This window comes from uncultured Roseobacter sp., from assembly GCF_947499265.1.
GTDB lineage: Bacteria > Pseudomonadota > Alphaproteobacteria > Rhodobacterales > Rhodobacteraceae > Roseobacter.
In genome coordinates, this window is sequence record NZ_CANMNK010000005.1 from 1 (window position 1) to 55861 (window position 55861).

Sequence of the window (55861 nt, forward strand, 5' to 3'; positions counted from 1 at the left end):
CTGGCTCTGGCTCTGGCTCTGGCTCTGGCTCTGGCTCTGGCTCTGGCTCTGGCTCTGGCTCTGGCTCTGGCTCTGGCTCTGGCGAAACGACCTCAGGTTCGGGGTCCCCGTCAACAACAATCGTATCCGCTGCCTCAACGGCGCGTTCGGGCGCAGCTTCAGGTACAACCGCTTCAGGCGCCAGATCAGCGGTCTCTGCAACCGTTTCCGCCGTCTCTTCAACCGCAGCGGGGACAACGGCCTCCTCAACACCACCGTCTTCAACAATTGCCTCAAGCCCCTCATCGATCTTGGAGGAGGATTTGAACAGACGGTCTTTGAGTTTTTTGAAAAATGCCATGCGCGGCCCCACTTCTCACGTGATCCCCATCTAAGGGGATTTTGTCAGAAGGGAAAGGGCCGCACCCGGATTGATACCCGGTGTCAGATCTCGTCGGGGAAGTGCTTCATGACCAGGCGGATCGGGTTCGGCGCCGCCTGCCCCAGCCCGCAGATCGATGCATCCACCATCGCTGTGCTCAATTCCTCAAGCAGGCCCTGATCCCATGTGTCCTGCTGCATCAGCTTCACGGCCTTTTCGCAGCCCACCCGGCAAGGCGTGCACTGCCCGCAGCTTTCATCCTCAAAGAACCGCAGCATGTTGAGGGCGGCGGCCCGTGCGGAATCCTGATCAGACAGCACCACAACCGCAGCCGACCCAATGAACGAGCCCAGGGGTTGCAATGTGTCGAAGTCCAGCGGCACGTCATTGATCGAGGCGGGCAAGAGGCCCGAGGACGGCCCGCCCGGCTGATAGGCCTTGAATTGATGACCCTCCGCCATGCCACCCGCTGCCTCGATGATGTCGGTGATCGTTGATCCGGCGGGCAAGAGATAGACGCCCGGTGCCGCCACGCGCCCCGAGACCGAATAGCTGCGCAGGCCCTTGCGGCCATTCTTTTCGGTGGAGGACAGCACCTCCGGCCCCTCACGGCAGATACGCGCCACCCAATGCAGCGTCTCGACGTTATGGACCAGCGTCGGCTGACCGAAGATACCTACCTGCGCCACAAAGGGCGGGCGGTGCCGTGGCATGCCGCGTTTGCCTTCAATGCTCTCAATCATCGCGGATTCTTCACCGCAGATATAGGCACCCGCGCCACGGCGCAGATCGATATACCCAGGCTCCACGATCCCGGCTTCCTCCAACGCCTTGATTTCACGCGCCAGAATTTCCAGCACGGCGGGGTATTCGTCCCGCATGTAGATGAAGGCTGTTTCCGCCTCGACCGCCCAAGCCGCGATCAGCATGCCTTCGAGGAAGAGATGCGGCACGCGTTCCAGATAGTAACGGTCCTTGAAAGTGCCCGGTTCGCCCTCGTCGCCGTTGACGGCAAGGTAACGTGGCCCCGCATTTGCCCGCACAAAGCCCCATTTCTTGCCCGATGGGAAACCCGCCCCACCCAGACCGCGCAGACCGGAGGCGAGCACCTTGTCCTGCACCGCTTCCCAGTCGCCCTGCGTGCGCAGTTCCTTTAGCGCCGCATAGCCGCCCTCGGCCTCATAGGCCGCAAAATCCTGATACGCGGGGATATGCGCATGGGTATCCCCCGCGGCAATTGCCGCCTCTACCTTCTGGGGCGTCGCGTGATCGATATGCGCATGACCCAGCTCCAGCACCGGCGCTGTATCACACCGCCCCATGCAGGGCGCGCGCAGAACGCGGACCTGCGCCGGGTCGAGCCCCTCCTCAAGCGCGGTTTTCAACTCCTGCGCACCCGCCAATTCACACGACAGCGAATCGCAGACTCGAATGGTCAGTGCCGGTGGCGGGGTCTCCCCCTCTTTGACCACATCGAAATGCGCATAAAAAGTTGCGACCTCATAGACTTCTGCCATCGACATGCGCATTTCTTCGGCCAGGGCGCGCAAATGGTCTGCAGACAAATGGCCAAAGTGATCCTGGATCTTGTGCAAATGCTCGATCAGCAAATCGGCGCGACGCGGGGCATCGCCCAGCAGCGTCTTGACCGCCTCCCAGGCGTCATCTTGCAACTGGCGGCCCTTGGTATGGCGACGACCTTTGCCTTTGCCTGACTTCCACACCCCCTTGCGCGGGGATTTATCTGCCGTATCCAATGCCATGTTCGGGTCTCCGTGCCGGAGCGGATCGCTCCTGCCTTAGTTTTCATTCGGTTGCACGGACCGTATCAGCCCGGTTTCGCGCAGGATACGGCCAAACCACGCACCAAGTAGGACCAGAAGCGACACTCTGTGTCTGATCAGAAACTTCTGACGTTAACTGAGACAAATTGCGGCGCTTGGAGCAGCGCCTGCAACACGGTAAACAGATTCCTAACATGACTGCGCGCGCATCTTCATCAACCTTCGCCCTCGCGAGCCTTGGGCCAGCGATTTTGCTGGTTATCGGCGCCTACGCCGGGGGTATCTATGCCTATCTGGGCCTGCTTGGCATCACCGCAGTTGTCCTGATTGCAGACAAATCCGGTCTGGCGGCTGCCAGTACCCCGCGGCAAGGCTATTGGTTGCCGCGCCTTGTCGGTCTCTCCCATTTCGCAGTTCTGACTGCAGGTGTCTGGGCCATCGGTCTGGACGCCCGTCTGGATCTGACGGAAAAGGCGGCGCTTTTTCTGGGCATTGGGTTATATCTTGGACAGGTCTCAAATGCTTGCGCGCATGAGTTGATCCATCGCAACAACAGATCCCTGCGCGCCCTTGGCACGGCCATCTATTGTTCGCTGCTGAACGGGCAGCATGTATCGGCTCATATGCTTGTGCATCATATACATGCCGGCACCGCGCGCGACCCCAATTCCGCGCCCATCGGCCAGGGGTTCTGGCGCTTTTTCTCACGAGTGGTCGTGCGTGAGTTTCGCGAGGGGCTTTTGGCAGAAAACAAGCGCAGACAGACACATACCTCCGGGCTGCACCCCTATGTGATATACATTTCCGGGGCGCTTTTGAGCATGGGGGCCGCCTATCTGCTGAGCGGTTTTGCGGGGCTTCTGGTGATTTTGGGGCTGAGCGCGCACGCGCAAATGCAACTGATGCTGTCGGATTATCTGCAGCACTACGGGTTACGACGACAGACGGATGAAAACGGACGGACAGAGCCAATGGGGCCGCGCCACAGCTGGAATGCGCCGCACGCCTATTCCGCCGCGCTGATGCTGAACGCGCCCCTGCATTCCGACCACCATATGAACCCCGCGCGTGCCTTTCCCGACTTGCGCTATGATGCGGAGGCCATGCCCACCTTACCACGTTCGGTGCCGGTGATGGGGGCCATCGCAATGATCCCGCCCTGGTGGCGAAAGGTGATGGACCCGCGCGTGCGCGAGTATCAGCCAGTTGATGCGGCACATCACGGCAACGTCATACGCAATGCCACCCCTGCCCCTGTTCCCAAAACGTCAAATCTGTAAGAGTAAATCTATGTTTTCAGTCCCCAAATTCACCAGCGCGTGCCTGATCGGCCTTTGTCTTGCGATGTCTCCTGCTGTCGCCGAAGGCACCATGAGCGCCGAAGAATTCGACAGCTACACACGCGGGAAAACCCTGTTCTACGGTCAGAACGGGGCTTCGTATGGCGCCGAGGTTTACATGGACAATCGTCGCGTCCGCTGGTCGTTTCTGGATGGTCAGTGCAAGGAAGGCGAATGGTATGAAGAGGCCGGTCACATCTGTTTTGTCTATGACGACAATCCTGACCCGCAATGTTGGACGTTCCGGAAAGAGGGCTCCGGGTTGGTGGCGCGTTTTCAGAATTCCCCCGGCACAACCGACCTTTATGAGGCGGATGATCTGGGCCAGGAAATGATCTGCTTGGGTCCTGAAATCGGCGTTTGACCAAATGCCTCAAAGCATTTCGCTCTGAACCCGCGGCACATAGCGCTGCCTGAAATCAACGATTTCAGCGCTGTTAGGCGACACAGCATGTTTCCAGCTAAGTGCGAAACGCGCTAGAACAGCGATCCCTGCTCGGGGGGTTTGCGCGCCTCTTTGCGCGCACCGGGTTTTCCGCCCAGGCTGACGCGACCATCCGCGAACTGGATCTCCAAAGAGGTTGCCGCCTTCGCCGTCTTGCTGTCTGTCACCACCGCGCCGTCGCTGCGCACAACGGCAAATCCCCGTTCCAGCGTCGCCTCATACCCCAGCGTGCGTCTGAGCCGTTCCATTGCGTCAACCTGCCCCCGCCAAATCGCGATATTGCGCTGACCGACATCGGACAGGCGTTGGGCGATGGCGGCAAAATCCTTGGTTTTGCGCGCATGATCCTGTGCCAGTGCCGCTGGTCGAAACCGCCGTGCGCAGGCGGTCAATTGTTCTTGTTTGGCTGAAACGGACCGGCTCAGCGCCGGGGCCAGGCGGGCCGATATCTCGCGCAGGCGGCGCTCTTCGACCGTCAACGATCGACGCAGCGTTGCTGGCCGCAGGCTGCCGCTCATATCCGCCAGCCGCACCTTGCGTTTTTGCACGCCTGCAATCAGCGCCGGACCCAGGCGGGCGCTGACCATATCCAAGCGCTGACGAGGTGTATCCAGCAAGGTTTCTGCCCGTGGCAGTGCCCGCGCCACATCCCGCAACCGCTGCCCCCGGCGGGTCAGACCCTGGCTCAACGCCTGCCGCATCCGGGCATCCTGCCCGTCGAGCCAGGCCATCAGCTCGTGACGCACAGGCACCGCAAGCTCTGCTGCCGCCGTTGGCGTCGGCGCGCGCTTGTCGGACACATAGTCGATGAGCGTTGTATCCGTCTCATGCCCCACCGCGGAAATCAGCGGGATGTCAGAGGCCGCTGCCGCGCGTGCGACACTTTCCTCATTGAACCCCCAAAGGTCTTCAACCGACCCGCCCCCGCGCGCGACAATCAGCAAATCAGGCCGGGGCAACGCGCCACCGGGGGTCATCGCATTGAAGCCTTCAATCGCGCGGGTCACTTCGGGCGCACATTTTTCGCCCTGAACCGCCACCGGCCAAATCAGCACCTTGCGCGGGAAACGGTCCCGCAAGCGGTGCAGAATATCGCGGATCACGGCACCCGAGGGCGAGGTCACAACGCCGATCACCTCGGGCAAATAGGGCAGCGGACGTTTGCGCGCGGGGTCAAAGAGCCCCTCCGCCTCCAGCATCTTCTTGCGTTTTTCCAGCAGGGCCATCAGCGCACCCATGCCCGCGGGTTTGATGTCTTCGATGACGATCTGATACTTCGACTGCCCGCCAAAGGTTGTCACGCGGCCGGTTGCAACAACCTCCATCCCCTCTTCGGGCTGGGTCTGCAGACGGGCCGCAACCCCTTTCCAGATGACGCCCGAAATCACCGCGCGGTCATCCTTGAGGTCGAGATAAATATGACCGGACCGGGGGCGGGACACGCGCCCGATCTCGCCCTTGATCCGCACATGCCCGAACTCGCCTTCAATCACACGTTTGATCGCGCCCGACAATTCGGTCACGGTGAATTCAGGGCTGTTGAGCCCGTCTTCAGGAGCGTCGATCAGATCCATGAAACCTCTGGTGTTGTATCGCCGGTGCGTGCAGCTTAGAACGCCCGGAACCCGAGGCCAAGCAGATCAGGAGCGCGCCCATGAACATTCTTATCCTTGGCAGCGGCGGGCGCGAGCACAGCCTGGCCTGGGCGGTGATGCAGAACCCCAAATGTGACCGGCTGATCGTGGCCCCCGGCAACGCGGGGATCGCGGAAATTGCGGAATGTGCCGCGCTGAACATCGAAGACGGCGGTGCCGTCACCGTGTTTGCCGAGGAAAACGCCATTGATTTCGTGATCGTCGGGCCAGAGGCACCGCTCGCAGCGGGCGTGTCGGACCGGTTGCGCGCGGCGGGTTTTCTGGTCTTCGGCCCAAGCGGTGCCGCAGCGCGGCTGGAGGCCTCCAAGGCCTTCACCAAGCAGATTTGCGATGCTGCGGGTGCGCCCACGGCGGCTTACGGGCATTTCAGTGACGCAGCCTCGGCCAAGGCCTATGTGCAAGCGCAGGGCGCACCGATTGTCATCAAGGCCGATGGTCTGGCCGCGGGCAAAGGCGTGATCATCGCCGAGACGGTTGCGGATGCTGAAACCGCGGTGGATGAGATGTTCTCCGGCGCTTTCGGCGATGCGGGTGCTGAGGTGGTGATCGAAGAATTCATGCAGGGCGAGGAAGCCTCGTTTTTTGTGCTCTGCGATGGCGAGGATGTGCTGCCCATCGGCACGGCGCAGGATCATAAACGGGTGGGCGAAGGCGACACTGGGCCAAACACCGGCGGTATGGGCGCATATTCCCCGGCCCCGGTAATGACCGATGATGTCGCGCAAGCGGCGCTGGACCAAATCGTGAAACCCACCATGGCTGAGATGGCCCGGCAGGGCACACCCTATCAAGGGGTCCTCTTTGTCGGGTTGATGATCGAAAACGGCGCGCCCCGGCTAGTAGAATACAACGTGCGGTTCGGCGACCCGGAGTGCCAGGTGCTGATGATGCGACTGGGCGGGCAGGTGTTGGATTTGCTCCAGGCCTGCGCCGAAGGGCGCTTGGCAGATACTCAGGTCAATTGGGCCGCGGACCACGCCTTGACGGTCGTTCTGGCCGCCAAAGGCTATCCCGGCGCCTATGAAAAGGGCTCCGTCATCGGGGGCCTGGAACACCTGCCCGAAGACAGCAGTCACATGGTCTTCCATGCTGGCACGGGCCGGGCGTCAGGGCAGTATATTGCACAAGGCGGGCGCGTTCTGGCCGTCACCGCGCGCGCGCAAACGCTGTCAGACGCACGGGACAAGGCCTATGCAATGGTGGACGATATCGACTGGCCCGACGGGTTTTGCCGACGTGATATCGGTTGGCGGGCGTTGTCGGAAGACTAAGGCGCGCAGCCCAGCGCCTTTGCGAATGCCGCACGGCTGGTATCGGTCCCGATCGGACGGGTCACCAGCGTGCTCTCCAGCGTCACACTGATCATCTGAAACCAGTCTGCAGAGGCCACCAGCATTTCCGGCAAACCATTGCAGGTGCGTATGCCGCCAGCAATGTCCGTTTCACCAATCCTGTGGTTTGTCAGCCCACCAAGGCTAGCTATTGCTTCAAGTTTCTGGTCGCGATAGCGAAAGAGGCGCAGAGTCTTAGCCAGATGGGGCCGGTCGATAAATGCGATTTCCGTATGGCCATCACCATCCAGATCCGCGGCGCCCACAGGTGCCAGCCAGCGGAAGCGTGTCCCGATGAACTCCGTTGCCGTGATGCGCCCCTGAGCATCGTAAATCGCCAGGCGGGCACCGCGCGTCTGGCTGCTTTCGACAACGATGACTTCCGGCACCCCATCGAAATCCAGATCACCGACACGTGGGGCGGTATCTTCAAAGACAAGATCATCCGGCAGGACAAATCGCCGAAACGTGCCATCCGACAGCCCGATCACAAGGGCCGCGTGTTCAACAGAATCGCCAAGCACCCCATGTGCGTAGCGTGTCGTCGGATCCTCATAGCGGGCCGAAATGATCGCTTCTGTCGCCGCCAAAGACCCTGGCAACACGCACAACACCAGCAGCGCGCGGCGCGCGAAAGGGTGCAGACAGCGCGATAGCAGACGCCGCGCCTTGGCCCACATCAGATTTGTTTTTCCGGCATTTGCACGACCAGACCGTCCAGGGCATCGGTCACCTTAAGCTGACAGGTCAGACGCGAGCGGGCCGGATCAGGCTCATAGGCAAAATCCAGCATGTCCTCTTCCATGTCTTCCTTGGCAGGCAGCTTGTCAGCCCAGGCAGGATCCACATAGACGTGGCAAGTCGAGCAGGCACAGGCACCACCACAATCCGCCTCAATCCCGGGGATGTTATTGTCCCGCGCGCCTTCCATCACGGTGAGGCCGTTGGCGACGTCCACCACATGTTCCGTGCCGCCGTGTTCGATATAGGTGATCTTGGCCACGTCTGTCGTTCCCTTCTGATCTGTTTCAGCCTGTCTACCGGGGCGATATAGGACGCGCCAGCCTCTTTTGCGACCCCGAACGACCTGAGGTGCGACAATGCAGGTTTGTTTTAGTTTTGTTCCCACGCGCTGGCCAAAACCATCGCGGACATCTGCCCCGCGCCGGATGCGCCGTTGGTTTCGAAGGGGGGGCCCATACCCCCTAGGCACCTGGTGGCAAAAGCGATAGAAAATGTGCAACGAAAGACCCAAGAGGCATTGGGCCATGACACAGGCACGCAAAATCCCATTTAGAAACGCCGCATATGCCGTTCTCGCCACCGCGTTGCTGACCGCCTGCACCCCCGAAACACTGGTTTTGTCGGCGTCATCACCAGCAAACCAATCCCCCGCCGGCACCCGGACAAGCCCACCGGACGCGGCGCCAGGCACCTGCTGGGATAAGACCGAGACACCGGCAATCATCGAAACGGTCAGCGAACGTATACTGATCGCGCCCGCAGACATCAGCGACGACGGGATCATCCGCAAGCCTGCTCAATACAAGAAAGAAAATCGCCAGCGCATTCTGCAGCCCAGACAAGAAAACTGGTACCAGATCGTATGCGCGGACACGCTGACGCCGGACTTCGTGACGACCCTCCAGCGTGCGCTCTCTGTGCGGGGGTATTACCAAGGCGCCACGACGGGTCAGCTCGACATTGCGACGCGGGATGCGATCGCGGGGTATCAAACAGCCCAGGATCTGCCCGGGTTCGAACTGACAATTGAAGCCGCCGAACGCCTCGGACTTGTCGCTGTGCGCAGGTCCTGACACGAAAAGGGCGCCACCAGGGCGCCCCGATCTCATATTTTCTTGAGGCTATTCAGCCAGCGACAGCGCCACGAACCGCGGATCGCCTGCCCGTCGGACCAAAAGCAGCAGCGACTTGCGCCCGGCTTCCTCTGCAGCTTCCACACGTTTTTCCAGATCGGAAATACTTGTCACTTTCTGCTGTCCGGCTTCGGTAATGATATCACCGGCGCGCAGACCTTTCTCGAAAGCCTCCGAGGTTTCATCAACAGCGGTAACCGCGAGCCCCTGCGCACCCGCATCCGTTCCCAACTCCTGGCGCAACTCATCCGTCAACGACGTCAGGGTCAGCCCAAGCAGATCTTTGGTAACGGGGTCCTGATCTTCATCAGGGGCGGTCGCAACGGCCGGGACGGCGCCCTCGGCTTCTTCGCGACGGCCCAGCGTCACTCTGAGTGTCACCGACTTGCCGTCACGCATGACAACCACGCGGACCGTTTCGCCGACGGGGCTATTGCCGACCGTCCGCACCAGACCGCGCGTATCCGCCACTTCGTTGCCAGCAAAGCTCATGATCACATCACCGGCTTCCATACCGGCCTCTTTTGCCGGCCCTTCAGGCACGTCTGTCACCAGCGCACCGGATGCGGACGCCAGACCCATCGCCTCAGCCACATCTTCGGTGACGTCCTGGATGCGCACGCCAAGCCAGCCGCGGCGGGTCTCGCCGAACTCTTTCAGTTGGTCCACGACGCGCGTGACAACATTGGAGGCCATCGAAAAGCCGATCCCGATCGATCCACCGTTGGGTGACAGGATTGCCGTATTCACCCCGATCACCTCGCCGTCCATGTTGAAGAGCGGCCCACCGGAGTTCCCTCGGTTGATCGCGGCATCGGTCTGGATGTAGTCGTCATAGGTGCCGCTCAAAGCCCGATTGCGCGCGGAAACGATGCCCGCACTGACAGAAAAGCCTTGTCCCAACGGGTTGCCCATGGCCACCACCCAATCGCCAACGCGGGCGATGTCGCTGTCCCCGAAGGAGACAAAGGGCAGCGGGCCATCCGCTTCGACCTTCAACAGCGCGATATCGGTGTTGGGGTCGGTCCCGATCACTTCGGCTTTCATCAACTCGCCGTCGCCGGGGTAGAATTCGATCATGATTTCATCGGCACCCTCGATGACATGGTTGTTGGTCACAACATAGCCATCCTCGGAAATCACAAACCCTGACCCCAGGGCCGAGGACCGTCGTGGCCGGTTGCCATCGCCATTGTTGCGGTCCTGGAATTCGCGGAAGAAATCCTCAAAGGGGGATCCTTCCGGCGCGATCCCCTGCGGACCTGTGCGACCAGCTACCACGGTGGAGGTGGTGATGTTCACCACGGAGGGGCTGATTTTCTCTGCCAACGGTGCCAGACTGGATTGCTGTGCGACCGCGCTCAGCGGTTGCACAAGCATGAAAGCCAGTGTCAGAACCGCCAAGAGCAACAGGCGCATCTGGACGGTGATGGGACTGATGATGGACGTAGGTACTGCCTTGGGCTGCATGCGTCGTCTCCTGAAAATACTTGTTTCTTGGCCTTGGGGCCACATTGGTCTTTGCTCGGTGTGATTGCTCACAGAGTGCATTTAGGGTGACCTTGGTGCAACATCAAAGATGTATCACGCTGGCACAGTTTCAACAGTGTGTTACCAAACTGTGAAGATGGCGCTCTATTTTTAAGGCGTTGCGCAACGGTTAGCCGAAGGTGGCGCCAAGCTGCCAGGCCAGCCAGACGAGGATCAGACCGCTGACCACGATCAATAATCCGATCTGCCGAACGGCGGCCTCCGGCATGGCGCGCAGGGCCTCCAGCATCCGTTCAATAAGCGAAGGGGCCAGCGCATAGGCCAGCCCCTCCACAATCATCACCAGCCCGAGAGCAAGCAGAAGCGTACTCACCGCTCGCCCTCATCGGACCGCGCGCCCTGATCGCTGCGCAGGTAGTTGAAGAACTCGCTGTCCGGCGACAGAACCATCGTCGAATTGCTGCCCTTCAGCGAGCGTTCATAGGCGGTCAGCGACCGGTAGAACTCAAAGAATTCCGGGTCCTCGCCAAAGGCTTGAGCAAAGATCGCGTTACGTTCCGCATCCGCCTGACCGCGAATGATATCCGCTTCCCGCGTTGCATCCGATGTCAGCTCGACCACAGTACGGTCGGCAAGGGCGCGCACCCGCTGGGCGGCTTCCTCACCACGCGCGATCTCGTCCGCCGCTTCGCGTTCCCGCTCCGCCCGCATCCGCGCAAAGGTTGCGTCCAGGTTCTGCTCCGGCAGGTTGGTCTGCTTTAGACGCACGTCAACTACTTCCAGACCAAGCGGCAGCGCCCGCAGGCGCGCCTGTTCAGTGATCCGTGCCATCAATCCGGCGCGATCCGCCGACAGGATCGTGTTCGAGGTCACCCCGTCCGACCCCAGCACGGCCCGGATGGTCGGGTTCAAAATACCTTCCAGCCGGTCCTCGGCGGTGCGCATACCGCCCACACCAACCGCCTGACGGAATTGTGTCACATCCGAAATACGGTAGCGCGCAAATGCATCCACGACGAGTCGGCGATCATCAGAGGGCGTGACCTCAGTCACATCCGTATCCAGCGACAGGATCCGGTCGTCATAGCGGACGACCTCCTGGATCAGCGGGATCTTGAACGCCAGACCGGGGTTTTCCTTCACGGATTTGATCTGGCCGAACTGCAGCACCAGCGCCTTTTCACGCTCATCAACGATGAAAACCGAACCGAGAACGCCCACCACAGCGATCACAGCAATAGGGATCAGAAAATTGCCAGCACGCATCAGTTGTTTCCTCCAGCAACAGCGCCGCGACGCAATTCATTCAAAGGCAGATAGGGCACAACGCCCTGCCCGCCGTTTCCGCCGCCCAGATCACTTTCAAGAATGATCTTGTCGACATCGCCAAACACACGTTCCATCGTCTCAAGATAAAGCCGCTTGCGGGTCACTTCAGGCGCCTTGGCATATTCTTCCAGAACGGAGGTGAAACGTGCCGCCTCACCCTGCGCTTCGTTGACCTGCTGAGCGCGGTAGGCCTCGGCCTGTTCCAGCTGACTTGCGGCTTCACCACGTGCGCCCGCTGTCACCCGGTTGGCATAAGCATCCGCCTGACGTTCCAGACGGTCACGCTCCTGCTCCGCCGCCTGAACTTCGCGGAAGCTGTCGATCACCTCGCGCGGCGGATCCGCCTTATCGAGGTTGAGCCGCACGATATTCACGCCGCTGTCATAGGCGTCCAGCGTGCCCTGGATCAGCTGCTGCGCCTCGTCGGCGATGATTCCACGGTCCCGGTTGAGGATCGGCGCCAGCTGATTGCGCGCGATCACCTCGCGCATGGCGGATTCAGAAACGGCGCGGATCGTCTCCTGCGCCTCGGCGAGATTGAAGAGATATTTCGCCGGGTCGCTGATGTTCCAAACAACCTGGAAATCGATATCGATGATGTTTTCATCCGTGGTCAGCATCAGCCCGCTGTCCACGCGCGACCCGATGTCTTCAGTTTGCTCGCGTGTCACAGGCAGAACCTCGGCGGTGACCAGCGGCCAGGGCGCAAAGTTCAGACCGGGATCGCCGGTCGCATAATATTCGCCCAGGAACAGCTCTACCGACTGCTCTTCCGGCGCCACGGTGTAAAAGCTCGCCATGCCCCAGAGGATCACAGCACCCAAAACGCCAAGACCAATGGTCCCGCGGGTAAACGCCGGCCCGCCGTTGCCGCCACGGCCACTGCCGTTGCCCGCGCCGCCGCCTTTGCCGCCCATCAGAACGCGCAGACGTTCCTGACCTTTTTTGACCAGCTCATCGATTTCCGGAATCTGGGGCCCGTCGCCACCCGGCCCACGTGGGCCTCCGCCATTGTTCCCGCGGTTTCCGCCGCCGGGTCTGTCGTCATCGGAATTTCCGCCGCCGCCCCCCCAGGGGCCGCCATTATTGCCAGCCATTCAGTCTCTTTCCCTCCTAAATCGCGCTCATGTGCGATTAAATCATGCCATAGGTACGCAAGGTTGCGCGGAATTCAAGCAGTACGCATCGGGGTGCGCATCGTTACAATCTCTTCGGACATGGTCGGGTGCACCGCCACCGTCCGGTCGAAATCCTCTTTTGTCGCGCCCATCTTGATTGCAACGCCCGCCAGCTGAATCATTTCACCTGCGCCCGGTGCGACGATGTGACAGCCCAGGACCTTACGCGTTTCCTTGGAAACCACCAGCTTCATCAGGACCCGGTCCGGGCGCCCGGCAAAGGCCGTCTGCATCGGGCGGAACGAGGTGCAATAGACCTCAATCGGCTCCAGCTCCCGCGCGTCTTCCTCGCTGAGGCCAACGGTGCCCATCTCCGGTTGGGTAAAGATCGCAGAGGGGATCAGCTCGTGATCCACCGGCGTCGGGTTGCCTTTGAACACGGTCTCGACAAAAGCCATGCCTTCGCGGATCGCCACAGGGGTAAGGTTCACACGGTCTGTGACATCGCCGATCGCGTAGATCGAGGGCACCGCGGTCTGGCTGTATTCATCAACCTCGATCTGCCCGCGACGTCCGAGTTTCACCCCCACGTCCTCCAGTCCCATGTCCCGAGAGTTCGGATCACGGCCGGTGGCAAAGAGCACCATGTCAAAGACACGCTCGCCGCCATTGGTCGATTTGACCCAGATCGGCCCATCGGTGGCTTTGGCAGTGGTCTGCATCTCCTCGCGCTGCTTCACATCCGCTCCCATCGCCGCGTCGGACGCAGTGCCCGCCGAGCTCATCAAATGGTCTTCACTCGCGGGTGCCATTTCCAGTATATTCGTGCCCACCCGCAAATCGATGCCGCGCTCGCGCATGGATTCGGCAACCAGGCCGCGGGCCTCCTCATCAAATCCCCGGAGAATTTGTGCACCGCGATAATATTGTGTCACCTCGACCCCAAGGCCGTTCATGATGCCCGCAAATTCACAGGCAATGTAGCCGCCACCGACAATCAGCAGGGATTTGGGCAAAGCCTTCAGATGGAAAATATCATCTGACACAATTCCAAGATGCGCGTTGGGCGTATCAGGTCGCACCGGATGGCCGCCGGTGGCCACCAGGATATGTTTCGCCGTCTTTGTTTCGCCGGTCGAAAGCTTGACCTCATGTGGCCCGGCCACCGACGCCCGCGCATCGAAGGTGTCGACCCCGGACCCCTTGAGCAAATTGCGATAGACCTGCTCCAGCCTGTCTAACTCGTCATTCAGCCGTTTGCGGAAAGCGGGCCAGTCAAACGGCCCTTGCTTCAGGTCCCAGCCGTAGGATTGCGCGTCTTCGACAACGCCCGCGTATTCGCTGGCAAACACCATCAGCTTTTTGGGCACACAGCCCCGGATGACACAGGTGCCGCCATAGCGGTCATCTTCGGCCAGCGCCACCTTTGCGCCCGCCTCGCCAGCGGCAACACGCGCGGCGCGCACACCGCCCGACCCGCCTCCGATGACAAAGAGATCATAGTCAAAATCGCTCATCGCGCGGGCCTTTCCAAGTCTTTCGGGTCTTTGAGGGGTCTATATAAGTGTGCGGCAGGTCATTACCACAAGGTCTCGGTGTTTTTGGCAGGCCCTTGAGCGGCACTCAGTCGGACAGATCGGCAAAAAGGTTGTCTGATTCAACAAAATCCAGCTGTCCTTTTTCGACCGTGCCTTCGTTGATGTCGCGCACTTCCACCTTGCCGTCGCCGAAGCCGATGATCACCCGATCACAGATATCGATGAAGAGGCCATTCTCGACCACACCCGGCATCTGGTTGAGCACCAGGGAAAGCTGCCGCGCATTGCCGATACGCTTAAGATGCAGGTCAATGATGTGATTGCCCTCGTCTGTCACGAAGGGGACCGCGCCATTCATGCGCAGGCTGCTTTCCCGGCCCAGCACATCCATGGACACCAGCGTTTCCTCAACCAGCGCCTGAGTTGTCTGCCACCCGAAAGGGATAACCTCGATCGGCAGGGGGAAAGCGCCGAGCGTTTCGACCTCCTTGCCCACGTCGGCAATCACAACCATTTGATCAGAGGCCGTCGCCACGATCTTTTCCTGCAGCAGCGCGCCGCCGCCCCCTTTGATCAGGTTCAGCTGACCGTCGAATTCATCGGCACCGTCAATGGTGATGTCGAGCCACTTGGCCTCGTCAAGGGAGATCACCTCGATACCGACATCCCGGGCAAGCTCTGCCGTGCGGGTGGAGGTAGGCACCCCTTTGATCCGCAGCCCGTCATCACGCACCATCTCACCAAGACAGCGCACCAGCCAGGCGGCGGTTGATCCGGTCCCCAATCCAACGCGCATCCCCGTTTCCACCAGCTGTGCCGCGCGTTTGGCGGAGACGAACTTGGCTTTGTCGATGGGAGAGAGTTCAGACGGCATGGGCGGAATCCTTGGCGAGAGATGTCAGCCTTATAGAAAACATGTGCAGCGGGTGCGAGGGGTGATTTTGAGCAACTTGTGTCTGGTTTGCGGACAATTGGCCTCATGGCGATGTGCCATGTGCAAATCGCTTTGAAAAACGTCGTTTCCTGCACCGCTGCCATAAGGGAATCGGAATAGATCTGGGGCATGAAGAACGCTGCCTACAAGCTCCATTACGCCCCTGACAATGCCTCGCTGGTGATCCGCCTGGCGCTGGAGGAGATTGGCGCGCCCTACACCACGCATCTGGTGGACCGCCGCGCACAAGGACAGCGCACACCGGCCTATCTGGCATTGAACCCGGACGGCAAAATCCCGGTGCTGGAGACAGAACATGGCGCGCTTTTTGAAACTGCAGCTATACTTCTGTGGTTGGCAGACAAACACCGCGGCTTGGCCCCTGCGCCCGATGCTCCTGAGCGCGGCGACTGCCTGAAATGGCTGTTTTACCTCTCCAACACGGTGCACCCCGCCCTGCGGATGCTGTTTTATCCCTGCGCCTACATCGGCGCATCCGAAACAGATCAACGGCAGCTCCAAACCGCCGCGCGCGCAAGTATCTTGGAGCATTTTGCCCTATTGGACGCGCATTGGCGTCACCGTGAAACACCCTCGATTCTCGACCTCTACACCGCACCGATGCTGCGCTGGATTAGGCTTTACCCCCGTAACACCGATACCAGCTGGTTTGACCTGCACCGCTTTCCTGCTCTACATCGCATGGCAAGTGCGCTTGAGACCCGCGCGTCGGTCATCGCGGCCCAGGCTGCCGAGGGTCTTGGACCATATCCTTTCACCGCGCCGCAGGCGCCAACCCCGCCCGAAGGAAGTGCTCTTTAGATGTTTCTGTCTGTCTTCGATATGTTCAAGGTAGGGATCGGCCCGTCGTCGTCACACACGATGGGGCCGATGGTGGCTGCGGCACGCTTTCTGGACAAAATGCGCGCCTCGCCCTTTGTCTTTCACGGGCTGCGCGCCTCCCTGCATGGCTCGCTGGCTTTTACAGGCGTCGGCCATGCCACGGACCGCGCGACCATCCTTGGTCTCGCTGGGTTTGTGCCCGACACCTACGATGCCGATAAAGCGGACGCAGCGCTCGCGCAGATCAAGGCGGAGGGGGTGATCCATCCTGAGGGCCTGCCAGAACTGTCCTTTGACCCCGCGCAGGATCTTATCTTCGACTTCGACACCATTCTGAGCGGACACGCCAATGGCATGATGCTGATGGCCACGGATGCGCAGGGCGACGTGACGCTGCGCGAAACCTATTATTCCATCGGTGGTGGTTTTGTCATGACCGAGGCGGAACTGGCCGAGGGAAAGGACATTGAAGAGGGTGCGCCGATCCCCTTCCCTTTCAAAACAGCGGCACAAATGCTGGAGATGTCCGAAGCCTCGGGCCGCACAATTGCAGAAATGAAACGTTCGAACGAGGCAGCGAGAGGTGGTGTGGATAACCTGCGCTCCGGCACCAAACGGCTCTGGCAGGTGATGAACGATTGCATCAATCGCGGTCTTTCCAGCGAAGGCGAACTGCCCGGCGGGCTGTCTGTGAAACGGCGCGCCAAGGGGATCCACGAAAAGCTGTTGGAGGAGCGCGGCATGAACCTCACCGCGCCCCACACCATCAACGATTGGATGAGCGTTTACGCGATGGCGGTGAACGAGGAAAACGCCGCCGGTGGTCAGGTGGTCACGGCCCCAACCAATGGCGCGGCCGGCGTGTTGCCGGCAACCCTGCGCTACTATCTCGATCATGTGCCCGGCGCATCAGAGGCGCATATCGAGGACTTTCTGCTGACCGCGGCGGCCATCGGCGGGCTGGTCAAGTACAATGCCTCAATCTCCGGGGCCGAGGCAGGCTGCCAGGCCGAAGTTGGCTCGGCAGCCGCGATGGCTGCGGCAGGTTTATGCGCTGTGCTGGGGGGCACGCCGCAACAGGTCGAAAACGCTGCCGAAATCGCCCTGGAACACCACCTCGGGATGACCTGTGACCCCGTGAAGGGGCTGGTGCAAGTGCCCTGCATCGAACGCAACGGGCTGGGTGCGATCAAGGCTGTCTCTGCCGCCTCTCTTGCCCTGCGCGGAGATGGTACGCATCTGGTCCCGCTGGACGCCTGTATCGAGACGATGCGTCAGACCGGGGTGGATATGTCAGAGAAATATAAGGAGACATCGCTGGGCGGCTTGGCGGTAAATGTGCCAAACTGCTAAAAGTTGTGTTAAACGCCGTGCTCTTCTTGCAATGATTGAGTTCCGGTTCTAGCCTCCGCCAATGGCCCTAGATCGTCCCCTCCTCGGCATCACCCTGATGCTCGGCTTCTGCATTCTTGCTCCCGTGGGCGATGCCGTGGCAAAGATATTGGGGCAGACCGTCCCCATCGGTCAGTTGGTGCTCGTGCGATTTGCGGTGCAGGCGCTTGTTCTGATCCCCCTTGTCTGGGCGACCGGGCGCATGTGGAAAATGCGCGGCCGCATCCTGGCGCTGACCTTTATACGCACATTGCTTCATATCCTCGGGATCGGCGCGATGGTCACCGCGCTGAAGTTCCTGCCGCTGGCTGACGCCGTTGCCATTGCCTTTGTCATGCCCTTTATCATGTTGCTGCTGGGCAGATACGCCTTGAACGAAGAGGTTGGCCCGCGCCGCATGATCGCCTGTCTGGTGGGCTTCATCGGAACGCTCTTGGTGGTGCAACCCAGCTTCACGCAGGTCGGCTGGCCCGCCTTGCTGCCACTGGGGGTGGCGGTCAATTTCGCCCTCTTCATGCTGGTCACACGTCAGATTGCCAAGGAAACCGATCCCATTGGGCTGCAAGCGGTCAGCGGTGTCATGGCGGTTGGCGTCATGCTGCCGGTGCTGCTGGTATTTCAGGGCAGCAGCCTGGCGCAGTTGCACCTGATCCAGGTCAGCAATTTCGAGTGGACGCTTTTGATCAGCATCGGGCTTCTGGGCACGGTCGCGCACCTGCTGATGACCTGGTCGCTGCGCTATGCGCCCTCAGCGACGCTGGCGCCGATGCAATACCTGGAAATCCCCTTCGCGACCATCATCGGCTTTCTGGTCTTTGGCGACTGGCCGAACCCGCTGGCCTCCACCGGCATTCTGATCACGATGGCTGCGGGTCTCTATGTGGTGCTGCGCGAGCGGGCCACCGCGCGTGATCTGGCAGCGCAGCAAGCCGTTCCGTAACCGCCGCCAAAAACCGGCGCGGCAGGATGCAGAGCATGAAAGGCGCATCAACTTCGAGGCGCAGGTCGCCCGTAGCCCGATTTGACGTCCCCGAGGCACCGGTAGGTGAAAACGTGAGACCCTCAATCGGCCACTCCAACCCCTGCGAAACCCCGCGCACCTCTCCCATCGGGAATAATGACACGCGTGTGCCCGGAGCCATGGGAATTTCTATCGTCGGCGGGCAGAGAAAAATGACATCTTCATCCCCCAGCAAGAGACACGCGACATCGGGGCGCATGACAAGTGTGTGCAACACACCCAGTTGATGATCGATCCGCCGACCGCAAAATCCAACGGCCAAAACAACAGGCGCGCTGATATTGCGCAGCGCCTTATCAAAATCCGTGCTCATCTGTTCAGGGATCTTGTGGAACCGCGCCGTGGGGATTTGCGCTTGCGCTTCGGGTGAGATGGAATCCATATCACCAATGACCGCCGTCAGTTCGATACCCGCCCGCAGTACAACATCTGCCCCGCTGTCGGCTGCCACGCAGACCGGCGCCAGGGCCAAAGCCGCCTGCAAATCCTCAGGCCCAACCGCGCCCCCACCCACCAAAGTGACTGCCTCAAATTCGTCTACAATTTTATTATTCACCGAAGTTTAATGTCCTTTTTGGAAACAGAACACAATCTCGCCACGAAATGATACGGTAAAAAGCACAGATTCGCACCGGTTTGGACTTTTGCCGTATGGTAAACAGTTTGTTGAGATCACGCAGAGGACGAGCATCCGATGATGAATAACAACAAGATTTTGACAGTCTCCTACGGGACATTTTCTTGCACGCTCGAAGGATTTGACGATTCTTTCGACACAATGAAAGCGATTGCGGAGTATTTCCGCGATCTGGCTGCAGATGACAGGTATTTTGGCGCAGAACCGCCACAACCCGATGCAGAAATGCTCGCTCGGATCGCGGAGCGCGAGGTTGCGCGGCGTGTTGAAGCGCGTGAACATGACGGCCGTATCATGCTTAAGGCACATGATGAGATCGTCGAAGAGGCCGTCGAACCTCCCAAGGCTGCAGCGGTGACGACAGCTGCTGTCGCCGCGGTTCCGGAAGCGGAAGCCGCCGAAGATATCGTTTCCAATGAGGCAACAACGCCGGAGCAGGTTGCGGAGCCCGAAACCGGCTTTGTGGCGGAAGAGGCACCTGCCGCCGAAATTTCGCCCGAAACATCGGTCATTGAAGACATCGCAGAAGAAGAGCCTGCTGAAACGGCGGTTGAAGAAACCGAATCCACAGTCGATGCATCAGCCTTCGACGCCGATGAGCCTGCTGCGGAGACCGCTGAAGTGGCGCCCGCAGCCGATGAGGTGGCACGGGTTGAGGCGGTCACATCGGCGCTTGAACACGGTGAAGCTGTCGCAGACGCCACGGTCCAAGAGGATTTTGCCGAAGAGATTGTGGCACAGGACTTCGCTTTGAGCGCGGAGGCCTTTTTTGCCGATAGCCCTTCCATCGACGACATGGAAGACGACGTGGAAATGGAATCAGAGGCCATTGAGCCGTTTGATAGTTTTGTTGCTGAACCCGAATTCGTCGCACCGCCCGCCGCTACCGCCGATGCGAGCGATAGTATTGCGGCCAAACTGCAACGCATTCGCGAAGTGGTCTCGCAGCACGACGACGAAGCCGAGGACGTTGAGTACGAAGAAGACATCGTTAAAGCAGAGGATCAGCACGCCAGCGATATCCTCGACGCAGCGTTTGAGACAGAAGCGTCAGACAGCGTGCATGATGAAGACACCACGCTGACGGACGCCGCGGAGGACATCGAAAGCGCGCTCGACGCGGATGACCAGATCGCTGCCGAAGCGGAAGAGCCACAGGATGAGGCGGAGGACGAACTTTCTGGCATCCTGAGCCGTCTTGAGGCTGGCGATGCGCAAAGTGACGCGCTTGAGGAAGAAGACACTCTGATCGGCGCAGACGATGATGATGTGATCACGGACGATGCGGGCGAAAACCTTTTTGAAGATGACGATCATTTTGAAGAGGATCATCACGACGCGGACGACCATGAAGAACCGACTGCCGAAGTCGAAGAGGCCATTGCGGCCCAGGAAGAGGATGACGACCTGCCCGTAGCCCCCGTTCAGGGCCGTGTGATGAAAGTGGATCGCGCGGAACTGGAAGCTGCTCTGGACTCCGGTGAGCTCGAAGAATTTGACGGCTCCGACGCGCCTGAACTGTCCGATGAAGACGAAGCAGAGCTTCAGCGTGAATTGGACGCGGTTGCCGCCGAAGCGGGATCTGATGACACAGATGCCCAAGCCACCCGCCCGAGCCTGCCTGCCATCGACGCGGATGCGAGCGAAGACGTGTCACGCCTGATGGCCGAAGCGGACAGCCAAATGGAGGAGCCGGAAGGTGCCACACGGCGCAGCGCATTTGCGCATCTTCGCGCGGCGGTTGCGGCGCGTTTTGCCGACAAGACCATGCGCGAGGAACCAACCGAGGAAGAGACCACAAAGGCCTATCGCAGCGACCTTGCAGAGGTGGTCAAACCGCGCCGCCCGGTCGCCTCCGGCAACCGTACAGAGCGTCCGGCAGAAGCCCGCCCGACACCGCTGAAACTCGTGGCCGAACAGCGCATTGACGTCGATGGGGCGGGCAATAACGCACCCGTCACACCACGGCGTGTTGCTGCGGCCTTCGATGACGATTTTGATACGGATGAGGACACTGGCTTTGCAGATTTTGCCGAAGAGATGGGCGCAACCAAGCTGCCCGAGCTTCTCGAAGCTGCTGCTGCCTATCTTTCGTTTGTGGAAGGGCATGAGCAGTTTTCCCGCCCGCAACTGATGACGCGCGTGCGCCAGGTCGACTGCGGTGAATTTAGTCGCGAAGACGGTCTGCGTTCTTTTGGGCAATTGCTGCGCGCCGGTAAAATCGAGAAGATCAAGGGCGGGCGTTTCACCGCATCCGAGGCGATCGGTTTCAAGCCGGATGAGCGCGCAGCAGGGTAAACCCTTATCGCAAAACAAAAAAGGCAGGCTTTCATCGCCTGCCTTTTTGCATTTCAGACGCCTGTTTTAGCTATTCATCGGGTTTATCCGGATCAGCTTGACCAATTCCCTTGAAGACAAACTTGAAGGGCAGCGCCCATACGATGCCCAGCACGATATAGACCACAAGCTCCACCCAGAGCGATGGACGTTCCAGCCAATTCACAATGGTCACCGCAACAACGATATAGGCGGGCAGACCCACCAGCAGGATCAGAAGCGACAGTCGGCGGCGGGCTTTGTAACTGACGGGCATGGGGTTTTCTCAATCGGCAAAAGGGTCCGTCACAAGGATCGTGTCCTCACGCTCGGGTGAGGTGGAAAGTAGGGCAACGGGGCAATTGATCAACTCCTCGACCCGGCGCACGTATTTGATCGCATTGGCAGGCAGATCTGCCCAACTGCGGGCCCCTTCGGTAGATTCGTGCCACCCCGGCATCTCCTCGTAGATCGGCGTGCAACGCGCCTGATGATCCGCCGCTGTGGGCAGATAATCCAACGGTTCACCGTCCAATTCATAGCCTGTGCAGATTTTCAGCGTGTCAAAGCCATCCAACACGTCGAGTTTGGTAAAGGCGATCCCATTGACACCCGAGGTCGCGCAGGTCTGGCGCACCAGCACCGCGTCAAACCAGCCACAGCGGCGCTTGCGCCCCGTAACCGTTCCGAATTCGTGACCGCGTTCACCGAGCCGTTGGCCGTCCGCGTCGTCAAGTTCCGCCGGGAAAGGGCCTTCGCCCACACGCGTGGTATAGGCTTTGACGATCCCCAGTACGAAGTCGATGGATCCCGGCCCGATGCCCGTGCCCGTTGCCGCCTGCCCCGCAATCACGTTGGAGGAGGTCACGAAAGGATAGGTGCCGAAATCGATGTCCAGCAACGCGCCTTGCGCGCCTTCGAACAGAATGCGCTTTCCTGCCTTGCGTTGTTCGTTCAGCACCTTCCATACGGGCGCCGCGTACGCCAACACAACCGGCGCAATCTCTCGCAGTTTTGCCAGTAATGCATCGCGGTCGACGACTTCCAACCCCAATCCGCGGCGCAGTGCGTCATGATGCACGAGCGCACGGTCAACCCGCAATTCAAGCGTGGCTTCATCCGCCAGATCGGCCACACGTACGGAACGGCGGCCCACTTTATCCTCATAAGCGGGGCCAATCCCGCGCCCGGTTGTGCCGATTTTGGCAACGGAATTCTGCGCCTCACGGGCGCGGTCCAGTTCCCCATGGATCGGCAGAATGAGGGGGGTGTTTTCTGCAATCATCAGCGTTTCGGGGGTGATTTCAACACCTTGGTTGCGCAACCCCTTGATCTCGCTGTCCAGATGCCAGGGATCCAGAACCACACCGTTACCGATCACGCTCAGCTTGCCACCACGCACGATCCCGGATGGCAGCAGGCTCAGCTTGAAGACCTCCCCGTCAATCACCAGCGTATGCCCGGCGTTGTGCCCGCCCTGAAACCGCGCGATCACATCCGCCCGCTCAGAGAGCCAGTCCACGATCTTGCCTTTTCCCTCATCGCCCCATTGAGCGCCGACAACGACAACATTTGCCATGGCTGGTCCTTCTTTGCTGTGCTTCAAACCCGCGCCGGTATAGCCGCGCGGGGCGACGGGCGAAACCCGAAAAGAGCCTGCCGCCTGCCGTAAGTTCGGATCCCGACCGCCATAGACATTTCAGCCGCGACACGGGTATTTTCCGCCAGACCGATCAAAAGCCGGGAGCAATGGATCATGGGATTTCTAACGCGGTGGTTTTTTGCCTTTGCGCTGTTGGCGCTGACGTTCAACCCGACGCAATACAATTACATCAACTGGGCACGTGACTACGGGGCCATGAACCTCTCGATTGCGGTGCTGCTCGCCCTGATCCTGACCGTCGGGTACATCATCTATCTGCGTGCGACTCTGCGCTCTATCGGCGCCGGAGGCATGGTGCTGGTGCTTGCCATCATCGGCGCCCTGATCTGGGTGCTCTACGATCTGGGCATTCTGCAGTTGGACAATTCAAGCTTCCAGGTCTGGCTTGGTGTCTTTGCCCTGTCTTTCGTGCTGGGGATCGGCCTGAGCTGGAGCCATGTCAGGCGGGCGCTGTCAGGTCAGTCAGATGTGGATGATGTCGATGAATAGCGGTCTTTAAACTCATTTGTTCAATCGATCATGGCCAAGTGCTGCGTCACAGACTAGATTTCAGGCGAGGAGACGACACATGCGGAACACGCCGGACAAACCTGAAGACTTTCAAAAGTTCTACTATGCCAAGGTTGGTCTGGGTGAAGGATGTGGCTGCGCCGAACGGGTCATAGACATGCACGAATTTGACCGTCTCGCAGGCAAGCCACGTTTGCGATTGCCTCGGTTCCCACAAAAGGGCGCATGGCGTCGGTTTCTGAACAAAGCCGGGCTCACCGCACGGCCGAAAGGCTAATCTGCAAGCTGAACCGGCACGCCGTGTGGTGTGGTGAGGTAGGCGGCTTCCCAGGCGGCTTTGGCCGTCAAAACATCCTGCGTTTCCGCCATGCCCATGCTCGCCAGGTAGTGCTCAAGCGTTTCCAGCCAGGCGATGAAATAATCGTCACCACCGTCGAGTTCCTTGTCCAGACCGTGTCGTTTCAGGGTGGCCCCAAATCGGGTGGCCCAATCGGGCCAGTCAAAGTGACCGGCCTCGTTCAGAACGACCGTCAAAGCGAAAACCTGGGCGTGCCAAGGCTCGGAAAACTTGGGCTCAGGCGCGCTCGTCATGCCGGAGCCAGATAGGATTGCCAAAGATCAAGGATCACCTCATCGCCTGGATTTTCCGGATGTGACCACAAATCCGACGCCGCAAAGGCCACGGCGTAAAGCGGTTCGGGGGCGTCCCCTAACCGGTGCGCGGAACTGTCGGGCAGAACATGGGTACCGTGATAGCGGATCACGCGGCCAGTGGCCCCCGCGGCATATTGCGGCAAACGGGTGTGGCCGCCATCGACAAACATATTCGCCGCGATCTGGCGGGTGCGCACCACGTCACCGGGTTTGAAAGCAGGCCCGACGCTGCTTGGTCGGTCCGCCGGCCCGCCGCGCGCCAGAACAGCAGGCACGTTTTCCTGGGTCAACATTTTATCTGCCGGTGGTTGGGGTGCCGCATCTCCTGCCGCCAGTTCGGCGGCAGTGACCATACCCGCCTCAACCAAAAGATCTGCGAGCCCGGCCATCCATTTTTCGTAATAGGAAAAGCGCGCGTAATCCATCGGGGCCAGTTTTTCACGGACATGCCGAGACACGTCGATGTTCCATGCACCATGCGCGGCGACCGCCAGCGTAACAGACAGCGCGCGCGCGTGCCAATCTGCATGAAATACCTCACCCTCGGCTTCCGGAATCACCGGGCCGTCCCCATAGCGGCCACCCATATCATGCGGGCGTGTCATGCTTTAGCCTCCGAGGCCTGTGGATCCAGCGCCAATCCGGTGCCGATCATGCTGTCGCGCGTGACAAGCGCCATCAGCCCGGCCTCGTCCATGCCCTCGGTGCCGACGGGGCGTTTCGGGATCACCAGATATCGAATTTCCGCCGTCGAATCCCAAACCCGTACCGCCGTTCTTTCCGGCAAGGTCACGCCAAAATCCGCCAGAACGGCCCGTGGTTCCCGGACCGTCCGGGCGCGGTAGGCGTCTGATTTATACCAGCCCGGCGGGATGCCCAACAGCGGCCACGGATAGCAGCTGCACAGCGTGCAAACGACCATATTGTGGATGTCGTCGGTGTTCTCGACCGCCACCATGTGTTCGCCCTGCCGTCCATAATAGCCAAGCTCGGAGACCAAAGCCGTGGCATCCTCCAGCAACCGCGCCTTGAACGCAGGGTCCAACCAAGCACGCGCCACCACATGGGCGCCGTTGCGCGGACCGATCTTGTTTTCATAGGTATCGATAATCTCATCCAGCGCCGCCGGATCAATCAGCCCTTTTCGGGTCAGGATTGTTTCAAGTGCCTTGATGCGCAGGGCGGGATCAGGCGGCAGGAGGCTATGGGGGTGATCAGGGTCATCATGGGGCATGCACATATCATTGCGGGCCAGTGAATGACTTGTCCAGCGGTTCTCTGCCGCACTTATCCACAGGTTGTATTTTGAGGGCGATTTCTAGCGCAAATCGTGCTATGCATTTTGCATGAAGTGAGTCTTCAGCGCCTCAATTCCAGGATAACCCTCTTAGTCTGCGCGCGAGAGAGAGTAGCTTCGACAGACCGTCGCCCGGACAAATCGACTGGCGGCGGTCTTGACTTGTGAAAACCCCAACGGATTAGCGGCTTTCCTCCCTTGCGAGCCGGGGCAAACTTGCCTAGATACCCCCAAAGCCAAATCAAACCCGCAGGTCCTTAATGGAAAACGTCATCCTGATCGTCCACCTTATTCTGGCGCTGAGCCTGATCGCTGTTGTGCTGATGCAGCGGTCTGAAGGCGGTGGCCTGGGGATGGGCGGCGGTGGCGGTGCCGTGTCCGGGCGTGCGGCGGCCACGGCTCTGGGCAAACTGACATGGCTTCTGGCCATCGCGTTTATCTGCACGTCGATCACATTGACCATTTTCGCCGCCGAAAACGCCTCTGGCAGCTCGGTTGTGGATCGACTTGGTGTCACGCCGCCCGCCCTGAATGAACCTGCAACGCCTGCGGTTCCGGAAAGCGATCTGCTTTTGCCCCCGACACCGGGTGACAACGCACCGCTTGTTCCGACAGCAGATTAACCTCTAACTACAACCCCTTGCGGATGCGAGATGTTTTGCAACATCATGTTGCGGTACGTCTTGCCTTTGCACACCGAATCCTGTTAGGCTTAAATCCCGTGGAACTGCGAATATCGCGGTCTATTTGAGCGGCCTTTCACACACCGCAAAGATGCACGGGAGCATATCAGACCATGGCACGTTATATCTTTATCACCGGTGGTGTGGTGTCTTCCTTGGGCAAAGGGTTGTCCTCCGCCGCTTTGGGCGCGCTGCTGCAGGCCCGTGGATTTTCGGTGCGGTTGCGCAAGCTTGATCCCTATTTGAATGTTGATCCCGGCACGATGTCGCCCTTTGAACACGGCGAGGTGTTTGTCACTGACGATGGCGCGGAAACCGATCTTGATCTGGGCCACTACGAGCGGTTCACCGGCGTGTCCGCGCGCAATACTGATTCCGTCTCTTCGGGCCGCATCTACTCCACCGTCCTCGAAAAAGAACGGCGTGGCGACTATCTGGGCAAAACCATTCAGGTGATCCCCCATGTGACCAATGAGATCAAAGCGTTTCTTGATGTGGGCGGCGATGAGGTGGATTTCATGCTGTGCGAGATCGGCGGCACGGTTGGGGACATCGAGGGCCTGCCCTTCTTCGAGGCCATCCGCCAATACGCCCATGACAAGCCGCGTGGCCAGTGCATTTTCATGCATTTGACCCTGCTGCCCTATCTTGCAGCCTCAGGCGAATTGAAGACAAAACCAACCCAGCACTCGGTCAAGGAACTGCAAAGCATCGGGATCGCGCCGGATATTCTGGTCTGCCGCTCGGAGCAGCCCATTCCCGAAAAGGAACGCGAAAAAATCGCGCTGTTTTGTAATGTGCGCAAAGAGGCTGTTGTGGCCGCTTATGACCTCAAGACCATCTACGACGCACCGCTGGCCTATCATGAACAGGGCTTGGATCAGGCTGTCCTTGATGCCTTCGACATCTCCCCTGCCCCGAAGCCGGATCTGAGTGTCTGGCGTGATGTCTCGGACCGGGTCCATCATCCGGAAGGCGAGGTCCGGGTCGCGATTGTCGGCAAATATACTCAGCTCGAAGACGCCTATAAATCCATCGTCGAGGCGCTGACCCATGGCGGCATGGCCAACCGTGTGAAAGTCCGGGTTGAATGGGTCGACGCGGAGCTTTTCGAGCGTGAGGATCCCGCCGCTCATCTTGAGGGTCTGCACGCCATCCTTGTCCCCGGTGGCTTTGGTGAGCGCGGCACGGAAGGCATGATCAAGGCCGCTGAATTCGCACGTACTCGCAAAGTGCCCTACATGGGCATCTGTCTGGGCATGCAGTTGGCGGTGTTGGAGGCGGCGCGCAATGTGGCCGGTATCATCAGCGCAGGCTCCGAAGAATTCGACCACGAATCCGGGAAGAAGCGTTTTGAACCTGTGGTCTACCACCTCAAGGAATGGGTTCAGGGCAACGCGAAAGTGTCCCGCAAGGTCGAAGACGACAAGGGCGGGACGATGCGATTGGGCGCCTATGACGCCACGCTGAGTGCCGGGTCGAAGGTGGCAGAGGTCTACGGCACGACCACAATCGACGAACGCCACCGGCACCGTTATGAGGTGGACATCAAGTACCGCAAACAGTTGGAAAGCGCGGGTCTGAGCTTTTCCGGCATGTCGCCTGATGGCAAACTGCCGGAGATTGTCGAATGGCCGGACCACCCCTGGTTTATCGGCGTACAATTCCACCCCGAGCTGAAATCCAAGCCCTTTGATCCACATCCGTTGTTCAAGGATTTCATCCGCGCGGCCAAGGAAGTCTCGCGCTTAGTCTGAGCCTTTTTGCTCGTCAAGCCCGGACACGTATCAGACGGGATTTCGCAGAAATCTGCCGCCCTTGCGCGCCGATCTGCGGTTTCCAGCCCAAATTCCCCTCCGACAAAAAAAGGCGGCTTTGCCGCGTTTGTTTTCGCGCATAACGTGAGCTTCGTTAATCATGGTGAATGTAAGGGAATTTTTGGATGAGATTTCAGGCCATATTGATTTTTGCTGCCGCAACTTTTGGCTCAACCGCATCGGCGACAACGCTTGGGTTTGAAGCCGAGTTCCTTGGCGACAGCCTTACCGAATTGCACACGCCTGATGCGGAAGTATGCGATGCCGGTGACAGTTTATGCTTCCCGGTTGGCTTTGAAGTGCCTGCAACCCTGCGCGGCCCATTATCCCCCTTTGCCGGATTGACCAGCGGCAGCATTCTGGAAGTCGATGTTGACCTATCAGACGATGGTGTAGCGTCTTGTTCCTTTGGAGGAACGTTCGCGTGCCCCTCATTTTCCGAAGGTTTCGAACAGGTTGATTCGAACGACGAGCCGATCATCGTGGATGTTTTCGACGGTCTGGGCGACATCAACATACGCTTTGACCTTGTCGCGGAAAGCGTTGCCTTTTTCGGTGCGGCGGGCAGCTTCCTACCAGGCGGGTGTAGCTTGAGCGATCCACTTGCCGCCTCTTTGCCTGCGGGATATTGCGATTTCTTCGGCTATGAGGCCGAATTTGCGATCGTTCCGGGAAGCTTGAACCCGATCGAGGTGGTGCCGTTGAGCCCGTCTTTCCTCTTTGCTCTGTTCGGATTGGCAGCCCTGGTGATCACGCGGCGTTTTCAGCGGGCATAGCAGCACCCCGCGCCTGAGCAGCCCATGCCGACCAGCCCTCACTTGCGCAAAGCTTGATCCAGGCGAGACGTTTTCGCGTTGCGTCGCGGGATGGGTCCGGTACACGTCGCAGCATGCTCAGCTACCAACATATCTATCACGCCGGGAACCTTGCGGACGTTCATAAACACGGGCTGCTGGCGTGGATCCTGGCCTATATGACCCGGAAAGATAAGCCACTCAGCTACATCGAGACCCATGCGGGGCGGGCGATTTATGATCTGGACGATCCCTCGGCATTGAAAACCGGCGAGGCAGCGCAGGGTATCGACAAGGTAGCGGCGTGGTTCCCCGCCGACCATCCTTATGCCGAAGTATTGGCGCGAACGCGCGCAGCACATGGCGCCCGCAGCTATACCGGGTCACCGCAAATCGCGGCACAGATGCTCCGACCCGGCGATGCGATCCATCTTGCCGAATTGCATCCTCAGGAGCATGCAACCCTCGATTTTGCGATGTCCGCCTTCGCCGCAAAATGCCACCGGATGGATGGCTTCGAGCTTGCACATTCGCTGTGCCCCCCCACACCACGGCGGGGTATGCTGCTGATTGACCCAAGCTATGAGATCAAGAACGACTACGCCGAGATCCCCAGACACATCGCGCAGATTACCCGCGCCTGGAATGTTGGCGTGATCTGCCTGTGGTACCCGATCCTGAAGTCGCAGGCACACCGTCAGATGCTACACACCCTGCAAGCGCACCATCCGCAAGCACTGCGGCATGAAGTGCATTTCCCCCCGGCACGCCCTCGCCACGGAATGACGGGTTCGGGATTTTTTGTGCTCAACCCGCCCTACGGGCTGGACACCGAAGCGCAAAGGCTGTCGGAGTGTTTTGCAACACTCACGCGTTAAGCCGTTCCCGCACGAAATTCCCGACTAGGCAGCGCGCATATTGCGTGCCAATGTGCCCAGATGCGCGCGATGATGATCCTGTTCTTTGTCCTGTTTGGCCGTGCGGCGTTAGCCTGTGAAGCGCCCGTCTGCCTTGTCGATCCTGAAGTGCTGCAATTGACCCGCGTCATCACCTTCGAGGACACGCAGTCAAGCCAGGGCCCCGGACATCAGGTCAAGGATCTACTGGTTCTAGAGGGCGCCGTCTTTGGCGAACGATTTGCCGGACAGGTCACCGTGTCAGAAGGCGATCATGACAAGATACTTGGCGAAGCACTCTCGCCCCTGACGATCATGCCCGGAGAAGACGGCCAGAATCTGTCAGTCGTGTTTTTGCAAGGCAACAACGTGCTGAACGGATACGGCGTGGCGGGGTATCCCAAACGCCATGCCCAGGGCGAGGGGGCGATGGCCTTCTTGTTCGACGACGATCAGTCGGCCCTGTCCTTTCAAATTCGCGGTGGCGAAGAGGGGGCCGTCGTGGTGGTTTTTTACCGCCGCGATGGCGTCGTCATCATGCGTATGGACTTGCCGCCAGCAGGCGAGCACGCCTTTGGATTCATCCGCGCGACCGGAGAAGCCGATATCGCTGGCGTGCTGATCACGAACACCGATCCACAGGGGGTCGCCCTTGATAACGTCCGCTTTGAAAAGACACCGGAACTCAGCTAACCTCCTATGTTTGAAAAACTTTTCCCCCGAAAGACTCCTGATCCGAAACCCCTGCCGCAGCCCAACGCTCAGCTTGCGCTTGGTGCGCTGTTGGTACGCGTGGCAATGGCGGATCGCAATTACCAAGCCTCCGAGGTGGGCCAGATTGACCGGATACTCGCCGCCACCTTTGACCTCAAGCCGCTGGAAGCCGCCAAGTTGCGCGCGACCTGCGAAGCCCTTGAGCGGCACGCGCCCGGCACGCCGGAATTTGCGCAGATCCTGCGCGATGAGGTGGCCTATGACGACCGCAGGGCCCTGGCCGATGCCATGTGGTCCGTTGCCCTGGCCGATGGTGAACGGGACACCGATGAAGAAGTCCAGTTGCTGGCCATCGAAACGGCGCTTGGGCTGACGGATGAGGACATCGCCGCGGCCCGAAAAAACGCGCTCAGACCCGACTGATATTGGCAGTTGGGAAAATCCTGATTATATCGCGCTCATGTTTGGTGATTTCATAAGACGATTGACACAGCCGGAACCCGATGTGCTTCCCGATGAAGACGCGCGCCTGGCGCTTACCGCCTTGCTGGTGCGTATCGCGCGTTCTGACAACGATTACAGCGACCGGGAAATGGAACGCATCGACCAGATCAACGCGCGCCGTTACGGGTTGGGGCCGGGAGCGACCGCCGCCCTGCGCGCGGAAGCTGAAGTGCTGGAATCAGAGGCGCCCGACACTGTGCGCTTCACCCGCGCGATCAAGGATGCGGTGCCCTACGAGCAACGCCGTGCCGTGGTACAGGCGCTTTGGCAGGTTGTTCTGGCGGACGGATCGCGCGCGCAGGAAGAAGACGCGCTTGTGCGCATGGTCACGAATTTCCTGGGCATCAGCGACCGCGATTCAGCCCTGGCGCGCCAGGCTGTCGACGACGAGGCATGACGGCCAGCCTGCCGATGTACGACACGGGCACGACCCGCTCCGCGAACGACCGGCTTTGGACATTGATCCGCAAACACCTTGGAAGAGGCCCCTTGGAACTGGATCGCGAAACCGATCCTCACGATACTTGGGACGCGCCGGATCTTATCCTCTCGCAAACCTGTGGACTGCCCTACCGAAGCGGGCTGCATGACCGCGTTGCACTGGTGGGAACGCCTGATTATGGCGTCCGGGGATGCCCCTCAGGGTATTACAAATCCTACCTTGTCGTGCGCAAGGATGACCCGCGGCGCGACCTGGCCTCCTTCGCGGGAGCGACGCTTGCACGCAATGATGTCCGGTCTCAATCAGGTTGGGCGGCCGTCGAAGGGCACTTGAGCGAAATCGATTTTGGCTTCAGCTTTGTGGGCAACACCATCGACACCGGTGGCCATGCAAGATCGGCGCAGGCCGTGCACGCAGGACAGGCTGACATCGCATCCCTCGACGCGGTGACCTGGACGTTAATCAAACGTGAAATGCCGATGGCAAAGGAACTGCGCGTCCTGGCGTCGACACGACCAACACCGGGTCTGCCCTTCATTACATCGAAGGGCGCGGATACGCAGACGATGTTCGAGGCCATCACCCGGGCGATCCAGGAATTGGACGCGCGGGATCGGGCCAAGCTGCTCCTTAAAGGTCTGGTCGCGATTCCGGCCAGCACTTATCTGGCTGAACCGCTTCCGCCTGCTTGAATTGCCGTCGATACCGCGGATTCTGCGAAAGTTATCCTTCGGAAACGCCGTTTCCCCGCTTTCAACATTGCAAATGCGGTATTTTTGACCCCTTATACCGCCTTGAATCAACAATGAGACCGTGCCCCTTGTCCACTCAACCACCGGTTATCGAAATCAAAAACCTGCACAAAGCCTATGGGGCGCTCGAAGTGCTCAAAGGCGTGAGCATCACGGCCCCGAAGGGTCATGTGGTTTCCCTGATCGGGTCCTCCGGGTCCGGAAAATCGACGCTGCTGCGGTGCTGCAACCTTCTCGAGGACAGCCAGCAAGGCGAGATCATATTCAAGGGAGAGCTGGTCGCGTGGAAAGGCGAAGGTCACAACCGGCGCCCGGCGGACGCGGATCAGGTCCTGCGCATTCGTACAAACCTGTCGATGGTGTTTCAGCAATTCAATCTGTGGGCGCATATGTCCATCCTGCAAAACGTCATGGAAGCACCACTGACGGTGCTTAGACGGGACCGGGACGAGGTCGAACACGCGGCGCGCATGTATCTGGATAAAGTGGGCATTGGCGACAAATGCGATGTCTATCCCGCTCAATTGTCCGGCGGGCAACAGCAGCGCGCCGCCATCGCGCGGGGGCTTTGCATGGAGCCCGAAGCCTTGCTGTTTGATGAACCCACCTCCGCCCTCGATCCGGAGCTGGAACAGGAAGTGGTCAGGGTGATCAAGGATCTTGCGTCCGAAGGACGCACCATGATGATTGTGACACATGATATGAAACTGGCCGCGGATGTGTCTGACCATGTGGTCTTTCTGCATGCCGGTCTGATCGAAGAACAGGGGCCACCAGAGACACTCTTTGGTGCGCCCAAATCCGAACGATTGCGCGGTTTCCTTTCGGCAACCCACGCAGCGTAACCCAAATAAAAATAACGGGAGAAACACCATGAAAACACTTATTCTGACATCCGCAGTACTTGCCCTGACAGCAGGAATGGCGCTGGCAGACGGCCACGCGAAAACCATTCGCATGGGCACCGAGGGCGCCTACCCTCCGTACAACTTCCTCAATGACGCGGGCGAAGTTGCGGGGTTCGAGCGCGAGTTGGGCGATGAGCTTTGCGCGCGTGCCGAGCTGACCTGCCAATGGGTCACCAACGAGTGGGACAGCATCATCCCCAACCTGGTGTCCGGGAACTACGATGTGATTATCGCGGGCATGTCCATCACCGACGAGCGGGATGAAGTGATTGATTTCACTCAGAACTACACGCTGCCTGACCCATCGGGTTACATCGCGATGTCCGAAGACGCAGACCTCAAGTCCGGCATTCTGGCGGCACAGACCAACACCATCCAGGCCGCCTTCATCGCGGAAGGCAGCGCCACATTGGTGGAATTCGCGACGCCAGAAGAAACCATCGCCGCAGTCAAGAATGGCGAGGCTGACGCCGTGCTGGCCGATAAGGCCTTCCTGACACCGATTGCGGACGCCGATGCTGACCTGATCATGTTGGAGCAGGAAGAACTGCTCGGCGGCGGGATTGGCCTGGGTCTGCGTGAAAGCGACACGGAATTGAAAGAGAAGTTCAACGCCGCCATTGCTTCGATGAAGGAAGACGGCTCTCTGAACGAATTGCTCGCAAAATGGGAAATTTCCGGACAGTTCTGATCGACCAGAAGGGGCGGCCATGTGCCGCCCCCTCATATTTAAGAGGCCGCCATTTTTAGTTTTTGCACAGATCCCAGCACCTTGCCCGATTGGCAGTGGATGGCGTGTTACCTGACCACGGGCAAGCACATGTCCATTTACTGGTCCGTGCTGACGGTATTGACCCTGCTGGCGATCACCGCCCCGATTGCATTGCTCTTTGGCTTTGGCGGCGCCTCTGCCGCGCGCTCGCATTTTGCGCCTCTGCGGTGGCTTGGGCAGACGTACATTTCCATCGTCCGGGGCGTGCCGGAGATTGCCTTTTTCCTCTTTTTCGTCATCGCACTAGATCAGATCATCGAATACCTGCGGCACAAGGTGAAGTGCCCTGACTGGTCCCAACCCATCTGGCAAGGCAACGATTTCGTTGTCTGTCAGGCGGCGAAAATGCCGCTGGGCAATGCGCCGCAATGGGTGCATGAAACCTATGGGTTTTCGATCGCGATCCTGACATTCGCCATCGTCTATGGTGCGTTTGCTGCCAATGTTCTCTTTGGTGCCATGCGCGCCGTGCCGCATGCGCAACTGGAAACGGCAGAAGCCTACGGCATGACCCGGCGCCAGACCTACTGGCGCGTGCTGGTGCCGCAGATGTGGGTCTACGCCCTGCCCGGTCTCAGCAATCTGTGGATGGTTTTGATCAAAGCCACGCCGCTGCTGTTCCTATTGGGCGTCGAAGACATCGTCTACTGGGCGCGTGAGTTGGGCGGGACCAAGACACCACGTTTCACCGACTATCCGCATGGAGATTGGCGAATGTGGTATTTCCTCGCATTGCTGGTCTTTTATCTCGCCTTTACGCGGGTCTCGGAAATCGTGCTTGCGCGGATCATGGCCCGTCTGACCCATGGCCAGGCCACGGCGGGTGGTGAAGCACAGCGAAAGGCCGCCGCGTGAGCTGCTGGGCCACGATACAAGACTACGGTCTGCGCGCCATCGGGATCGGCGAACGCCTGTTGCCGCGTGATGATTTCACGCTGTGTCAGCAGTTCACGCTGATCGGGTCGGGCATGATCTGGAACATCTACTTTGGGCTTTTCGCGCTCATGATGGGCTTTTTCCTTGCGACCGCACTGGCCATGGGCAAGGCCTCCTCCAGCGCCATCTTCCGTAAACCTGCGGAATGGTTCATCTTCCTCTTTCGCGGCTCGCCCCTGTTTATCCAGTTCTTTTTCGCGTACTTCCTGTTTCTCAACCTGAAATCCGTCTCGCCCTTCTTTGACCCTTTCACCGCCGCGTGGTTGGGGGCGCTGATTGTGCTCTTTTTCAATACGGCGGCCTATTCCGGCGAGATTTTCTATGGCGCGCTGCTGTCCATCCCCAAGGGCGATATCGAGGCTGCCGACGCTTACGGCATGTCCGGATGGTCAAGGTTCAAACGGGTGATCTGGCCGACCATGCTGCGGCTCGCCTGGCCCGCCTATACCAATGAGGCGATCTTTCTCTTCCACGCCACGGCGCTGGTGTTTTTCTCCGGCTTTCCGGCCTGGCAGCAACGGGGCGATGCGCTCTATTACGCCAGCTATTTTGCGGACAAGACCTTCAACCCCTTCATTCCCTACCCTATTCTGGCGTTCTATTTCATCCTTCTGACGCTGGTCGTGATCGGCACCTTTGGGCTGGTCAACGCCCGCCTGAACCGCCATTTGCCGCAAAACATGCGCCGCAAAATCAGGTTGCGCCCGAACCTGATCCGGTAGTATCCCTGAATTTGATCAAATTATTTGTGGCGCTGGCCATGCGGTAGGTCTTTGGCCTCTCACCAGCCCACCGCATCGGTGACATATGAAGAACTGGCTCCGCAAAAATCCTCAGGTCCGCACCATCCGTGTGGCCGCGGCAGATTTGAACGGACAGGCGCGGGGCAAGCGCATCCCTTCGCGGTATGCAGATAAGGCTGTCGAAGGTGGCACACGGTTTCCGATGTCAGTGCTGAACCTCGACATCTGGGGCGAGGACATCGACGACAGCCCCCTCGTGTTCGAAAGCGGCGACAAGGACGGCGTTTTGAAACCAACCGAGCGTGGTTTCATGCCGATGCCCTGGCTGGATGCGCCGACGGCCCTGCTGCCGATCTGGATGTTTCACGAAGACGGGCGCCCCTATGACGGCGATCCGCGCCATGCCTTGCGCGCGGTGCTGGACCGATACAAGGCACGCGGGCTCACACCGGTCTGCGCGGTCGAACTGGAATTTTTTCTGATCGACGACTCCGGCCGCAAGCTGCAAGTGCCGCCCTCCCCCCGGTCGGGGAAACGGCGCGTCGCGGGCGAAATCCTGTCACTGCGCGCGCTGGATCAATTCGATACCTTCTTCACCGATCTCTATGACGCCTGCGAAGAGATGGACATTCCCGCAGACACCGCGATTTCCGAAGCCGGGCTGGGACAGTTCGAGATCAACCTGATGCATTGTGATGACGCGCTGCGCGCGGCGGATGATGCCTGGCTCTTCAAGATGCTGGTCAAGGGGCTGGCGCGGCGGCACGGGTTTGCCGCCAGTTTCATGGCCAAACCCTATGCGGATTATTCCGGCTCCGGGCTGCACATGCATTTTTCGGTGCTGGATGCAGAGGGCAATAACGTCTTTGACAACGGTGGTGACGACGGCACGGATGTGTTGCGCCACGCAGTGGCGGGTTGTCTCAATGCCATGCCGGGATCAGCGCTGATCTTTGCGCCACATGCCAATAGTTTCGACCGGATGGTACCGGGATCCCACGCGCCCACGGGCATCAGCTGGGCCTATGAAAACCGCACCTCCGCCATCCGCATCCCATCAGGGCCCGCCGCTGCGCGCCGTATCGAGCACCGTGTCGCGGGCGGGGATGTGAACCCCTATCTGATGCTGGCCGCTGTTCTGGGCGCGGCGATCAACGGGATCGAAGATGCCAAGGAGCCGCCAAAGCCGATCACCGGCAACGCCTATGCCGCGGACCTGCCTCAGATCCCCGGCGACTGGAAATCCGCCATTGACGCCTTTGAAGCAGATGCCGAGATTGCCCGCATTTTTGCGCCCGACCTGATCCGGAACCTTGTGCTGACCAAACGGCAGGAGCTGCACTACATGCAGGAGTTGACACCGGCAGAGCAGGTTACAATCTACCTCGACACAGTATGAGAACCTCATGAAGATCGGCATATTGATCACCGGACACCCCCCTGACACCCTGATGGCGGGTGGGCTTTACGACCAGTATTTTGCGCGGCTGCTGGACGGGCACGGTTTCATCTTCCAGGGCTGGTCGGTGGTGGATGGCGTCTTTCCGGACAGCGTCGAAGAGGCCGATGGCTGGCTGATCACCGGGTCCAAACATGGCGCTTATGAAGACCACGCCTGGATACCGCCGCTGGAAGATTTCATCCGCGCCGCCTACGCCGCCAAACGCCCGATGATCGGCGTATGCTTCGGGCATCAGATCATCGCACAGTCCATGGGCGGGCGGGTCGAGAAATTCGCTGGCGGCTGGGCGGTCGGGCGCACGGAATATCAGATGGACGGGGAAACGGTCAGCGTCAACGCCTGGCATCAGGATCAGGTGGTAGAGAAGCCGGATATGGCCGAGGTGATCGGGCGCAACGATTTTTGCGAGAACGCCGCATTGCTCTATGGTGACCGGATGTGGACCATCCAACCACACCCCGAATACGGATCGGATTTCATCGATGGCCTGATCAAGACCCGCGGACAAGGGGTCGTCCCGGATGCGCTGCTGCACCGGGCCAGTGCGGATTTGGACACCCCAACGGACCGCATGGCTGTCGCGCAGACTATGGCTGATTTTTTCAAGAAAGCGAGGGCCTGATGGCCGATTGGACACATACACTCCCGGCGGCGGCGCAGACCTATCTGGAAGGGCGGCGGCTGGATGAAGTGGAATGCATCATTTCCGATCTGCCCGGCATTGCGCGGGGCAAGGCGGTGCCTGCGTCCAAATTCGCGCGGCAGGATTTCTTTCACCTGCCCGACAGCATCTTTTACCAGACCATCACCGGTGACTGGGGGGAGGCTGCGGGAGAGGACGGGTTCATCGAGAAGGACATGATCCTGAAGCCCGATATGAGCACAGCCTCCGCCGCGCCGTGGACCGGTGACTGGACATTGCAGGTAATCCACGATGCATACGACCGGGCGGACAACCCCGTCCCTTTCAGCCCGCGCAATGTGCTCAAACGAGTGTGCCAACTCTATCGTGACAAGGGCTGGGAGCCGGTAGTCGCCCCCGAGATGGAGTTTTTTCTGGTCGCGCGGAACCTCGATCCCGCCCATGACATCAAGCCGATGATGGGCCGTTCCGGGCGTCCTGCTGCGGCACGACAAGCGTATTCGATGACTGCCGTGGATGAATTTGGCCCGGTGATCGACGACATCTATGATTTCGCCGAAGCACAGGGGTTTGAGATCGACGGCATCACCCAGGAGGGCGGCGCGGGCCAGTTGGAGATCAACCTGCGCCACGGCGATCCGGTGAAACTGGCGGATGAGGTCTTCTATTTCAAACGGCTGATCCGCGAGGCGGCCTTGCGGCACGATTGTTTTGCCACCTTCATGGCCAAACCGATTGCGGATGAGCCCGGCAGTGCCATGCATATTCATCACTCGGTGCTTGAGACGTCGAACGGGCAGAACCTGTTCTCGGACACCTCGGGCGCGGAAACGGATGCGTTTTTGCATTTCATCGCCGGGCTGCAGAACCACATGCCAGCGGCGCTCGCGGTGATCGCGCCCTATGTGAACAGCTACCGGCGCTATGTGAAAGATCAGGCCGCCCCCATCAACCTGCACTGGGCGCGCGACAACCGCACCACAGGCATCCGCATTCCGCTATCGGACCCCGAGGCGCGGCGGGTGGAAAACCGGCTTGCCGGCATGGATTGCAACTCCTATCTGGGCATCGCGGCCAGTCTGGCCTGCGGCTATCTGGGGCTGGTGCAGGGGCAGCACCCCCGCGACGAGTTCAAGGGCGACGCCTATGATGGCGAAGGGGATATCCCGCGTGTGCTCGGCTCCGCGCTCGACCTCTTCGAAGCGGCCACCGAATTGCACGAGGTGCTGGGACCGGAGTTCGCACGCGTCTATTCCATCGTGAAACGTGCCGAATACGACGAATTTCTGCAGGTCATCTCACCCTGGGAGCGTGAGCACCTGTTGCTCAACGTCTGACACCGTCACAAGGCACCGACCCGGAAACAGGAGCCCATCTCTGTGAACCTGCTCTACGCCAATGACACCCTTGGCCAGTATCCGCCCAGTTGGTACGCCGCGAGCACGCCCACACTCGCGCCTTTTGACAGCCTGAAAAGCGAGGTCAAAGCCGACGTCTGTATCATAGGTGCGGGCTACACGGGTCTCTCAGCGGCATTGCATCTGGCGCAAGCCGGGCGGCGCGTGGTCGTGCTGGAGGCGCACCGCGTCGGCTTTGGCGCATCGGGTCGCAATGGTGGACAATTGGGCAGTGGTCAGCGGGTCGAACAGGATGCGCTGCAAAAGATGGTGGGCAAGACGCGCGCGCAAGCCCTGTGGGATCTGGGCGAAGACGCAAAAGCGCTGGTGAAATCCCTGATCCACCAGCATCAGATCGACTGCCATCTGAAGCCGGGGATCGCCTGGACCGGGTCATCTCAATCCGATGTGACACATCTGCATGACTATGCGGAATTGCTCAATTCTACCTACGGGTATTCCGACATCCGCGCTTTGACGGCGGCGGAATGCCATGAAATTTGCCCCTCCCCCGATTATCAGGGCGGTGTGCTGGACCTCGGCGCGGCCCACCTGCACCCGCTGGCCTTCGCGCTCGGGCTGGCGCGTGCTGCCAAGGACGCAGGCGTTGAAATCTATGAACGCTCCTGCGTGCACACGCTGGCACATGGCACTCCCGCCAAGGTCCGAACCGATGCGGGGCGCGTGGTGGCCGATCATGTGATCCTGGCCTGCAACGGGTATCTGTCGTCGCTGGCGCCCTCGGTCTCCGCCCGGGTGATGCCGATCAACAATTTCATCATCGCCACAGAGCCCTTGGGTGACCGTGTGAAGCAGGTTCTGACCAAAGACATTGCGGTGGCTGACAGCCGCTTTGTGGTGAATTACTTCCGGCTCAGCCACGATGGGCGTTTGCTCTTTGGCGGTGGCGAAAGCTATGGCTACCGCTTTCCCAGGGACATCGCCGCCACCGTGCGCAAACCGATGGAGATCGTTTTTCCACACCTGAGAGACGTCAAGATTGATTACGCCTGGGGCGGTACACTCGGCATCACGATGAAACGGTTTCCCTATCTTGCCCGTGTCGCGCCCAATGTTCTCTCTGCGTCCGGGTATTCCGGCCACGGCGTCGGAACGGCGACCCATGCCGGTCAATTGATGGCGCTGGCGATCGAAGGGCAGACAGACGGCTTCGACACCATGGGCACCATTCCGACGCCCGCCTTTCCGGGTGGTGGCGCGCTGCGCAGCCCGCTGCTGGTGCTCGCCATGAGCTGGTATGCGCTGCGCGACCGGCTTGGATTTTAGCCGAAATCCCCTGTCACAAAAGATTCGCTTGGCCCGCACGCGCCATTGATTTAGAATTTCGAAAACTTCAATTTGGGAATTCTAAATATGATGCTGCCAGACATGCACACCGCAGAGCCGATCCCTGACGCGGCACGCGCGGAGATTGAGCGCCTTTTGCAAACTGGCGATCTGTTTCGCTACACGGCTGCGCGCGACGCGCCTGTCTCGCTGCTGGAAGCTGAGTTCGCGCAGATGATGGGTAGTAAATACGCATTGGCCGTCTCCTCTTGCTCGGCTGCGCTGTTTTTATCCCTCAAAGCGCTGGATTTGCCGCGGGAGGCCAAGGTCCTGATCCCCGGATTTACCTTTGCCGCAGTGCCCTCTTCGGTTGTGCATGCAGATTGCCGCCCCGTTCTGTGCGAAGTCGGCGAGAATTACCGCGTCGATCTGGATGACTTTGCGGCGAAGCTTTCAGATGGGATCAGCGCCGTGATCATCAGCCACATGCGCGGGCACACCTCTGACATGGATGCGATCATGCAGCTCTGTGACGCGGCAGGCGTTCCGGTGATCGAAGACGCCGCACATTCGTTGGGCACGCTCTGGCGGGGTCGTAAAATCGGGACCATCGGCAAGATCGGGTGCTTTTCCTTTCAGTCCTACAAGATGGTCAATGCTGGCGAAGGCGGCATTCTGATCACGGATGACGCTGATCTGGTGGCACGCGCCATCATCATGTCGGGCGCCTACGAGCATAACTGGCAGAAACACCCGGTGCTTCTGGAAGCCTTTTCGCGCCACCAGAATAAGCTGCCTCTTTATAATCTGCGTCTGAACAACCTCTCGGCAGCCCTCATTCGCCCACAACTGGACGCGCTGCCGCAACGGGTTCGGGATGGTCGACACAATCATGACTACGTCGCCGCACGGCTAAATACCTCGCCCTTCATCGATGTCCCGGAACCGCTGGAGGGTGAGGAGCGTGCCCCTGACAGCATTCAGTTCAATCTTGTCGGGTTGGACAACAGCGCGATTACCGCCTTCGCAAAGGCCGCGGATCAGGCAGGCGTCAAGGTGCAGGTCTTTGGTCAGAGCGCCGATAACGCCCGCGCCTTCTGGAACTGGCAATTCATCAAGGATTTGCCTGAATTGCCGCAAACGCGCGAAATGCTGATGAAGGCCTGTGATGTGCGCCTGCCGGTACGGCTGAAAACCGTGGAGCTGGATGCGGTCACGGATGTGCTGTTGTCGGCAATCGAAACTGTCACGGCACCGCAGGCATCTGCGGTCGCCTGAGCGCTATTTCAACTTGGACAGCTTATCCTGAAGCTCTGCCAGCTGCTTTTTGATGGCGTCGAGATCCTCGGCGCTCTCCTGGTCTTCGGCAGGCTCGTCCTTGTCTGGCGCGCTCCAGCCACTGCCCCCGCCCAGGCCACCAGTCATGGCTTTCATGAAGGCCTGTTGCTGCGCTTGCATCAATTCAAATCCGGGCATTTTCGCCATCGGATTCATGGCGGTCATCTTGTCCATCATTTGTGATTGGCCATCCCGCAGCATTTCAAAGGACGCCTGCAGGAATTGCGGCACCACGCTGGAGCCTGGTGTCATGTAGCTGCGCACCAGATCGTTGAGCACATCAACCGGCAGCACGCTTTCCCCGCGGCTTTCGTGTTCTGCAATGATTTGAAGCAGGTATTGACGGGTGAGATCGTCGCCGGATTTCAGATCAACGATCTGAACCTCACGCCCTTCCCGGATCAGGGAGGCGATATCTTCCAGCGTGACGTAATCGCTTGTTTCGGTGTTATAGAGACGCCGACTTGCGTATCGTTTGATCAGCAATGGTTTGTCTTTTTCCGCCACGCGAGTTCTCCCTCATCAGACGCTGCAGTGCAGCTTAAGACACAGATTTGTAAAAAGAAAGGGCGGGCTCCAAAAAGCCCGCCCTCTTAGTTGGCGCCGTTCAGGGAGGAAGTAGGCGCTAACTGGGAGACGAATTACTTCGCAGTTGCGGCTTTTTTGACAGCAGCTGTTGCGTCTTTTGTGGCTTTCTTGACAGCGGCAGAAGCGTCTTCACTCATGTCTTTGCCAGCAGCCATCATCAGCTCGACAGTTTCCATTTGCGCTTTTTTCGCAACTTCAGCGAAAGCGGCCATGTGCTCAGCAGCGGCTTCGGAGTACGCAGATGCGAAATCGGTCATCGCTTTTGCGTAATCAACTGGCTCTGATTTTGCTTTCGACATGTCGGCCAGTTTGGCCAGCGTGTCTTGTGTCCATTTGCTGGAGATCTCGGTGGACTTCTCTGCAGCTGTCAGCGCAACTCCGGACAGTTTTTCATTCAGGGAAGCGGTTGTTTTGAACGCGTCTTCCATTGCAGCTGTGTCCACTGGGAATGCGCCCAGAACGTCTTTGAATACGGCGGTCATGTCAGGTGTCTTTGTCATGTCTAAAATCCTTTTGTCGCTTTCCGGATCATCCCGGCTTTCTGCGTCTGGAAAAGGATATACATGCTGCAGTGCGGCATTTCAAGTATTTTTTCTGCACCGCAGCATAAAAATTTTAAGCCATAAATTCAATATGAAATCAAAGAGTTGCCTTCTTGGCTACATATGTTCCGGGCGCATCACAGAGGACGGGATGGCTCGAATCTCCCGGAATACGTGCGGGAATCATCTTTCCGGAACGCTTTTTCAACCAGCTTTCCCAGCGCGGCCACCATGAGCCTTCGGTGAAATCCGCATCCTCCAGCCAATCGGAATAATCCAGCGATAAATCCGGATTTGTGTAGTGGCCGTATTTTTTGCGGGTCGGCGGATTGACGATGCCGGCGATATGCCCCGATTGGGTGACGATGAATGTTTTGTCCTTGGCGCCCATTTGCTGGACCCCGCGGTAACTGTCCTTCCAGGCAGCGATGTGATCGGTCTCGCAGGCGATCGCACAGAGTGGGATGTCGACATCTTTCAGTGTCAGCTTATGGCCCATCAGATCAAACCCGCCCTGCGCCAGTTCGTTCCGTTGGCAAAGGCCCCGCAGGTATTGCATCGCCATCTTGCCCGGCAGGTTCGCCCCATCCCCATTCCAATACAGCAGGTCGAACGCCGGGGGCGTTTCGCCCATCATGTAACTCTTGATCGCGGGACCGTAGATCAAATCATTCGAGCGGAGAAAGGAGAAGGTGCGTGCCATGATCACCGATGGCAGCACGCCTTTATCCGCGATCTCTTCTTCGATCCCGTCAATAAAATCATTGGTCAGGAAGGGCGCGAATTCGCCCTGATCGGAAAAATCTGTCAGCGCGGTAAATAGCGTCGCGGATTTCACCGATTTGTCGCCACGCTGCTTGAGCAAAGACAGGGTCAGCGACAATGTGGTGCCCGCGATACAGTAGCCGACCGCGTTGACCTGCTTTTCGCCCGTGATTTGCTTGATCTCTGAAATCGCGGTCAGATAGCCGTCTTCAACATAGTCTTCCATCCCGATGTCGCGGTAGGTCGGGTCCGGGTTGATCCAGGAGACCATAAAGACGGTGTAGCCCTGATCGGTCAGCCATTTGACAAGAGAGTTCTGCGCTTTCAGGTCCAGAATATAGTATTTGTTGATCCACGGCGGAAAGATCACCAGCGGGGTTTTATGCACCTCTTCGGTCGTGGCCTCATATTGAATGAGCTCCATCATCCGGTTGCGATAAACCACCTTGCCCGGCGTTGTGGCGATGTTGCGACCGAGCTCAAAGGCCGTTTCATCCGCGAGCTTTACGACCAATTCGCCCTTGTTCGCCTCAAGGTCATGGATCAGGTTTTCCAGCCCATGCACGAGGCTTTGCCCTTCGGTCTCAAGCGCTTTTTCCAGCGCATCCGGATTGGTGGCCAGAAAATTTGTCGGGGACATCAGATCAACGATCTGACGCGCAAAATAGGTCAGCCGCTTCTTTTCCTCAGGATCGAGATCGCTGACATCATCGACCGCAGTGTTCAACGCATCCGCGTTGATCAGGTATTGTTTCTTCACGTAGTTGAAATAGGGGTGCGTATCCCAGAGCGGATTGGCAAAGCGCCGATCCTTTGGGCCCGGATCTTCGGGGGCCGACAATTTGCCCTTCGCCAGTTCTTGCTGCGCCTGCACAAACTGCTTCATCGTGTCCGCCCAATAGGACATCTGATGCTCGAATACCTTCGCGGGATTGTTCACCGCTTCCGCCCAATACGCCTGCGCTGCGCGCCCAAAAAGCTCTTGATTCGGGCCATCCAAAGCCGGGTGATGCGTCTGACGATTGGTCAGAACCCGTTGCAACCTCTCTGACAGTTCCTCAACTTTCTTGAGATTTTCCGTCATTCTCTCAAGCGTTTCTCCCGAGGGGATCACCTCACTGTCAGTTCCTGTTGTCATATTAACCTATCCCTCGTATGTTCGCAGTTGCAGCATTATGTCGTTGGCTTTCAGGGGGCGAAGCGACTGTGTTCACCGGTGCACCCGGATTGTTACAAGGAGACCCCTATGCGCTATATGGCCACTTATGACCTCATGGAAACCATCCGCAACACGAACCAATGGCTGGGCGCGACGGCCCTTGCCATGGGATCATACCCGGCTTTCTCGATGATTCCAAACCCCGGTTTGGCATGGATGACAGCCTGGGGTGAAGTCACGGAGCGCACGTTCCAGCGCATGATTGTAAAGCCGGACTGGAACATTCCGGCTGTGCCATCAAGCGACGGACAAGACCATGTGGTCAGCACCGAGATCGTGATGGAAAAGGATTTCGGGGACCTTCTGCATTTTGTTGTACCTGGTCGCGACCTGCCAAGCCGCAAGTTATTGCTGGTGGCACCCATGTCCGGTCACTACGCCACTCTGCTGCGCTCCACCGTAATCAGCATGCTGCCCGACGCGGATGTCTACATCACCGACTGGCACAATGCGCGCGACATTCCGGTCAGCGCCGGCAAGTTCGATATTGAGGATTACACGCTCTATCTGGTGGATTTCATGCGGGAGCTTGGGCCGGACACCCATGTGATTGCCGTGTGCCAGCCCGCCCCGCTGACCCTTGCCGCCACCGCCTATCTGGCCGAAGAAGACCCCAAAGCGCAGCCGCGTAGCCTGACCCTCATCGGCGGCCCGATCGATCCGAATGCAACGCCGACCGATGTGACCGACTTTGGCCACCGGGTAACGATGGGTCAGCTTGAGGAGTTGATGATCCAGCGCGTTGGCTTCAAATACCCCGGTGTCGGACGCATGGTATACCCCGGGCTGTTGCAGTTGAATTCCTTCATCTCGATGAACGCCGAAAAGCACAGCAAAGCGTTTGCCGATCAGATCGGTCGTGTCACGCGCGGCGAAGCAGCCGATCACGACAAGCACAACCGGTTCTATGATGAATATCTCGCCGTGATGGATATGACCGCCGAATTCTACCTCAGCACGGTGGAGCGCATCTTCAAGAACGGCGAAATTGCCAAGAACGAATTCGTGGTGAAGGGCAAGAAAGTGGATATCGGCAAGATCACAACCGTCGCGGTCAAAACAGTTGAGGGCTCAAAGGACGACATCTCGGCCCCTGGACAGTGCATTGCAGCCTTGGACCTGTGCACCGGCTTGCCGGACAACAAAAAAGCAAGCCACGTGGAAGAGGGCGCGGGCCACTACGGTATTTTTGCGGGCAAGAGCTGGCGCAAAAACATCCGCCCATTGGTGCTGGACTTCATTGACGCCAACAGCGGCAAGCCCGCCAAAAAGCCCCGCAAAGCTGCAAACAAAAACGCAGCGGCTTGATCCGCGCGACTATCTGAGCACCAGCGGCAGCCCCATCCAGTCCCGCAGGGCCCGGGTGGTCTCGGAAGGCTGTTCCAAGGTCGGCAGATGCCCCGCATGCTCCATGACCCGAAGTGTCGCATAGGGGATCAGTTCCGACATGAATTCATGCCGTTTCACCGGACATAACGCATCGTGCCGCCCGCATAGCACAAGTGTGGGGACCTTGCATTTTCGCAATGTGCTTTGTTGATCACGCCTGCGCTGCAGCGCGCGTGACTGGCGGACAAACACCTCCGCCCCTAGGGTTTCGGCCATATCCATCACCAGATTGAGAACATCCTGTTGATGTGCACCGGGTGCAAGATAGTTGGGTTTCATCTCCTCACGCATCACATCCAGCATGCGACCGGTGCGCGCGGCGACGATCTGAGGTTCGCGCGCCGCTGCGATTTGCGGGGTTTCGGCGAGGGGATTGGTATCCATCAGGGCAATACGAGTTACCCTGTCCGGTGCCCGGCGCAAAATCTCCATCGCCACGATGCCGCCCATGCTCAGGCCCGCGAGGGCAAACCGGGTTGGCAGCTGATCGAGTAAGGACGAGGCAATCTCTTCAATCCGTTCGCCTTGCGTGATCGGTGCGACCATCACCGCCAGATCCGCGGACATTTCTGCGATTTGGGGCCCGAACAGCCGCGCATCACACATCATTCCGGGCAGCAGCACCAAAGGCTCAGCCATGCCGAAGCCTCCTGCCAGAGTGGCGCTGCGTGCTGCTCATGAAATGCCCCGTGATCCGCGATCTTGAAGGCAGTCTTACCCGCTATGCGCGCAATCGCAAGGCTGAGGCGCGGAGCTTTCGGCAAAACTCAGCCTTTGAGCCGCTCCCAATAGATCGCGATGTGACGGGACAGGATTTCAGCATAGGCGCCTGTTTGTTTCAGTTTCGCCAACCCCGCGTTGAACCGATACATCAGGGCGGTGCCGCGCCAATGGGTCTTTGAGATCACCACATGCAACGATTGGGTGGCGAGAGGGCGGGTCAAAGGCACCACCTTCTCCGTCAGTCCCGCCGCAAACATGTGCTGGACGCCCTGGAATTCGTTGACGGCGACGGCATCAACCCTGCCCGCCATCAAAAGGTCGAAACACGCCCCAAGCGTCTGAGGCTGTCGCAACTTTACAGTGTCATTCGGCAGCCACTGGGCTTCAAATCCGTTCGGATCATGGGTGAGCAAACCGGAAGGCCGACACAGGGTGCGCCCCGCAAGATCCGCATTCTGGTCGAACTCAAATTCATCGTCCGCTCGCACGAAGAGCAGAATAACCACGTCGATCACAGGCTCCGAATAGTGAAAGTCGGTGCATCTGACATCATCCGCGGCGGTGACTTCGCACCCGGGCTGACCCCATGGAAACGCCATGTCATAGGCCTTTGACTTGATCAGATCCGGTTGGGAGGACCAATTGTCCTGCCAGGTGATGGAGTGCGGCTCCGGCGCTGGGCTTGCCGCCAAAGCCGCCGCCACCAACTCCGTGAAAATACCTTGTTCCGGCCAGGTTGCAGCGGTGAACGGAGCATTGTCCGGCCCGGTGAGGAGGCTGATGTCTGCCTGCGCCGAAAACGCCACCATCGTCGCAGCCAAGATACATGAGACGGGTCGAAGCCGCATCATAAACCTGCCCAAACCGCGCTCAAATGACGGTCAAGGATGTCTTGGAACCCACCGTCACGCTTGAGTTTTCGCAGCCCATCGTTGAGCGCCGCCAATATCTTTTGGCTTTGCGGATGCTGCTTGGACACGACGGCATGAAGCGTCACAATACCAAGCGGAGTGTTTCGCAGCGGCGTAACACGATCTGTCAGGCCCAGCGTTGCAACCGCGTTTCGCCCCGTAAATTCGTTCACCACCACGGCATCGACATCCCCGCGCACCAGGAGATCGAAGCAGCCTGCTACCGTTGGCGCGCGGACCAATTCAATCAAACCATTTCGCAACCATCCCCGCCCTTCAGCATCCAGCATGAAAACCATCCGGCCCGCGGGTCGGCACAGTTTTTTGCCATGGATGTCCTCGGTGTTCGCCAGGGGAACCGGCTTGTCTGCGTCCACGAACATCACCATCAACATCTCGAACATCGGGTCAGAAAATGCGTAAGCCTGACAGATGGGCGCGCCAGACAGGTCGTCGCAATCCGGTTTTGGCCAAGGATATGACACATCCATAAGATCGCCTGTCAGCAGCGGTTCAAGGTGTGATGCCCAATCGTTGATGCGGAAAGTCTTGACCGTTCTGCTCTTCAGACCCCGTTGCAATGCTTGGTCCATCACTTCGGCCAGCATCCCACCCTGCGGCAGACGATGGTCCGAAAACGGGGCCTGATCGTCGCCGGTAACCACCCGCAAAGGCGTCGAACGAACCGGCGGAACGCTTGGCTCCGAGACGTTGGTTCCGGGGGAAACCGAATCCAGTTTTAGCCGTTCGCCGGACACCGCGCCGCGGGGGGACATGCCCTTGGGCAAACCGTTGATGCACGCGAGCTCCAACCGCGTGCCCACGAGAATTTTGTCGGGATCTTCACCAATCACGCTGCGGTTCACAGTATGGATTGCCGTCCATTTACCCGCATCTTTGTAGAGGCGATTGGCAATGAGCGAGAGGCTGTCGCCCCGCGCCACCTCGTAGTCGCCACCGCAAGCCTGAGCCATAACATTGCCCGGGCCAAACCCGCACAGAACCAAGATATAGAAAAACAGCCTGACCATGAATCATCACCCCCCTGATGACGCTGGGGAGACATTGCTCAAATCTCGTTTTAGGTCAATGTTCAATCAATATGTTGTGGATAAGATGCCAAAAATATACAATATGCTCTAGTTCTGCGGGAATTTAATGCCGCGATAAGCAGGGAAGTCCGCGTAGCGCCCCCTGCGATCTTCCAACGATTCCGCTGGCTCGGCGCCAGCGCGGAGCAACATCCCCTTGGGCGCGATATAGCTCGAAATCGTGCGCAGGGGGGTGGGTCGCCAAACCAGGTTGAACGCCGCGAGTTTGGGAAAAAACCATGCCTCGGAATAGGGCAGATGATCATGGATCCACCAGGCCAGATCACGCCAATCGCGGCCTTGCGCGTATTGATCCGCAAACCAGGGAATGGCCAGCGACGTGCCTGCGATCGCCTCGGCCCCCGCGCCGCGATCCCAGATATGGCACTCGATCGGGTTATCGTTGGCGGCACAATTCAATTTATGCGCGTTGCCATATCCATTCAGTGTCGGGGACCGGTATCCGGACCTGATGGCGAGGCGGCCGAAAGTTTCCTCCAACGGATCAAGCAGTTCTGTGCAGAGCATGCGCCCATTCTCAAGCGCCAGTTCAGGATCAGGTGGCACATTGGGCACGCCGTGGATGTTACTGATTTCCGAATAGAGAAAATCCCGCATGTAGAAATGCTTGGACAACCGCACGCGGCCAAGCGTCTCCAGGCTCCACATGGATTTAGGGCTGCGCATCAGTCGTCCGCGTATCCGTTCCACCGGAAAGCGCCATCGTGACGCAGCGGCGAGAACGGGTTGTGCGCGATCTCCCAAATATGGCCCTCGGGGTCGGAAAAATACCCGTGGTGCCCACCCCAAAAGACGTCTTGGGCCGGTTTGAGGATTTTTGCACCAGCCGCCTCAGCCCGGGCCAGCAGCGGCGCGACGTCTTCTTTGGCCGGTACATTATACGCAAACGTGCTCGCCCCATACCCAAGCTGATCCGGAGACACTCCGATATCCTCTGCCAGCTTGTCCAGCGGATAAAGACCGAGCGTCTGGCCAATCAGATCATAGGCGATCACCCCGTCTGGCGAGGGCGTGCGCTGCCAACCAAGCGCGTCGTAAAATGCCGACAAGGCGTTGATATCACGCGCGCCAAGTGTAATCAGGCTAATCCGCTGTTCCATGGTCTGCTCCTATTCTGCAAGCGCCAGAATGTCTTCGATTGCCGTTTCGATGATGCCAAGACAGGGGCCATCTGAAAACCGATGATCCGCGTCCTTGACCAACGTCAGGCGCATGTCCGGGCAGGTTGCGTGGTCCACAAGACGCAATGCCGTTTCGGTGCTGACGGCCGTATCTGCCGTGCCCTGCAGACAGCGGACAGGAAAGGGCAAATCGAGCGGGGATAGCAGCACCAGATGCTTGCGACCATCTTCGATCATGCGCCATGTGATCACGTAAGGTTCCATATAGTCAGAGGGGATTTCGACACGGCCATCCTCTTGCAATTGGGCGCGCTGTGCATCGCTGAAACCCGCCCAATAGCTGTCCTCGGTAAAGTCAGGCGCTGCGGCGATGGTCACCAGCCCGGCGATGCGATCCGCAAGACGCTTGGCCAGCAACAGCGCCTGCCAGCCGCCCATGGACGACCCCACCGGTAAAATCGGCCCGTCGGTCAGGGCCTGAATGATCTGGTAGGTGTCTTCGGCCCAATCACCAATGCAGCCTTCCTCGAAAGCCTCGGACGATTGGCCGTGACCGGAGTAATCGAACCGCAAAAACGCCCGGCCCTGCGCCCGCGCCCAATCTTCCAGATGTAGCGCCTTGGTTCCCTCCATGTCGGATTTCAGCCCGCCCAGAAAGATGATCCAGGGCCCGCGCCCCGGCGTCAGGTGATAGGCGAGCCTGCGGCCTTCCGGCCCGACGAAGGTATTTGGCGTGGTCATGGATGGGTCCTTTCTGGCGCGATGATGCGCGCAAGCAGAACGAGCCTGCAATCCCCTTGCAGAATTTTTATATGTTACCATCTTGTCACGTGATTAACTACTCACTTATAAAGAATTCATGGATTCGATTTTCAAAGCTCTTGCCGATCCGGCCCGTCGCACGCTGCTTGACAGCCTGCGCGTCAAGCCCGGGCAAAGCCTGCAGGATCTGCAGGTACAGCTCGATATGACGCGTTTTGGTGTGATGAAGCATCTGGGCGTGCTGGAAGAGGCAAAGCTGATCGTGACCCATAAAAAAGGCCGGTTCAAATACCACTACCTCAACGCGCTTCCGCTGCAGGAAGCAATTGATCGCTGGGTGGAGCCCCTGCTTCAGCAACCAGCGGCACGAGCGGTGCTCAATCTCAAAACCCAACTTGAAGGAACACCGAAGATGACCAAACCCGATTTCATGATGCAGACCTATATTCACTGCACACAAGATGCACTTTGGCATGCGCTGACTGATGCAGAGGCTAACGCTGCCTATAATTTTGTCGCAGGCAGCTGCGTGCGCGAGGGCAACAAGCTGGTTCTGAAATTTCCCGATGACAGCGTGATGCTGGTCCTGACGGAAACCAAGCTGACGCCGAAAACGCGGATTGAAAGCACGTTTGAGCCCCATTGGGCGGGCCCAGATGTGCCGCTGGAACAGTCACGCTTTGTCTACATGATCGAACCGCAGGGCGAGAATTGCATGCTCACGTTGGAGCACTACGACATCCCCGCCGGTCAAGAAGGCGTAGCCGATGGCTGGCATCGCACCCTTGCGGGTCTGAAAACATGGCTGGAGACCGGGCAATCCGTCCGCTTTTCCCATGCCGAGGCGGAGGGTTGATCCATGCCGACAGAAACGCTTTCCACCGAAATGGGCATCCTGATCATGCTGTGTATTTTAGCTGCATCATTGTGGATCCCCTACATCGTCGGCGTGAACACGGACCCCGCGCCCATCGACAATTTCACGCGGCCCGGCGATCTGACGCAGCTGCGTCCTTGGGTCCACCGCGCCTATCGGGCGCATCTCAACCTGCTGGAACAACTGCTGCCCTTCGCCATCCTGGTTCTGATCATTGATCGGCTGGGGGGCTATTCGAGCCTTACCTATTGGACGGCCATCGCCTTTTTCTGGCTGCGGATCGCACATGCGGCAGGCATGATTTCGGGCCTCGCGCGTTTGCCATTGCGCCCGATCATTTTCACAAGTGGATGGGTGTGCTGTTTGCTGATGGCCTACGCGGCATACGTCGCCTGACAGGGCAACGCCTGCGGCGCAATTACCCGCTGACGTAGGGTGTTGCGCCGGGGCGATAGAAAATCTTTTGGTTGTGCAGACGCCCAAGCAGCTCTTCGTTTTCGCGCTGGTCGGCTTCGATCACCGTCACGGACTGCAAATCAGCAGGGTTTTCGTCAGACAGCGCCCGCCGCATCCGGCAAAGCTCACGACCGCGCGCGCGCAGAGACTCCTCGATCAGATCGACATCGTGGATACTCAATTCAAACGTACGGTTATAGCTCGGCATCTGGTTCCCCTAGGCGATGAAACTTCTCTTGGTCTATGTCGGATTTAACACGTGAAATGTCGCAGTCAACGTATTCTTCGGTATACAGGCCAAGTGTTTTGCTTGACAGTTTACCGCGCACCCGTCATGTCGCAGGCACATATACCCGCAACCGGGCGTCTCGTAGGCGCCAAACCGACGAGGAGTGCCCAAGATGGCCCCAAAAGACAGTTCAATCTCTCTTACTTTTCCCGACGGCAATGCGCGCGACTACCCGGCTGGCGTAACCGCTGGCGATGTTGCCGCAAGCATTTCGACCTCCCTGCGCAAGAAGGCGATCAGCGCGACCGTGAACGGCGAGCACTACGATCTTGCCTGGCCGATTGAAGGCGATGCCAGCGTTGCCATCCATACCATGCAGGACGAAGAGCAGGCCAATGAGCTGGTCCGCCATGACCTTGCGCACATCATGGCCCGCGCGGTGCAGGAAATCTGGCCCGACACTCAGGTCACCATTGGCCCGGTGATCAAGGACGGCTGGTATTACGACTTTGACCGCGAAGACCCGTTCACTCCCGAAGATCTCGGCCTCATCGAGAAGAAGATGAAAGAGATCATCAACAAGCGTGACCCGGTGCGGACCGAGGTCTGGGACCGGGCGCGCGCCGTCAAGCACTACGAAGACGCGGGCGAGCCCTACAAAGTGGAGCTGATCGACGCCATTCCGGGCGACGAGCCATTGCGCATGTATTGGCATGGGGATTGGCAGGACCTCTGCCGTGGGCCGCATCTGCAGCACACCGGGCAGGTGCCGGGCGATGCCTTCAAGCTGATGTCGATTGCCGGGGCCTATTGGCGCGGCGACAGCGACCGCGCCATGTTGCAACGAATCTATGGCGTGGCCTTCACCGGCAAGGAAAAGCTGCGCGCGCATCTCAACATGCTGGAAGAGGCCGCCAAGCGCGACCACCGCAAGCTGGGCCGCGAGATGAACCTATTTCACATGCAGGAAGAGGCGCCCGGGCAGGTCTTCTGGCACCCCAATGGCTGGTCCATCTACACCACCTTGCAAGACTACATGCGGCGTAAACAGCGCGCAGCGGGCTATCAGGAAGTGAACACCCCGCAGGTCGTGGACCGTAAACTCTGGGAAGCCTCCGGCCACTGGGACAAATACCAGGAGCATATGTTCATCGTCGAGGTGGACGAAGAACACGCGCGCGAGAAGGCCATCAATGCCCTGAAGCCGATGAACTGCCCCTGCCACGTGCAAATCTTCAATCAGGGTCTGAAATCCTACCGCGATCTGCCCCTGCGTCTTGCGGAATTCGGCTCGTGTAACCGCTATGAGCCCTCGGGCGCGCTGCATGGCATCATGCGGGTGCGCGGGTTTACGCAGGACGATGGGCACATCTTCTGCCGTGAGGATCAGATCGAGGCCGAATGTGCAGATTTCATCAACTACCTCTCCTCCGTCTACAAGGATCTGGGGTTTGACAGTTTCGAGATCATGTTTGCGACCCGGCCCGAAAAGCGCGTTGGTTCAGAGGAAAGCTGGGATCACGTCGAATCCGCACTTGAGAACGCGATCAAGGCCACTGGCCACCCCTATACTCTGGACGCGGGTGAAGGCGCGTTTTACGGGCCCAAGCTCGACTTCAAACTGACGGATGCGATTGGCCGGGAATGGCAATGCGGCACCTTCCAGGTGGATCCCAACCTGCCCGAGCGGCTGGGGGCGACCTTCATCGGGGAAGATGGCGCCAAGCACAGGCCCTACATGCTGCACCGCGCCTGTCTGGGCTCCTTTGAGCGTTTCATCGGCATGCTGATCGAAAACTCGGCTGGTAAGCTGCCGTTCTGGCTGGCGCCACGCCAGGTTGTCGTTGCCTCCATCATCTCTGACGCCGACGACTATGTACAAGAGGTGGTCGAGACGCTGCGCGCAGCGGGCGTGCGGGCCGAAGCCGACATCCGCAACGAAAAGATCAACTATAAGGTGCGCGAGCATTCCGTGGGCAAAGTGCCGGTCATACTGGCCGTCGGTGCCCGCGAGGTTGAGGAACGCACGGTCACTGTCCGACGTCTGGGTGAAAAGCAGACACAGGTCCAACCCCTTGATGAGGTTGCCGCCGCGCTCTCCACGGACGCAACACCGCCCGACCAGTTGTAACAAACTCCGGCCCCGGAGCGGCAAAAGACCGTTTCCGGGGCCGGTTTTGTAACATTTCAGGTGCTTGAAGTGCGATTTTCCGCGTCCGAGATAATTTCCACTGACAGCTCTGTGACACACAGGCTCGTGAGTGGTATATTAACGCCTAAAAACATACCTATACTGCATCAACGACCGCAATGGTCCGCAACAAGGGAATGAATTCATGTCCAAAACAATGAAAACCGTAGCGATCGCAGGCGCAGTTGCAGCAGCCATGGCAGCGCAGGTGACAACCGCACAGGCTGCCGCAAAAGAAAAGTGTTTCGGCATCTCGCTGGCGGGCGCGAATGATTGCGCTGCTGGCCCGGGCACAACCTGTGCCGGTACATCGACAGTGGATTATCAGGGCAACGCCTGGACGCTGGTAGACGCAGGCACATGCGCAGAGATCGAACTGCCCGCGATGGCAGACGGCACCGAGCGCAAGGGTTCGCTGGAAGAACTGGACCGCGATCTGCCAGCCTAAGCCGGTTTCCCCCAAAGAAGAGGTCAGGCGGTGATCTACCGGCTGACCCTCACACCAAACGATGCCCTAGGACACATGAAGTTAGTTGGTGGGTCACGATGTTAGACAACTCCCCTCGCGCGCCCAACCTGCCAAACGCCCCCGGTGTCGGCTATAAACCTCAGCATTTTACGGACTTACGCGCCGATCCAGGCCCCGTGCGGTGGATCGAGGTCCATGCTGAGAATTATATGGGTGACGGCGGGCGCCCTCTTGCGCAACTGCGTGCGCTGGCGGATCAGTTTGCCCTGTCTGTGCACGGTGTCGGCCTGAGCATTGGTGGCGAAGCACCGCTTGACCGTGACCACCTTGCCCGTCTGAAAACGCTTGTCGGGTGGTCCAGTCCAGCCAGTTTTTCAGAGCATCTGGCGTGGTCCACACATGGTGCAGAATTCCTGAATGACCTGCTGCCCCTGCCCTATACATCCGAAACGCTGCAGCGGGTGGCTGATCACATCGATCAGGTGCAAACAGCGCTGGGACGCCAGATGCTGCTGGAAAACCCTTCCAGTTACCTTTGCTTTGCCGAAAGCACTTGGTCCGAAACCGATTTTCTGGCTGAGTTGGTGCATCGCACAGGCTGCGGTCTGCTGCTTGATGTAAACAACGTTTTCATATCTGCCACCAACCTTGGGCTGTCTGCTGAAAGCTACATCGAGGCTTTCCCGCTGCATGCGGTTGGCGAGATCCACGTGGGCGGCCATGATGAAGATACCGATGATCACGGCGCACCTCTGCTGATCGATAGTCACGGCAAACCCGTTGTGGACCCGGTGTGGTCCCTTCTGGCGTTCGCCCTCGCGAAATCCGGTCCCAGGCCCGTGCTTGTTGAATGGGACAATGACGTCCCCGACTGGCCGGTATT

59 protein-coding genes and 1 pseudogene (1 of these 60 cut by a window edge) are annotated in these 55861 nt (G+C 59.1%); 33 read left to right on the forward strand and 27 right to left on the reverse strand.

Translation table 11 applies throughout. The annotated features are described in order from the left end of the window. Together Q1A63_RS14010 and Q1A63_RS14015 are read right to left on the reverse strand one after the other, a co-directional pair. Positions 1-340: pseudogene (locus Q1A63_RS14010) on the reverse strand (signal recognition particle-docking protein FtsY); the annotation flags it as partial. 83 nt (positions 341-423) lie between these two features. Continuing rightward, positions 424-2124 carry an NAD(P)H-dependent oxidoreductase subunit E gene (locus Q1A63_RS14015; RefSeq protein WP_298973493.1) on the reverse strand — a complete coding sequence of 567 codons (1701 nt, stop codon included), beginning with the start codon at positions 2122-2124 and terminating at the stop codon, positions 424-426. Positions 2125-2339: 215 nt separating this feature from the next. Here Q1A63_RS14015 and Q1A63_RS14020 point away from each other — a divergent pair, with 215 nt between their 5' ends. Both Q1A63_RS14020 and Q1A63_RS14025 read left to right on the forward strand, forming a co-directional pair. Then, positions 2340-3425, forward strand: a complete 1086-nt coding sequence (locus Q1A63_RS14020) for an alkane 1-monooxygenase (RefSeq protein WP_299632110.1) — start codon at positions 2340-2342, stop codon at positions 3423-3425. A 91-nt stretch (positions 3426-3516) separates the two neighbouring features. Continuing rightward, entirely contained in the window at positions 3517-3849 is a 333-nt protein-coding gene (locus Q1A63_RS14025) for a hypothetical protein (protein ID WP_298974359.1), read from the forward strand. 113 nt (positions 3850-3962) lie between these two features. Here the strand turns inward: Q1A63_RS14025 and xseA are convergent, their stop codons facing one another. After that, positions 3963-5504, reverse strand: coding sequence for an exodeoxyribonuclease VII large subunit (xseA, locus tag Q1A63_RS14030; RefSeq protein ID WP_298973498.1), 1542 nt, complete (start codon positions 5502-5504; stop codon positions 3963-3965). Between the two features lie 80 nt (positions 5505-5584). On the opposite strand from xseA, the gene purD reads away from it, so the two are divergent. After that, positions 5585-6856, forward strand: a complete 1272-nt coding sequence (purD, locus tag Q1A63_RS14035; protein WP_298973499.1) for a phosphoribosylamine--glycine ligase — start codon at positions 5585-5587, stop codon at positions 6854-6856. Here purD and Q1A63_RS14040 read toward each other — a convergent pair. Both Q1A63_RS14040 and Q1A63_RS14045 read right to left on the reverse strand, forming a co-directional pair. Continuing rightward, positions 6853-7596: a VCBS repeat-containing protein gene (locus Q1A63_RS14040; protein WP_298973501.1), complete on the reverse strand. Its 744-nt coding sequence runs from the start codon at positions 7594-7596 to the stop codon at positions 6853-6855. The two genes, purD and Q1A63_RS14040, sit on opposite strands and share 4 nt — an antisense overlap. After that, positions 7596-7919, reverse strand: coding sequence for a 2Fe-2S iron-sulfur cluster-binding protein (locus tag Q1A63_RS14045; protein WP_298973502.1), 324 nt, complete (start codon positions 7917-7919; stop codon positions 7596-7598). The genes Q1A63_RS14040 and Q1A63_RS14045 overlap by 1 nt, the downstream gene beginning before the upstream one ends. A gap of 265 nt (positions 7920-8184) precedes the next feature. Between Q1A63_RS14045 and Q1A63_RS14050 the strand changes: the two genes are divergently transcribed. Then, complete coding sequence (locus Q1A63_RS14050; RefSeq protein ID WP_298973504.1) at positions 8185-8733, forward strand: peptidoglycan-binding domain-containing protein; 549 nt, start codon at positions 8185-8187, stop codon at positions 8731-8733. A 48-nt stretch (positions 8734-8781) separates the two neighbouring features. Here the strand turns inward: Q1A63_RS14050 and Q1A63_RS14055 are convergent, their stop codons facing one another. The 6 genes from Q1A63_RS14055 to rpiA form a co-directional block, all read right to left on the reverse strand. Continuing rightward, entirely contained in the window at positions 8782-10263 is a 1482-nt protein-coding gene (locus tag Q1A63_RS14055) for a Do family serine endopeptidase (RefSeq protein WP_298973506.1), read from the reverse strand. Between the two features lie 190 nt (positions 10264-10453). Then, positions 10454-10657, reverse strand: coding sequence for a DUF2065 domain-containing protein (locus Q1A63_RS14060; protein WP_298973507.1), 204 nt, complete (start codon positions 10655-10657; stop codon positions 10454-10456). Continuing rightward, positions 10654-11550, reverse strand: coding sequence for a protease modulator HflC (locus Q1A63_RS14065; protein WP_298973508.1), 897 nt, complete (start codon positions 11548-11550; stop codon positions 10654-10656). Before Q1A63_RS14065 ends, Q1A63_RS14060 begins: the two co-directional genes overlap by 4 nt. After that, positions 11550-12710: an FtsH protease activity modulator HflK gene (gene hflK / locus Q1A63_RS14070; protein ID WP_298973511.1), complete on the reverse strand. Its 1161-nt coding sequence runs from the start codon at positions 12708-12710 to the stop codon at positions 11550-11552. Before hflK ends, Q1A63_RS14065 begins: the two co-directional genes overlap by 1 nt. Positions 12711-12784: 74 nt before the next feature. Then, entirely contained in the window at positions 12785-14248 is a 1464-nt protein-coding gene (locus tag Q1A63_RS14075; protein ID WP_298973513.1) for an FAD-dependent oxidoreductase, read from the reverse strand. A 106-nt stretch (positions 14249-14354) separates the two neighbouring features. Beyond that, positions 14355-15143 (reverse strand): ribose-5-phosphate isomerase RpiA, encoded by a 789-nt coding sequence (rpiA, locus tag Q1A63_RS14080; protein WP_298973514.1) that lies wholly within the window; start codon positions 15141-15143, stop codon positions 14355-14357. A 189-nt stretch (positions 15144-15332) separates the two neighbouring features. On the opposite strand from rpiA, the gene Q1A63_RS14085 reads away from it, so the two are divergent. The 3 genes from Q1A63_RS14085 (at position 15333) to Q1A63_RS14095 (ending at position 18378) form a co-directional block, all read left to right on the forward strand. After that, the gene (locus Q1A63_RS14085; RefSeq protein WP_298973515.1) at positions 15333-16025 is read left to right on the forward strand and encodes a glutathione S-transferase family protein; all 693 of its coding nucleotides are present in this window, start codon (positions 15333-15335) and stop codon (positions 16023-16025) included. Continuing rightward, entirely contained in the window at positions 16026-17399 is a 1374-nt protein-coding gene (locus tag Q1A63_RS14090) for an L-serine ammonia-lyase (RefSeq protein WP_299632111.1), read from the forward strand. It abuts the gene before it with no gap. Between the two features lie 61 nt (positions 17400-17460). Next, on the forward strand, positions 17461-18378 hold the full coding sequence (locus Q1A63_RS14095; protein WP_298973519.1) for a DMT family transporter: 918 nt from the start codon (positions 17461-17463) through the stop codon (positions 18376-18378). Here Q1A63_RS14095 and Q1A63_RS14100 read toward each other — a convergent pair. After that, positions 18296-19015, reverse strand: coding sequence for a thiamine diphosphokinase (locus Q1A63_RS14100; RefSeq protein ID WP_299632112.1), 720 nt, complete (start codon positions 19013-19015; stop codon positions 18296-18298). The two genes, Q1A63_RS14095 and Q1A63_RS14100, sit on opposite strands and share 83 nt — an antisense overlap. 222 nt (positions 19016-19237) lie before the next feature. Between Q1A63_RS14100 and Q1A63_RS14105 the strand changes: the two genes are divergently transcribed. Then, complete coding sequence (locus Q1A63_RS14105) at positions 19238-21394, forward strand: hypothetical protein (RefSeq protein WP_299632113.1); 2157 nt, start codon at positions 19238-19240, stop codon at positions 21392-21394. A 70-nt stretch (positions 21395-21464) separates the two neighbouring features. Here Q1A63_RS14105 and Q1A63_RS14110 read toward each other — a convergent pair whose 3' ends face one another. Together Q1A63_RS14110 and Q1A63_RS14115 are read right to left on the reverse strand one after the other, a co-directional pair. After that, positions 21465-21689 (reverse strand): DUF2842 domain-containing protein, encoded by a 225-nt coding sequence (locus tag Q1A63_RS14110; protein ID WP_298973523.1) that lies wholly within the window; start codon positions 21687-21689, stop codon positions 21465-21467. A gap of 9 nt (positions 21690-21698) precedes the next feature. Continuing rightward, positions 21699-22991 carry an adenylosuccinate synthase gene (locus tag Q1A63_RS14115; protein WP_299632114.1) on the reverse strand — a complete coding sequence of 431 codons (1293 nt, stop codon included), beginning with the start codon at positions 22989-22991 and terminating at the stop codon, positions 21699-21701. A 177-nt stretch (positions 22992-23168) separates the two neighbouring features. Here Q1A63_RS14115 and Q1A63_RS14120 point away from each other — a divergent pair, with 177 nt between their 5' ends. Beyond that, the gene (locus Q1A63_RS14120) at positions 23169-23564 is read left to right on the forward strand and encodes a DUF6524 family protein (protein WP_298973526.1); all 396 of its coding nucleotides are present in this window, start codon (positions 23169-23171) and stop codon (positions 23562-23564) included. 79 nt (positions 23565-23643) lie between these two features. Continuing rightward, entirely contained in the window at positions 23644-23862 is a 219-nt protein-coding gene (locus Q1A63_RS14125; protein WP_299504296.1) for a hypothetical protein, read from the forward strand. Here the strand turns inward: Q1A63_RS14125 and Q1A63_RS14130 are convergent. From Q1A63_RS14130 to nthA, 3 genes are read right to left on the reverse strand one after another with little or no spacing between them, the layout of a single operon-like run. Beyond that, positions 23859-24176 (reverse strand): nitrile hydratase accessory protein, encoded by a 318-nt coding sequence (locus Q1A63_RS14130; protein ID WP_298973528.1) that lies wholly within the window; start codon positions 24174-24176, stop codon positions 23859-23861. The two genes, Q1A63_RS14125 and Q1A63_RS14130, sit on opposite strands and share 4 nt — an antisense overlap. Continuing rightward, positions 24173-24844, reverse strand: a complete 672-nt coding sequence (gene nthB / locus Q1A63_RS14135; RefSeq protein WP_299632115.1) for a nitrile hydratase subunit beta — start codon at positions 24842-24844, stop codon at positions 24173-24175. The genes Q1A63_RS14130 and nthB overlap by 4 nt, the downstream gene beginning before the upstream one ends. Then, positions 24841-25473: a nitrile hydratase subunit alpha gene (nthA, locus tag Q1A63_RS14140; protein WP_298973532.1), complete on the reverse strand. Its 633-nt coding sequence runs from the start codon at positions 25471-25473 to the stop codon at positions 24841-24843. The genes nthB and nthA overlap by 4 nt, the downstream gene beginning before the upstream one ends. Before the next feature lie 323 nt (positions 25474-25796). Between nthA and secG the strand changes: the two genes are divergently transcribed. From secG to Q1A63_RS14225, 17 genes are all read left to right on the forward strand, one after another. Beyond that, positions 25797-26159 (forward strand): preprotein translocase subunit SecG, encoded by a 363-nt coding sequence (gene secG / locus Q1A63_RS14145; RefSeq protein WP_298973533.1) that lies wholly within the window; start codon positions 25797-25799, stop codon positions 26157-26159. A 173-nt stretch (positions 26160-26332) separates the two neighbouring features. Further along, entirely contained in the window at positions 26333-27976 is a 1644-nt protein-coding gene (locus tag Q1A63_RS14150; protein ID WP_298973535.1) for a CTP synthase, read from the forward strand. 185 nt (positions 27977-28161) lie between these two features. Further along, complete coding sequence (locus tag Q1A63_RS14155; RefSeq protein ID WP_298973536.1) at positions 28162-28812, forward strand: hypothetical protein; 651 nt, start codon at positions 28162-28164, stop codon at positions 28810-28812. Between the two features lie 113 nt (positions 28813-28925). Continuing rightward, on the forward strand, positions 28926-29708 hold the full coding sequence (gene rlmJ / locus Q1A63_RS14160) for a 23S rRNA (adenine(2030)-N(6))-methyltransferase RlmJ (protein ID WP_298973538.1): 783 nt from the start codon (positions 28926-28928) through the stop codon (positions 29706-29708). 60 nt (positions 29709-29768) lie between these two features. After that, positions 29769-30419, forward strand: a complete 651-nt coding sequence (locus Q1A63_RS14165) for a hypothetical protein (RefSeq protein ID WP_298973539.1) — start codon at positions 29769-29771, stop codon at positions 30417-30419. Between the two features lie 6 nt (positions 30420-30425). Continuing rightward, positions 30426-30863 carry a TerB family tellurite resistance protein gene (locus Q1A63_RS14170; protein WP_298973540.1) on the forward strand — a complete coding sequence of 146 codons (438 nt, stop codon included), beginning with the start codon at positions 30426-30428 and terminating at the stop codon, positions 30861-30863. Between the two features lie 37 nt (positions 30864-30900). Further along, positions 30901-31341 carry a TerB family tellurite resistance protein gene (locus tag Q1A63_RS14175; protein ID WP_298973541.1) on the forward strand — a complete coding sequence of 147 codons (441 nt, stop codon included), beginning with the start codon at positions 30901-30903 and terminating at the stop codon, positions 31339-31341. Beyond that, complete coding sequence (locus Q1A63_RS14180) at positions 31338-32078, forward strand: PhnD/SsuA/transferrin family substrate-binding protein (RefSeq protein ID WP_298973543.1); 741 nt, start codon at positions 31338-31340, stop codon at positions 32076-32078. The genes Q1A63_RS14175 and Q1A63_RS14180 overlap by 4 nt, the downstream gene beginning before the upstream one ends. Positions 32079-32206: 128 nt before the next feature. After that, the gene (locus tag Q1A63_RS14185; RefSeq protein WP_298973545.1) at positions 32207-32983 is read left to right on the forward strand and encodes an ATP-binding cassette domain-containing protein; all 777 of its coding nucleotides are present in this window, start codon (positions 32207-32209) and stop codon (positions 32981-32983) included. 28 nt (positions 32984-33011) lie between these two features. Beyond that, a complete protein-coding gene (locus Q1A63_RS14190; protein ID WP_298973547.1) occupies positions 33012-33737 on the forward strand; it encodes a transporter substrate-binding domain-containing protein in 726 nt (241 codons plus the stop codon). Between the two features lie 51 nt (positions 33738-33788). Next, positions 33789-34673, forward strand: coding sequence for an ABC transporter permease subunit (locus Q1A63_RS14195; protein ID WP_299632242.1), 885 nt, complete (start codon positions 33789-33791; stop codon positions 34671-34673). Then, the gene (locus Q1A63_RS14200; RefSeq protein WP_298973549.1) at positions 34670-35476 is read left to right on the forward strand and encodes an ABC transporter permease subunit; all 807 of its coding nucleotides are present in this window, start codon (positions 34670-34672) and stop codon (positions 35474-35476) included. Before Q1A63_RS14195 ends, Q1A63_RS14200 begins: the two co-directional genes overlap by 4 nt. Positions 35477-35561: 85 nt before the next feature. Further along, positions 35562-36896: a glutamine synthetase family protein gene (locus Q1A63_RS14205; protein WP_299632116.1), complete on the forward strand. Its 1335-nt coding sequence runs from the start codon at positions 35562-35564 to the stop codon at positions 36894-36896. Positions 36897-36903: 7 nt separating this feature from the next. Next, complete coding sequence (locus Q1A63_RS14210) at positions 36904-37581, forward strand: type 1 glutamine amidotransferase (RefSeq protein ID WP_299632117.1); 678 nt, start codon at positions 36904-36906, stop codon at positions 37579-37581. Beyond that, positions 37581-38939, forward strand: a complete 1359-nt coding sequence (locus tag Q1A63_RS14215) for a glutamine synthetase family protein (RefSeq protein ID WP_298973556.1) — start codon at positions 37581-37583, stop codon at positions 38937-38939. Before Q1A63_RS14210 ends, Q1A63_RS14215 begins: the two co-directional genes overlap by 1 nt. A gap of 42 nt (positions 38940-38981) precedes the next feature. After that, positions 38982-40286 (forward strand): FAD-binding oxidoreductase, encoded by a 1305-nt coding sequence (locus tag Q1A63_RS14220; RefSeq protein ID WP_298973558.1) that lies wholly within the window; start codon positions 38982-38984, stop codon positions 40284-40286. An 87-nt stretch (positions 40287-40373) separates the two neighbouring features. Continuing rightward, positions 40374-41564, forward strand: a complete 1191-nt coding sequence (locus Q1A63_RS14225) for an aminotransferase class I/II-fold pyridoxal phosphate-dependent enzyme (RefSeq protein WP_298973561.1) — start codon at positions 40374-40376, stop codon at positions 41562-41564. A 3-nt stretch (positions 41565-41567) separates the two neighbouring features. On the opposite strand, the gene phaR is transcribed toward Q1A63_RS14225, so the two are convergent. The 3 genes from phaR to phaC form a co-directional block, all read right to left on the reverse strand. Continuing rightward, positions 41568-42131 carry a polyhydroxyalkanoate synthesis repressor PhaR gene (phaR, locus tag Q1A63_RS14230; protein WP_298973563.1) on the reverse strand — a complete coding sequence of 188 codons (564 nt, stop codon included), beginning with the start codon at positions 42129-42131 and terminating at the stop codon, positions 41568-41570. Between the two features lie 134 nt (positions 42132-42265). Beyond that, complete coding sequence (locus Q1A63_RS14235; protein ID WP_298973564.1) at positions 42266-42712, reverse strand: phasin family protein; 447 nt, start codon at positions 42710-42712, stop codon at positions 42266-42268. Positions 42713-42851: 139 nt separating this feature from the next. Beyond that, positions 42852-44657: a class I poly(R)-hydroxyalkanoic acid synthase gene (phaC, locus tag Q1A63_RS14240; RefSeq protein WP_298973567.1), complete on the reverse strand. Its 1806-nt coding sequence runs from the start codon at positions 44655-44657 to the stop codon at positions 42852-42854. A 108-nt stretch (positions 44658-44765) separates the two neighbouring features. On the opposite strand from phaC, the gene phaZ reads away from it, so the two are divergent. Beyond that, entirely contained in the window at positions 44766-46046 is a 1281-nt protein-coding gene (gene phaZ, locus Q1A63_RS14245) for a polyhydroxyalkanoate depolymerase (protein ID WP_298973569.1), read from the forward strand. 9 nt (positions 46047-46055) lie between these two features. On the opposite strand, the gene Q1A63_RS14250 is transcribed toward phaZ, so the two are convergent. The 6 genes from Q1A63_RS14250 to Q1A63_RS14275 form a co-directional block, all read right to left on the reverse strand. Then, the gene (locus tag Q1A63_RS14250; RefSeq protein ID WP_298973572.1) at positions 46056-46766 is read right to left on the reverse strand and encodes an alpha/beta fold hydrolase; all 711 of its coding nucleotides are present in this window, start codon (positions 46764-46766) and stop codon (positions 46056-46058) included. 128 nt (positions 46767-46894) lie between these two features. After that, a complete protein-coding gene (locus tag Q1A63_RS14255) occupies positions 46895-47701 on the reverse strand; it encodes an ABC transporter substrate-binding protein (RefSeq protein WP_299632118.1) in 807 nt (268 codons plus the stop codon). Next, positions 47698-48792 carry a transporter substrate-binding domain-containing protein gene (locus tag Q1A63_RS14260; protein WP_299632119.1) on the reverse strand — a complete coding sequence of 365 codons (1095 nt, stop codon included), beginning with the start codon at positions 48790-48792 and terminating at the stop codon, positions 47698-47700. The genes Q1A63_RS14255 and Q1A63_RS14260 overlap by 4 nt, the downstream gene beginning before the upstream one ends. A gap of 108 nt (positions 48793-48900) precedes the next feature. Continuing rightward, positions 48901-49521 (reverse strand): hypothetical protein, encoded by a 621-nt coding sequence (locus tag Q1A63_RS14265; protein WP_299632243.1) that lies wholly within the window; start codon positions 49519-49521, stop codon positions 48901-48903. A gap of 17 nt (positions 49522-49538) precedes the next feature. Then, positions 49539-49973 carry a VOC family protein gene (locus tag Q1A63_RS14270; RefSeq protein WP_298973579.1) on the reverse strand — a complete coding sequence of 145 codons (435 nt, stop codon included), beginning with the start codon at positions 49971-49973 and terminating at the stop codon, positions 49539-49541. A gap of 9 nt (positions 49974-49982) precedes the next feature. Next, positions 49983-50735, reverse strand: coding sequence for an alpha/beta hydrolase (locus Q1A63_RS14275; RefSeq protein WP_298973582.1), 753 nt, complete (start codon positions 50733-50735; stop codon positions 49983-49985). A gap of 118 nt (positions 50736-50853) precedes the next feature. On the opposite strand from Q1A63_RS14275, the gene Q1A63_RS14280 reads away from it, so the two are divergent. Both Q1A63_RS14280 and Q1A63_RS14285 read left to right on the forward strand, forming a co-directional pair. Then, complete coding sequence (locus Q1A63_RS14280; protein ID WP_298973585.1) at positions 50854-51612, forward strand: SRPBCC domain-containing protein; 759 nt, start codon at positions 50854-50856, stop codon at positions 51610-51612. Positions 51613-51615: 3 nt separating this feature from the next. After that, positions 51616-52029: an MAPEG family protein gene (locus Q1A63_RS14285; protein WP_298973589.1), complete on the forward strand. Its 414-nt coding sequence runs from the start codon at positions 51616-51618 to the stop codon at positions 52027-52029. Between the two features lie 22 nt (positions 52030-52051). Here the strand turns inward: Q1A63_RS14285 and Q1A63_RS14290 are convergent, their stop codons facing one another. Then, positions 52052-52297 carry a hypothetical protein gene (locus tag Q1A63_RS14290; RefSeq protein WP_298973592.1) on the reverse strand — a complete coding sequence of 82 codons (246 nt, stop codon included), beginning with the start codon at positions 52295-52297 and terminating at the stop codon, positions 52052-52054. Positions 52298-52490: 193 nt separating this feature from the next. On the opposite strand from Q1A63_RS14290, the gene thrS reads away from it, so the two are divergent. The 3 genes from thrS to Q1A63_RS14305 form a co-directional block, all read left to right on the forward strand. Beyond that, on the forward strand, positions 52491-54449 hold the full coding sequence (thrS, locus tag Q1A63_RS14295) for a threonine--tRNA ligase (RefSeq protein ID WP_298973597.1): 1959 nt from the start codon (positions 52491-52493) through the stop codon (positions 54447-54449). 205 nt (positions 54450-54654) lie between these two features. Next, the gene (locus Q1A63_RS14300; protein ID WP_298973600.1) at positions 54655-54957 is read left to right on the forward strand and encodes a DUF2282 domain-containing protein; all 303 of its coding nucleotides are present in this window, start codon (positions 54655-54657) and stop codon (positions 54955-54957) included. A gap of 98 nt (positions 54958-55055) precedes the next feature. Then, positions 55056-55861: the 5' portion of a DUF692 domain-containing protein gene (locus tag Q1A63_RS14305; protein ID WP_298973603.1), read on the forward strand. It continues 49 nt past the right edge of the window; the window shows 806 of its 855 coding nt (coding positions 1-806); its start codon is at positions 55056-55058; the stop codon falls past the right edge of the window.

Bases quoted from the DNA above. Each gene is read 5' to 3' on its own strand.
- Q1A63_RS14015 (WP_298973493.1), bottom strand. From the start codon at position 2,124: ATGGCATTGGATACGGCAGATAAATCCCCGCGCAAGGGGGTGTGGAAG.
- Q1A63_RS14020 (WP_299632110.1), top strand. From the start codon at position 2,340: ATGACTGCGCGCGCATCTTCATCAACCTTCGCCCTCGCGAGCCTTGGG.
- Q1A63_RS14025 (WP_298974359.1), top strand. From the start codon at position 3,517: ATGAGCGCCGAAGAATTCGACAGCTACACACGCGGGAAAACCCTGTTC.
- xseA (WP_298973498.1), bottom strand. From the start codon at position 5,504: ATGGATCTGATCGACGCTCCTGAAGACGGGCTCAACAGCCCTGAATTC.
- purD (WP_298973499.1), top strand. From the start codon at position 5,585: ATGAACATTCTTATCCTTGGCAGCGGCGGGCGCGAGCACAGCCTGGCC.
- Q1A63_RS14040 (WP_298973501.1), bottom strand. From the start codon at position 7,596: ATGTGGGCCAAGGCGCGGCGTCTGCTATCGCGCTGTCTGCACCCTTTC.
- Q1A63_RS14050 (WP_298973504.1), top strand. From the start codon at position 8,185: ATGACACAGGCACGCAAAATCCCATTTAGAAACGCCGCATATGCCGTT.
- Q1A63_RS14055 (WP_298973506.1), bottom strand. From the start codon at position 10,263: ATGCAGCCCAAGGCAGTACCTACGTCCATCATCAGTCCCATCACCGTC.
- Q1A63_RS14065 (WP_298973508.1), bottom strand. From the start codon at position 11,550: ATGCGTGCTGGCAATTTTCTGATCCCTATTGCTGTGATCGCTGTGGTG.
- hflK (WP_298973511.1), bottom strand. From the start codon at position 12,710: ATGGCTGGCAATAATGGCGGCCCCTGGGGGGGCGGCGGCGGAAATTCC.
- Q1A63_RS14075 (WP_298973513.1), bottom strand. From the start codon at position 14,248: ATGAGCGATTTTGACTATGATCTCTTTGTCATCGGAGGCGGGTCGGGC.
- rpiA (WP_298973514.1), bottom strand. From the start codon at position 15,143: ATGCCGTCTGAACTCTCTCCCATCGACAAAGCCAAGTTCGTCTCCGCC.
- Q1A63_RS14085 (WP_298973515.1), top strand. From the start codon at position 15,333: ATGAAGAACGCTGCCTACAAGCTCCATTACGCCCCTGACAATGCCTCG.
- Q1A63_RS14090 (WP_299632111.1), top strand. From the start codon at position 16,026: ATGTTTCTGTCTGTCTTCGATATGTTCAAGGTAGGGATCGGCCCGTCG.
- Q1A63_RS14095 (WP_298973519.1), top strand. From the start codon at position 17,461: ATGGCCCTAGATCGTCCCCTCCTCGGCATCACCCTGATGCTCGGCTTC.
- Q1A63_RS14105 (WP_299632113.1), top strand. From the start codon at position 19,238: ATGAAAGCGATTGCGGAGTATTTCCGCGATCTGGCTGCAGATGACAGG.
- Q1A63_RS14110 (WP_298973523.1), bottom strand. From the start codon at position 21,689: ATGCCCGTCAGTTACAAAGCCCGCCGCCGACTGTCGCTTCTGATCCTG.
- Q1A63_RS14115 (WP_299632114.1), bottom strand. From the start codon at position 22,991: ATGGCAAATGTTGTCGTTGTCGGCGCTCAATGGGGCGATGAGGGAAAA.
- Q1A63_RS14120 (WP_298973526.1), top strand. From the start codon at position 23,169: ATGGGATTTCTAACGCGGTGGTTTTTTGCCTTTGCGCTGTTGGCGCTG.
- Q1A63_RS14125 (WP_299504296.1), top strand. From the start codon at position 23,644: ATGCGGAACACGCCGGACAAACCTGAAGACTTTCAAAAGTTCTACTAT.
- Q1A63_RS14130 (WP_298973528.1), bottom strand. From the start codon at position 24,176: ATGACGAGCGCGCCTGAGCCCAAGTTTTCCGAGCCTTGGCACGCCCAG.
- nthB (WP_299632115.1), bottom strand. From the start codon at position 24,844: ATGACACGCCCGCATGATATGGGTGGCCGCTATGGGGACGGCCCGGTG.
- nthA (WP_298973532.1), bottom strand. From the start codon at position 25,473: ATGCCCCATGATGACCCTGATCACCCCCATAGCCTCCTGCCGCCTGAT.
- secG (WP_298973533.1), top strand. From the start codon at position 25,797: ATGGAAAACGTCATCCTGATCGTCCACCTTATTCTGGCGCTGAGCCTG.
- Q1A63_RS14150 (WP_298973535.1), top strand. From the start codon at position 26,333: ATGGCACGTTATATCTTTATCACCGGTGGTGTGGTGTCTTCCTTGGGC.
- Q1A63_RS14155 (WP_298973536.1), top strand. From the start codon at position 28,162: ATGAGATTTCAGGCCATATTGATTTTTGCTGCCGCAACTTTTGGCTCA.
- rlmJ (WP_298973538.1), top strand. From the start codon at position 28,926: ATGCTCAGCTACCAACATATCTATCACGCCGGGAACCTTGCGGACGTT.
- Q1A63_RS14165 (WP_298973539.1), top strand. From the start codon at position 29,769: ATGCGCGCGATGATGATCCTGTTCTTTGTCCTGTTTGGCCGTGCGGCG.
- Q1A63_RS14170 (WP_298973540.1), top strand. From the start codon at position 30,426: ATGTTTGAAAAACTTTTCCCCCGAAAGACTCCTGATCCGAAACCCCTG.
- Q1A63_RS14175 (WP_298973541.1), top strand. From the start codon at position 30,901: ATGTTTGGTGATTTCATAAGACGATTGACACAGCCGGAACCCGATGTG.
- Q1A63_RS14180 (WP_298973543.1), top strand. From the start codon at position 31,338: ATGACGGCCAGCCTGCCGATGTACGACACGGGCACGACCCGCTCCGCG.
- Q1A63_RS14190 (WP_298973547.1), top strand. From the start codon at position 33,012: ATGAAAACACTTATTCTGACATCCGCAGTACTTGCCCTGACAGCAGGA.
- Q1A63_RS14205 (WP_299632116.1), top strand. From the start codon at position 35,562: ATGAAGAACTGGCTCCGCAAAAATCCTCAGGTCCGCACCATCCGTGTG.
- Q1A63_RS14210 (WP_299632117.1), top strand. From the start codon at position 36,904: ATGAAGATCGGCATATTGATCACCGGACACCCCCCTGACACCCTGATG.
- Q1A63_RS14215 (WP_298973556.1), top strand. From the start codon at position 37,581: ATGGCCGATTGGACACATACACTCCCGGCGGCGGCGCAGACCTATCTG.
- Q1A63_RS14225 (WP_298973561.1), top strand. From the start codon at position 40,374: ATGATGCTGCCAGACATGCACACCGCAGAGCCGATCCCTGACGCGGCA.
- Q1A63_RS14235 (WP_298973564.1), bottom strand. From the start codon at position 42,712: ATGACAAAGACACCTGACATGACCGCCGTATTCAAAGACGTTCTGGGC.
- phaC (WP_298973567.1), bottom strand. From the start codon at position 44,657: ATGACAACAGGAACTGACAGTGAGGTGATCCCCTCGGGAGAAACGCTT.
- phaZ (WP_298973569.1), top strand. From the start codon at position 44,766: ATGCGCTATATGGCCACTTATGACCTCATGGAAACCATCCGCAACACG.
- Q1A63_RS14250 (WP_298973572.1), bottom strand. From the start codon at position 46,766: ATGGCTGAGCCTTTGGTGCTGCTGCCCGGAATGATGTGTGATGCGCGG.
- Q1A63_RS14255 (WP_299632118.1), bottom strand. From the start codon at position 47,701: ATGATGCGGCTTCGACCCGTCTCATGTATCTTGGCTGCGACGATGGTG.
- Q1A63_RS14260 (WP_299632119.1), bottom strand. From the start codon at position 48,792: ATGGTCAGGCTGTTTTTCTATATCTTGGTTCTGTGCGGGTTTGGCCCG.
- Q1A63_RS14265 (WP_299632243.1), bottom strand. From the start codon at position 49,521: ATGTGGAGCCTGGAGACGCTTGGCCGCGTGCGGTTGTCCAAGCATTTC.
- Q1A63_RS14270 (WP_298973579.1), bottom strand. From the start codon at position 49,973: ATGGAACAGCGGATTAGCCTGATTACACTTGGCGCGCGTGATATCAAC.
- Q1A63_RS14275 (WP_298973582.1), bottom strand. From the start codon at position 50,735: ATGACCACGCCAAATACCTTCGTCGGGCCGGAAGGCCGCAGGCTCGCC.
- Q1A63_RS14280 (WP_298973585.1), top strand. From the start codon at position 50,854: ATGGATTCGATTTTCAAAGCTCTTGCCGATCCGGCCCGTCGCACGCTG.
- Q1A63_RS14285 (WP_298973589.1), top strand. From the start codon at position 51,616: ATGCCGACAGAAACGCTTTCCACCGAAATGGGCATCCTGATCATGCTG.
- Q1A63_RS14290 (WP_298973592.1), bottom strand. From the start codon at position 52,297: ATGCCGAGCTATAACCGTACGTTTGAATTGAGTATCCACGATGTCGAT.
- thrS (WP_298973597.1), top strand. From the start codon at position 52,491: ATGGCCCCAAAAGACAGTTCAATCTCTCTTACTTTTCCCGACGGCAAT.
- Q1A63_RS14300 (WP_298973600.1), top strand. From the start codon at position 54,655: ATGTCCAAAACAATGAAAACCGTAGCGATCGCAGGCGCAGTTGCAGCA.